Source organism: Bradyrhizobium iriomotense (assembly GCF_030160715.1).
Lineage (GTDB): Bacteria > Pseudomonadota > Alphaproteobacteria > Rhizobiales > Xanthobacteraceae > Bradyrhizobium > Bradyrhizobium iriomotense.
Genome location: NZ_BSOW01000003.1, coordinates 226,949 through 284,207, shown reverse-complemented (window position 1 = coordinate 284,207; position 57,259 = coordinate 226,949). Strand labels below are relative to the sequence as shown.

The following is a 57,259-nucleotide window of genomic DNA, read 5'->3' as shown; positions in this document are numbered from 1 at the left end:
CCTCGCCGGCGTCAGTCTCATGTCGCTCCAGATCTCGTTTCTGGGCCTCGCCATGGGCGTCGCGGTGCCGGCGATCTCCTGGTTGCAACAGTCCGTCATCTTCTTCCTTTTGGGCGCCGTGTTGCTGATCGGCCTCGGCCTTACCTTCTGGCTTCGCCAGGACCGACGGCCGAGAAGCGCGCCCGCTAACACCAAAACGCACATGGAGGCCTGACATGCGAATGACACGGATCGTTGCACTGATCGGCGCATCAGCATTGCTATGCACGCTCACCCTGCCCGCGCGCGCGGAAACCTTCAGGGTCGGCCGTCTCGTATGCTTCAGCAACCCGCGCGTCGGGCTGGTGCTCGGATCGGCGCAGACGCTGCGCTGCGTGTTCTACGCAAGAAACCCACCCCGTCAGTACATCTATGAGGGACGAATCCGGCGCGTCGGCCTCGATATCGGCGTGACCAGCGCAGGCACCCTCTCCTGGGCCGTGCTCGCCAAGAACTCGCGCATCGGCCCTGGCACTTTGCGCGGCAACTATGTGGGCGCGAGCGGAAATTTGGCACTGGGGCCCGGCCTCGGCGCCAATGTCCTGATCGGCGGCTCGCGGCGCAGCGTCATGCTACAGCCGCTCTCAATCGAGCGATCGATCGGGCTCAATCTCGCAGCTGGCGTCACCAATCTGTCGCTGGGGCCGCGTGGGCGGCGATAGCGATTCGGCGGCGCCTCTCGTGCGCGTGGTCGCAGCGCCGACGTTCATGCCAATGGGCATATTCCCGTTCCGTCGCTCAGGGTTTCGTCGGATGTCGGCGTTGCGGGTTGCAAGCTAGCATTCGCCCGTGTCGATCGAGCCATTGCCGATGAGGAGAATGGCATGACATCCTATGACGGCAGAACCGAGATCGAGGGTCTCGTTCCGCCCCCATTCTGGGTCTGCGCACTGCTTGGCATCGTGCTGATCGCCGCCGGTCTCTTTGCTCTCGGCGACGTCGTGTTCGCAACCCTCATTAGCGTCAAGCTGATCGGTGTGATCGCGATCGCTGCCGGCGCGTTCGAGATCTTGCACGCCTTCTGGACCAGGGGATGGGGCGGCTTCCTGTGGCAGGTTCTGCTTGGCGTGCTCTATCTGGCGCTCGGTTTCCTGCTGCTCAGCCAGCCCGTGTCAGGCGCTCTCATCCTGACCTACTTCCTCGGCGCGATACTGTTCGCCTCGGGCGCCATTCGCTGCGTGCTGAGTTTCGCGCATTGGCGGCAAAATGGTTGGATGATGCTCATCTCGGGCGCCTTTGCAACGCTCGCAGGTCTTCTGATCCTGCTCGGATTCCCCGACATCAGCGTCTGGGCCCTTGGATTCCTGCTGGGCGTCGACCTGATCTCGCACGGCCTGGCGTGGCTGCTCTATGCGCTGCAGGCCGTGCGGCGAACCGTGTGACAAGAAGAGGAGAAGGCAATGAACGCTCCCACCCGCCGCGCTTTCCTTGGGCTTGCCCAGAATGCCGTTGCCGCCGCAGCGATCGGCGCCATCGGCGTTCGCTTGATCGAGACCGCGGAAGCCATGCCGGTCGCTCCAGATCTTGGCCTCGCCGGCAAGCCGGACGACCTCGTCACCGCGCAATGGGGACCGCCCTCTCCCGGATGGGGTCCCGGCTGGGGACCGGGACCTGCGCCGGGTTGGGGCCGCCCGCCGCCACCACGACGCACGCGTCGCTGGGTATGCTGGTGGCATCGCGGCCGTCGTCATTGCGGATGGCGGTGGAGATAGCACCGCCTCTCGCACGCCCGTAACCCAGCGATGGAGGACACCGTGCGCACCAATAACCAATGGCGCCTTGCGGCCGTGCTGGCCGTCCTTCTCATTGTGGCCACCTGGTATTGCATAGCGGTGTGGCAGGCGACGCCCATGCCGCTCTACGGCAACATCATTCTGGGAGTCGCCGCCATCCTCGTGCTGGTGTCGGGCTGCGGCCTGATCGCGCTAATGTTCTACAGTCATCGCAAAGGCTACGACGAGCCTGCACGCAGCAATCGGACAACACGGGAGTGAGCGAAGCCTGAGCCAGTGATTCCGGGCTTGGGCAAGGAGCGGACGATGGACCTTGCGCAAGCCTTGGTCAGACTGCTGGTTGCAAGCCTCGTGACGATCATCACCGGCGGGACAGCCTGGACACAGGCTGCTCCCGCCGGCCCTCCCGCGGTCGGCGTCGTGGAGGCGACCCGGCGGCCGATCACCGAGACCAGCGAATTCATAGGGCGGATCGAGGCGATCAATCGCGTCAACGTCGTCGCACGTGTCACCGCGTTTCTGGAAAAGCGACTGTTCGTCGAAGGCACGGAAATCAAGACCGGAGACCAGCTCTATCATCTCGAACGCGGCCCCTTCGAAGCCGACCTCGAGTCCAAGCAGGCGCAGGTGGCGCAGCTCCAGGCGACGCTCGAAAACGCCAAATTGACCACCGAGCGCGCACGCACGCTGCTCGGCGGACCGGCCGGACAGCAATCGACCTATGATGCGGCGATCGCGACCCAGCGCAGCCTGGAAGCACAGGTGCAGGCTGCACAGGCACAGGTCGAAGCATCCCGGATCAATCTCGACTACACCGTCATCAGCGCACCGATCGACGGCAAGATCGGACGCACGTCGGTCACCGAAGGCAACGTCGTCAGTCCGAGTTCGGGCGTACTGACCACCATCGTCAGCCAGGACCCGATGTACGTCACGTTTCCCGTGCCGCTTCGCCAGGGCCTGGAATTGCGCGAACGCTATGGCCCGAAAGGCGGCCTGGAAGCCGTGGTGATCAAGCTCCGGCTGCCCGACGGCCGCATGTATGGCCGGGCCGGCAAGCTAAATTTCGTCGACAACACCATCGCGCAAAATACCGACACCATCACCGTGCGCGGCGAGATAGCCAATCCGATTCTGCGGGCGCCTTCGGCCGCGGGCGTGACCGTCCACGAACTGACCGACGGCGAATTCGTCACCGTCGTGCTCGAAGGCGTCGAGCCGATCGAGGTGCTGGCAATCCCCCGCTCCGCCGTTCTCTCGGACCAGCAGGGTGATTATGTTCTCACCGTCAGTGCCGACAACAAGGCCGAGCAGCACCGCATCAAGCTCGGACAATCGACGCCGACCATCGCAGCCGTGATCAGCGGTCTCACCGCCGGCGACAAGGTCATCGTCGAGGGTCTGCAGCGTGCCCGGCCCGGCCAGGTCGTCGCGCCCGGCCCGGCAAGCCCGCTGATCCTGTCGAGCATGAACGCCGCTGCTGGCGACGCCGGCACGTCCGGAAAAGCGGTGGGCACCAAGCCATGATGTCCGCGGTCTTCATCGATCGTCCGCGACTGGCGATGGTGATCGCATTCATCATCACCATCGCCGGTGCGCTCGCGCTGATGCAGATCCCGGTGGCCCAGTTTCCGGACATCGTGCCGCCGCAGGTCACGGTCTCCGCCACCTTCCCCGGCGCATCCGCCGAGGTGGTTGAAAGCAGCGTCGCCCAGCCACTGGAGGCGCAGGTCATCGGCGTGGACCGTGCCCTCTACATGAAATCGACCAGCGCCAATGACGGCACCTATACGCTCACTGTCTCCTTCGCCCTCGGCACCGACCCCGACATCAATACGGTCAACGTCAACAACCGCGTCCAGAGCGCACTGTCGCAACTGCCGACGGAGGTCCAGCAGCAAGGCGTCACGGTGCACAAGCGATCCTCCGCGATCCTGCAATTCCTGGTGCTCTACAGCGCCGACGGACAGCAGGATCCGCTCTTCATCACCAACTACGCCATCATCAACGTGCTCGATGCCCTCGCCAGCACGCCGGGGGTCGGCCAGACCAATCTGTTCGCAAAGATGAACTACTCGATGCGGATCTGGTTCGATACGCAGCGGCTGACCAGCCTCAATCTCACTCCGTCGGACGTCATTGCCGCGATCCGTGCGCAAAGCGTCCAGGCGCCGGTCGGCCGCATCGGCGCGCGGCCGATCAACGATGACCAGCAGTTCCAGTTCAATGTCCAGACCCTGGGCCGGCTCGCCACCACCGATCAATTCGCCAACATCGTGCTGCGCGCCAATCCGGACGGCTCCTCGCTGCTGGTGAAGGACGTGGCCCGGGTCGAGATGGGCGCGCAAAATCTCGACAGCGAAGCGCGGATCGATGGTCGCGCTGCCGTGCCGATCGCGATCTATCTCTCGCCGGGCGCCAATGCCGTGACGACCGCGAAGGCGGTCGCGGCCACGATGCAACGCCTGTCCAAGCGCTTCCCGACCGGACTCAGCTATCTCGTGCAATACGACTCCACGAGCTTCGTGTGGGATACGATCACCGAAGTCCTGCGGACGCTGGCCGAGGCCTTCGTCCTGGTCGTGATCGTGGTGTACCTCTTCCTCGGCAATCTCCGCGCCACAGTGATCCCGGCCGTGGCCGTTCCCGTGAGCCTGATCGGCACTTTCGCCGTGCTGCTGGTGGTCGGCTATTCGGCCAACACAGTGTCGTTGCTCGCAATGGTGCTCGCCATCGGCATCGTGGTGGACGACGCCATCGTGGTGGTCGAGAACGTGGAACGCGTGATGGAGGAGGAGCCGGCGCTCTCCCCGGCCGAGGCCAGCAAGAAGGCCATGACGCAGATCACGGCGCCGATCATCGCGATCACGCTGGTGCTGCTCTCCGTGTTCGTACCGATCGCGTTCATTCCGGGCATTTCCGGCACGCTGTTTCGCCAGTTCGCGGTCACGATCAGCGCGGCCATGATCATCTCGGCGTTGAACGCGCTGACTCTGTCGCCGGCGCTCTGCGCGCTGTTCCTGCGCCACACCGGGCCTCGGCGCGGCATCATCGGGCGCGTGCTTGATGGCATCGACTGGCTGCGCGACCGCTACAGCAGCGGCGTGCGCCACTTGTTGCGTATCGCCGCACTCTCCCTCCTGCTGGCTGCCGTCTTCGCCGCCGGAATCTTCGGCATGTCGCTGATCACGCCCACGGCGTTCCTTCCCGAGGAGGACCAGGGCGCCTTCTTCACCTCCGTGCAACTCCCGGACGGCGCGTCGGTCGCACGCACCAGCGAGGTCACCCAAAAGATCGAGGACATCCTGAAGAGGATGCCGGCGGTCGATCACGTCCTCGCCGTCATCGGCTTCTCATTGCTCGACGGCGCATCCGAGCCGAACAGCGCGCTGGTCGTGACGCGGCTCAAGCCCTTTGCCGATCGCAAGGCTGCGGCCGATTCCGCGCAGGCATTGATCGCGCAGACCTTCGCGGCCGGCGCGCAGATCCCGCAGGCGAACGTGCTGCCCTTCAACTTGCCACCGATCATCGGCCTCTCGACCTCCGGCGGGTTCGAATACCAGCTCGAGGCGCTGGAAGGACAGAGCCCCGCGGCGATCTCCAGTGTCACCAGCGCATTGATCAGCGCCGCCAATGCCGATCCAAGGCTGACGCGCGTCTTTTCGACTTTCACAGCGACCAATCCTTCGATCTTCCTCGACATCGACCGACGCAAGGCGCAGGCGCTCGGCGTCAACGTCAGCGACATTTTCACCGCCTTGCAGGCGACTCTCGGCGGCATCTACGTCAACAACTTCAACCTGTACGGCCGCACCTGGCAGGTCAACGTCCAGGGCGAAGCGTTCGATCGCGCCGATATCTCTGACATCTGGCGGATCTACTTGCGCAATGATACCGGCCAGATGGTGCCGATACGGTCGCTGGCCGGCATCAAGATCGTGACCGGACCGCAGGTGATCACCCGCTACAACAACTATCGCTCGGTGACGGTGAATGGCAGCCCGGCGCCAGGCATCTCGTCCGGCACCGCGATCGCAACCATGGCGGAGATCTCCAACACCGTGCTGCCGGCCGGTTACGGTTTCGAATGGACCGGCACCGCCTATCAGGAGCAGCAGGCCGCCGGCCAGACCGGCATGGTGATGATGCTCGCCGTATTGTTCGCCTATCTGTTCCTGGTCGCGCTCTACGAAAGCACTGTCATCCCGATCCCCGTGCTGCTGTCGGTCGTCGTCGGCGTGCTCGGCTCCTATGTCGGCATCAAGATCGCCGGCCTCAACCTCGATCTTTATGGCCAGATTGGCCTCGTGGTCCTGATCGCGCTCGCCGCCAAGAACGGCATCCTGATCGTGGAGTTCGCGAAGGAACAGCGCGAGGCAGGCGTGGCGCTCCACGATGCGGCGATCCAGGGGGCCCACATGCGCTTCCGCGCGGTCATGATGACCTCCGTTGCATTCATCCTCGGCCTCCTGCCGCTCGTCATCGCAACCGGTGCCGCAGAGCTCAGCCGCCGTGCAGTCGGCACAGCCGTGTTCGCCGGCATGCTGGCCGCCAGCTCGATCGGGATCTTCATGGTGCCGATGCTCTACGTGACGTTCCAGCGCCTGCGCGAGCGCGTGAAGTCGAAATCCCAATCAACCACCCACCTGACGCCACCTGTCGATGAAACGGCTGGACCATGACGCGCAATCGAAAACGCTGGCTGATCGCCCTCCTCGTCGTGGCCCTCGGTGTGGGCGGCTACTTTGCCTGGCAGAAGCTGGGAGGCGACAGCCTTCCACCAGGCTTTGCCAGCGGCAACGGCCGCATCGAGGCCGTCGAAATCGACATCGCCACCAAGACGGCCGGGCGCATCCGCGACATCCTGGTGCGCGAAGGCGACCTGGTCACCGCGGGACAGGCGCTGGCACAGATGGACACCGTGCAGCTCGAGGCCCAGTACCGCCAGGCCCAGGCGCAGTTGCGTCGTGCCACGATCGGAATCGAAACCGCCAAGAGTCTCGTGACCCAGCGCGAGGCCGAGAAGAAGACGGCGAGCGCCGTGATTAGCCAGCGCAGCGCGGAGCTCGACGCAGCGGATCGAAAGCTGCAACGTTCCGAAACACTGATCAGAACCAACGCCGTGTCCCAGCAGGTTCTCGACGACGATCGGGCTTCCGCCAACGGCGCGCGCGCAGCGGTGGCGGCTTCGGAAGCGCAACTCGCCGGCTCGGAAGCTGCGATCAGCGCTGCCGAAGCACAGGTCGTCGACGCGGAAGCTGCCGTCGATGCGGCGAAGGCGGCCATTGAGAGCATCAAGGCCGACCTCAACGATTCAACGCTGCGCGCGCCGCGCGACGGACGCGTCCAGTTCCGCGTGGCCCAGCCGGGCGAAGTCCTCTCCGCCGGCGGACGCGTGCTCAACCTCGTCGACCTCGGCGACGTCTACATGACCTTCTTCCTGCCGACGGCGCAGGCCGGCCGCGTCGCGATCGGCTCGGAGGTCCGCATCGTGCTCGACGCCGCGCCGCAATGGGTCATTCCGGCCAAGGCGACGTTCGTCGCCAGCGTTGCCCAGTTCACGCCGAAGACGGTCGAGACCGAGGAGGAGCGCCAGAAGCTGATGTTCCGCGTCCGGGCGCATATCTCGCCGGACCTGCTGCGGAGAAACATCGAGCAAGTGAAGACTGGGCTACCCGGTCGTGCCTTCGTCCGGCTCGACCCGAGCGCCGAGTGGCCGGCGCGCCTGACGGAACATCTGGTCAAATGAGCGACGCATCGAACGGCAGTCAGTCAGCTTCTTCGGCACCGGTCATACGCCTGGAGGCGGTCGCGCTGTCCTACGACAAGACTCGCGCGCTGGACGGCATCACGCTCGATATTCCCGCAGGCCGCATGGTGGGACTGATTGGACCTGACGGGGTCGGCAAATCCAGCCTGCTTTCGCTCATCGCCGGGGCTCGCGCGATCCAGGACGGCCGCGTCCACGTGCTCGGCGGCGACATGGCAGACTCTGCGCATCGCCGGCGGACCTGCCCGCAGATCGCCTACATGCCGCAGGGCCTCGGCAAGAACCTCTACCCGACCCTCTCCGTCTTCGAGAATGTCGATTTCTTCGGACGCCTGTTCGGGCACGACCGGCGCGAGCGAGAGGAACGCATACGGCAACTCCTTGGGGACACCGGCCTTGCTCGCTTTGCAGATCGGCCGGCCGGCAAGCTGTCCGGCGGCATGAAGCAGAAGCTCGGCCTCTGCTGCGCGCTGATTCACGATCCCGATCTCCTGATCCTCGACGAGCCGACCACGGGCGTCGATCCGCTCTCGCGGCGGCAGTTCTGGGAGCTGATCGAGACGATCCGAAAGGATCGTCCCGGCATGAGCGTCATCGTTGCCACCGCCTATATGGAGGAAGCCGCGCGCTTCGACTGGCTCGTTGCGATGAATGACGGGCGGGTGCTGGCAACCGGCACCCCTATGGGGCTGCTGCAACAGACCGGCGCCGACAATCTCGATGCCGCCTTCATCGCCCTGCTGCCCGAGGAGCAGCGACGGGGTTACAAGGAGGTGGTGATCCCGCCGCGCCCGGGCGGCCATGACGACGACATCGCGATCGAGGCCGAGCAGCTGACCGTCAGGTTTGGCGACTTCACGGCGGTCGACCATGTCAGCTTCCGCATTGCCCGCGGCGAGATCTTCGGTTTCCTCGGCTCGAACGGCTGCGGCAAGACCACGACGATGAAGGTGCTGACCGGGCTCTTGCCCGCCAGCGAAGGCGAAGCCAGGCTGTTCGGGCACGAGGTCGATCCCAACGACATGGATGTCCGGCGGCGCGTCGGCTACATGTCGCAGGCCTTTTCGCTCTATTCCGAGCTGACGATCCGCCAGAACCTGGAGCTGCACGCGCGCCTGTTCCGCCTCGCGCCCGATACGATCGAGGATCGTGTCAGCAAGATGGTCGAAGACTTCGACCTCACCGACGTCATCGACGCATTGCCCGACGCGTTGCCGCTCGGTGTGCGCCAGCGCCTGTCGCTCGCGGTCGCCATGATCCACGCGCCCGACATCCTGATCCTGGACGAGCCGACGTCCGGCGTCGATCCAGTCGCGCGCGACGGCTTCTGGCAGATCCTGTCCGACTTGTCGCGGCGCGACAATGTCACGATCTTCGTGTCCACCCATTTCATGAACGAGGCCGAGCGCTGCGACCGCATCTCACTGATGCATGCCGGCAAGGTGATGATCAGCGACACGCCGGCAGGGATCGCGGACCGTCGCGGCGGCGGCAATCTCGAGGAAGCCTTCGTCGCCTATCTGAAGGACGCGATCGCCGCGACAGACGCGCGCGAGGCGCCGCATGTCGCAACCGAACCTGCCGCCACCGAGGCGCACTGCGCCATGCACAGCGCCTTGAGCTTCTTCGATCCCCGACGCATGTTTGCCTACACGCAGCGGGAGGCGCTTGAGCTCAGGCGCGATCCGATCCGCGCGACGCTTGCCATTCTCGGCAGCCTCATCCTGATGTTCGTGATGGGCTACGGCATCAACATGGACGTCGAAAATCTCTCCTTCGCCGTCATGGACCGCGACGACACCACCATCAGCCGCGACTACGTCCTTCAGATCGCGGGGTCCCGCTATTTCACCGAGCTCGCGCCGATCGCCGACTATGATGATCTCGACCGTCGCATGCGCAACGGCGAGCTGAGTCTTGCGATCGAAATCCCGCCAGGGTTCGGACGCGACGTCGCGCGCGGCAGCAACGTCCAGATCGGCGCCTGGGTCGACGGCGCGATGCCATCGCGTGCGGAGACGGTGCGCGGCTACGTGCAGGCGATGCACACGACCTGGCTGGCGCAACGGGCCCGCCAGCTCTACGGCAATGCCGCCACGACCGGCGATTTCCAGATCGAGGTCCGCTTCCTCTACAATCCCGATATCAGGAGCATCGTCGCGATGGCGCCAGCCGTCATCCCGATCCTGCTCCTGATCATTCCGGCGATCCTGGCGACGCTGAGCGTCGTACGGGAGAAGGAGCTGGGATCGATCATCAACTTCTACGTCACGCCGGTGACCCGGATCGAGTTTCTGCTCGGCAAGCAGCTCCCCTATGTCGCGCTCGCCATGCTGAACTTCTTCCTGCTGACCGCCTTTGCGATCTTCATCTTCGGTGTTCCCTTCAGGGGCAGCTTCCTGGCCTTCACGGCAGCCGCCCTCCTCTACGTGGTCATCACGACGGCGATGGGTCTCGTGATCTCCTCCTTCATGACGAGCCAGATTGCGGCGATCTTCGCGACCGCGCTGCTCACCATGATTCCGGCCACGCAATATTCGGGGCTGGTCGATCCGGTCTCATCGCTCCAGGGCGCAGGCGCGATCATCGGGCGGATCTACCCGACGGCCCATTTCGTCACCATCACGCGCGGCACTTTCTCCAAAGGGCTCGACTTCGGCGATCTTTCCGGACCGTTCCTTGCGCTTCTCGTCACCATCCCGGTGCTGCTCGGGCTCGGCGTGCTGCTCCTGAAGAAACAGGCGAACTAGCCATGCGCGTAGGCAATATCGTCCAGCTCGGTGTCAAGGAACTGCGGGGCCTGCTCCGCGATCCGATGATGCTGGCGCTGATCGTCTATGCCTTCACGGTCTCGATTTATACGTCTTCCAGAGCCCAGCCGGAGACGCTGAACCAGGCGGCGCTGGCCATCGTCGACGAGGACAGGTCACCGGCCGCGACGCGCATCGTCACCGCGTTCAGCCCGCCCTATTTCACGGTCCCGCGGCTGATCCCGCAATCGGAGATGATGGCCCGCATGGACGCCGGGCTCGACACCTTTGCTCTGAACATTCCGCCCAACTTCCAGCGTGACCTGCTGGCGCAGAGATCGCCCGCCATCCAGCTCAACGTCGATGCGACGCGCATGTCCCAGGCTTTCACGGGAAGCGGCTACATTCAGTCCATCGTCAGCGACGAGGTCGGTGAGTTCCTGTCCCGCTACCGTTCGTCCGCGCCGTTGCCGATCGATCTGGCGCTCCGCGCGCGGTTCAATCCGGAACTCAACAAGGGCTGGTTCGGTGCCATCAACAACGTCATCTCCTCGGTCACGATGCTCTCGATCATCCTGACCGGTGCGGCGCTGATCCGCGAGCGCGAGCACGGCACGATCGAGCATCTCCTGGTCATGCCGGTGACGCCATTCGAGGTGATGGCGAGCAAGATCTGGTCGATGGGGCTCGTCGTGCTCATCGCCGCCAGCGTCGCGCTGATCTTCATCGTGCATGGATTGCTCGCAGTAAGGGTCGGCGGCTCCGTCCCGCTGTTCCTGTTCGGCACGGCACTCTACCTCTTCGCGACCACCAGCATGGGCATCTTCCTCGCCACATCAGCCGGTACCATGCCGCAATTCGGTCTGCTCTTGATGCTGGTGCTGATGCCGCTTCAGATGCTGTCAGGCGCGACAACGCCAAGAGAGAGCATGCCGCAAATTATCCAGGACATCATGCTCGCCGCGCCGAACACCCATTTCGTCATCCTCGCGCAGGCCGTCCTGTTCCGTGGCGCGGGGCTGACTGTCGTGTGGCCGCAATTCGCGGCCCTGCTGGCGATCGGCGGCATCCTGTTCTTGGTGTCGCTTCGCCGCTTCCGGCAATTCCTGCGCTGACCGCGCGCTTTCCTAAAGCGCGATGAGATTAGGATGAATCGTCATCGCGCCTTAGGTTGTTGTTTGCGCATGATCTCCGCGCAAACGCGTTCCGCGTTTGTCGCGAGGGAAAACCGCTTCACACTTTTCCGGATCATGCTTTAGCCGAGGCCACCGTCGACCTGGAAACACTGGCGCGTTATGTGCTTGCTGTCGTCGGATGCCAGAAATAGTGCCATCCGCGCGACATCCTCCGGCGTCACTGCGTCCGGAATGGCCTGCCGCGTGCGAATTTCGGCGATCTTGTGCTCGTCCGGATACCACAGCCGTCGCTGGCGCTCGGTGATCACCATGCCGGGTGCGATCGCGTTGACGCGGATGCGGTCGGGCCCGACCAGCTTCGCCAGCGAATTGGTAAAGCCGACAATCGCTGCTTTGGCCGCCGCGTAGGCCGGCAGCGCCGGCGCGCCGCGCATCCAAGCCACCGATGACATATTGATGATAGAACCGCCGCCCCGCGCCTGCATCTGCGGCACGACGGCTTGCGCCGCGAAGAACACGTGCTTGAGGTTGACGCCGATCATCCAGTCGAATTCGGCCGGCGTCACCTCGGACAGCACCTGGCGCTGGTCGTTGGCGGCATTGTTGACCAGCATCGCGGCATCGCCAAGCGCGCCGCGGACCTGGGCCATCGCCTCACGCAGGGCGTCGATATCGAGCAAATCGCACGGCACGAACAGCGGCGCCTCGCCGCCTGCGCCTGTCACCTCCCCCACCAAGGCTTCACCGGCCCGGGTGTCGATATCGAGGAATGCGACGCGGGCCTTTTGGGCTGCGAACGCGCGGACGAAGGCCGCGCCGATGCCGCTGGCGCCGCCGGTAATCAGCACCACCTGGCCCGCGAGGCCGGAATAACTCGTCTCAGTCATGCGATCAGCCGCTCCGTCTCGGGGTCGAACAGGCAGATGCGGCGCGTGTCGAGCGCGAAGGCGGCGCGCTCGCCAGGCACCGGCCGGATGTCCGGCGCGATCCGCGCCAGAGCGGACTCGCCGCCAAGCCGCAACAACACGATGGTCTCCGCACCAGTGGGTTCGACCATCTCGACCGGCGCATTGACGACGACGGGCGCTCCGCAAGCGCCGGAGAAACCTCGGTTTCCCTCGGCGATGCATTCCGGCCTGATCCCGACCACGATGTCGCGGCCGACGAAGGAGGCGGCCGCGTCATATCCTTGCAGCCGCAGGCGGGCCTCGTCCGGCCGCCCCGCCCCGATGACGACGACCGGCCCGCCATCCTCCGCTTCGAGCCTTGCCTTCATCGTGTTCATCGGCGGCGAGCCCATGAAGCGCGCGACGAACAGGTTTGCCGGATAGCGGTACACCGTGTCGGGGTCCGCGAATTGCTGCACCTCGCCGTGGTGCATGACGGCGATCCGTGTCGCCATCGTCATCGCCTCGATCTGGTCATGGGTGACGTAGACGATGGTGGCGCCGATGCGCTGATGCAGCCGCTTGATCTCCATCCGCATCTCGACGCGCAGCTTGGCATCGAGATTGGACAGCGGCTCGTCGAACAGGAACAGCAGGGGATCGCGCACCAACGCGCGGCCCATCGCGACGCGCTGCCGTTGGCCGCCTGACAGTTGCGACGGCTTGCGGCCGAGCAGCGGCTCGATCTGGAGCAGACGCGCCACGTTCGCCAGCGCCGCCTCCTGTTCCGCTTTCGGCACGTGGCGGCACTCCATTCCGAAGGTGATGTTCTGGCGCACAGTCATCGACGGATAGAGCGCATAGGACTGGAACACCATGGCAATGTCGCGGTCCTTCGGCTCGACGTCGTTGACGACGCGTCCGCCGATCTCGATGGTGCCGGCGCTCGGACGATCGAGCCCGGCGACGATGTTAAGCAGGGTGGACTTGCCGCAACCGGACGGCCCGACCAGCACGGTAAACTCGCCGCTCTCAATGTCGAGATTGATCCCCTTCAGCACCTCCAGATTGGCGTAACGCTTCGACAGAGTACGAATGCTCAACGCTGCCATGATGTCCCCTTCATTTCACGGCGCCGGCGGTAAGCCCGCGTACGAAGTATTTGCCACCGATCAGATAGATCAGCAGGGTAGGCAGAGCCGCGATCATCACCGCCGCGCTTTGCACGCCATTCTGCGGGATATCGGCGACCGCGGCGGAGAGCGCGATCAGCGCGGCCGTAACCGGCTGCTGTTGGCCGGTCGTGAATGTCACGCCATAGAGGAACTCGTTCCAGATGTGCGTGAACTGCCAGATCACGGTGACGACCAGGATGGGCGGCGAGAGCGGCAGAATGATGCGCCAGAAAATACGAAAGAATCCCGCGCCATCGATGCGCGCGGCCCTTATCAACTCCTGCGGAACGGAAACGTAGTAGTTTCGGCAGAACAAGACGGTAAAGGAGAGCCCCTGGATCGTGTGGATCATCACCAGGCCCGTGAGCGTGTTCATCAGGCCCATGTCGCGCAGCACGATGGTCCACGGCAGCAAACGCATCTGTTGCGGAAGGAAGATGCCAAGCGTGACGATGCCATAGATCCACTGATCGCCACGAAAACGCCAGAGCGAAACCGCGTAGCCGGCGACCGCACCAAGCAGGGTGGAGAAGATCGTCGCGGGAATGGTCACGAGCGCGGAGTTCAGCATGTAGGGACGGATGCCGGCGCAGGTCTGCGCAACGCAGAAGTCGGACCAGGCCGTGAGGTAGTTGCCGAAGGCCCAGCGCAGCGGCCAGCCGATCATCGAGGTCTGCGCGATTTCCTCATTGCTGCGCAGAGAGTTCAGCACGACGACGATCAGCGGCACAAGGTACGCTACCGCAACCAGTAAAACGACGAGATAGATGAGCATGCGGCTCGGCGCGAAGGTTCGGTCACGCATGAGAGGCCCGCCGTCGCTGGAGATATCGCCACGCCGCGTACGGCAAGAGCACCGCGAGAAGAATCAGCAACATGAGCACGGCCGCTGCCGCACCACGACCGAGCAAACCCCGCTGGAACATCAGGTCGTAGACCACGAGAGCCGGCAACTGGGTCGCAAGACCAGGGCCGCCATTGGTCAGCGCGCGAACGAGGTCGAAGGTCGAAATGGCGAACTGCAGCTGGATGACGATGACGGTTATCGTGATCGGCCAAAGCGTCGGCAGAATGACGCGCCGGTACATTCGGATCGGCCCGGCGCCGTCGATCTGCGCGGCTTTGACAAGGTCGGCATCGACGGACCGGAGGCCGGCGAGAAAGAGCGCCATGGCGAAGCCCGAGGATTGCCAGATCGCGGCGATAACGATCGTCCAGATTGCCATGTCGCGGTCGACCAGCCAGTCGAACCGGAAGGAGGTCCAGCCGAGATCTTGGACGAGCTTCTGGATTCCAAGGCCCGGATTGAGCAGCCAACTCCAGACCGTACCGGTGACGACGAACGACACCGCCAGGGGATAGAGGAAGATGGATCGCAGCGCGTTCTCGCCGCGAATGCGCTGGTCGAGCAGGATCGCAAGCACGAGGCCGGCGACCAGGCTCAGCAGCACGAAAGCGCTGCCGAACAGCAGCAGATTGTCGAAGGCGATCTTCCAGTTCCGCGTCGCCATCACCGCGGTGTAGTTGCGCAAACCCACCCAGCCCGAGACCGGTACAAGAGTGGATGGCGTGAACGAGATCCAGATCGTCCACAGCGAAAACGAAACGAGATGCGCCGCAGACAATAGCAGCGGCACCCAGATCGTCAGATGCTCGGGCAGCCGGCGCACGACGCCAGGCATGGTCGGCCGCCCTGTTCGCGGTGCCGCGGCGACGGTGTCGGTCACCGCGCCCCCTCGACGGCCTCGGCGAGGCGGGTGACCGCCTGCTCCGGCTTGATCGTCTTGTTCTTCACGTACTCGGTGAGCACGTCGATCATCGCTGCGGTCAGGCCGTTTTCCTGCGCCATGTTGTGCGCGAGGCTCAGGACGGCCTGGTTGTTGGCGACGGCGTCCTTGAGCGCGCCTGCGGTTCGCCGTTGACCGTCCGACCAGCCTTCACCGGAGAGATCGACATCGGTGCGCACGGGTATCGATCCCGTGATCTGCGAATACATGGTCTGGATCGCCGGATCCATCACGAGCTGGGCCATCAGCGTCTGACCGGCCTGCAGGTCGGGTTCACTGCGCTGCCAGAAGATGAAGGCATCGGCATTCAACAGGAAGACCGGCTTGCTGTTGTCGCTGGGGCCGGGGACGATGATGAAGTCGTCGAACTTGAAACCGGCGTTGCGCAACACGCCCTGCGCCCACCCGCCCTGGATCATTATGCCCATGTCGCCGTCGACGAAGCGTTTCAGGTTGGTGGCAAAGGGCTGGGCGCCGACATTGGGGTCCATCCAGTCGGCGATCTTGCGCGTCTGCGCGAAGGCAGCCCTTATCTCGGGACCCTCCAGGGCGTTCTTGTCGAGATTCATGATGGCTGCGCGGTATGCAGCGGGACTGATGCCGGCGAAAGAGGCCTCGAATTTCTGTCCGTCATCGGGGCGGGTGCCGCCGTTTGCAATTGGATATGTGACTCCGCCCGCTTTCATCTTTTCGGCGAGATCGTTGAAGTCAGCCCAGGTGACGGGGGTCTTGTCGGCCTTGGCCTTGTCCAATGCGCGTTTGGAGAGAAACAGCATGTTGGTGCTGTAGATCTGCAACGGCAGCGCTATCCACTTGCCCCCCGGCTTGTGCAATTTTGCAAGGTCCGGAGCGACGACCTTTTCGTAACCGGCGGCAGCGACAAGGGCATCGAGATTGACGGTCGGGGCAATCTTCGACCAGGCCGCAATCTCGGGACCCTTGAGTTGCGAACAGGCCGGCGGATCGCCCGCGATGATCTGAGCACGGAGCTTGTTCATCATCTCGGTGGTGAAGCCGGGGACGGGCGAGTGCTGCCAAATCCCGCCCTTCTCCTCGAATTTCTTGCCGAGCGCCGTGATGGCCGCTCCATCGCTGCCTGCGGACCATTGCGAGATGGCGGTCAGGCGCGGCTTGACAGCGCCTTGCGCGCGGGCGAACGCCGGCAGCGCGAGCGCGGCCGCAGATCCAGCGAGCAGACGACGTCTTGTTGTTGTGATTGGCATAGCAAGTTCCTCCCGGGTGTGAACTTTTTTTGGCGCGAGCGAGCCGCGGCTTAGCGCATTTCAGGCAGCCTCCGTCGATGCGGCCGGCATGCCGCCGCGGCACGCCAGGCAACAGGCGGCAAAGGCGAGCGCGGCATTCGGATCGTTACCGTTCGAAGGCGGCACGAAAGCGAGCGACACCTCGGCGAGCTTGCTCCCGCCGAGCAGGCTGGCGTCGATGCCTTCGACCACGGCCTTTCGATCGTCCTCTGCAAGGAGGGATGGCCAGCCGCTGATGACGACGCCAGGACTTGGTTTCACATTCAGCGTATTGCCGATCGCAAGGCCGAGCCGGAACAGTCGGCGCCGCAACTCCTGGCGCACGCGCGACGGAATCGGGATTGCGTTGACCCAATCGTCGCCGAGCTGGAGCAAATCGGTTTCGCCAACACCGAGAAGCTCGGCCAGCGCCGGAAGCGACGTATAGGCTTCGACGCAGCCATGATGGCCGCAGCGGCATCGCGGACCGCCCTCGCCGAACACCATGTGGCCGAGTTCCACCGGCAGCAAAGCATTGGCTTCGATCGCGTCGTCCGCCCAGGCGCCCGCGACACCGTGGCCGACGAACACGAACAGATGCGCGCCCGTGAACGGATAGTCCTCGGTGCGGCAGCGATGGAACATGGCGTGTGCCACGACCGAATTGGTGAGCTCGACCGGCGCGTCCGCGAACATCTCGCCAAACATGGCGCGAACCAGCGCCGCATCACAGGGAATGATTGGATTGTGCAGCTCGCTCGCCCGGCCAAGCCCCGGCACCGAAACACCAATCTGCGCGAGATCGACCCCGCGTCGCCGCGTCCAGTTCCGGAGCAGATGCAGCGCATCGCGAAATACCCCGCCGACGGATTCGACGGTCAGCGCTTTCGGCAACGGCAGGCGTTCGACATAACTTAGTTCGCCGGAAAGTGAGCCGACGCCGACGCTGAGCCGCTGCGCGGTCAGCTCGAAGGCGGCCAACGCCACGGACTTGTCGAGTGATACCAGGCCAGTCGGGCCACCGAAGTAAGGCGCAGGTCGCCTCACCGCCTCGATCAGGCCTTCCGTCTTCAGGTCAAACAGGATACGCGACAGGCTCGCCTCGGACAGGCGCACCGCCCTCGCCAGAGGAGGCCGAAACGTGCCGCCCGACTTGAGCAGATGCCCAAGAATGGCCGCACGCGTCTGCCGCCGACTTCTCGGCTGCTCCGACATTTCCGTCCCTGTCGTTATTCTTACTTAGTGTAAGAATGTGCGCGCGGAGCGTTTCGACTGTCAAGCCGCTTGCTGGCTGGACGCGAGACTTAGTGTTGTGCGCGGCAGCAAATTTGCCGTGCTGACTTCTCTCGCGAAGGAACAATCAGAACGCAGCCTGGTAAATCTTCAGGATCGCGTCGCTGCCGAGATCGCGCGGATTGTTGTCTAGAAGGCGGCGAATTGCGTGGGCTTCGTCAGCCATGGCGCCAAGGTCATCCGCGGGTACGCCGAGCGCGGACAATTTCATCTCGATGCCGAGATCCGCGCAGAACTTGTAGGCTGCCTCGAACGCAGCCGCAGGATTCTTGGTCGCCGGCGCGCCGAGCGCCTTCAGCACGGACGCCGTCTTCGCTTCCACCGCCGGCATGTTGAAAGCCAGCGTGTGCGGGAAGATCACCGCACAGGCGAGGCCATGGGCGATGTGATGGCGAGTGCCGAGCGGATAGGCTACCGCGTGGCCGGCGGTGGTATTCACCGGTCCGAGGCAGAAGCCGCCATAGAGCGATGCCAATGACAGCGCGGCGCGCGCCTCGCGATCCGAGCCGTCCTTCACTGCACGACCAAGATAGCGGCCGACGAGGCGGATGCCTTCGAGCGCATAGAGATCGATGGTCGGATGCGCCTTGCGGCTGGTGAAAGCCTCGGCGCAATGCGCGAGCGCATCGACGCCGGTCGCGGCCGTGACCTGCGGCGGAACGGTCATGGTAAGGTCGGGATCGACGACCGCGAGATCGGCGAGCATGAAGCGGCTCTGCACGGCGAGCTTGTTGCAGGTTGTGGGATCGGTGACCAGTGCGCGGATGCCGCCCTCACTGCCCGTGCCCGAGGTGGTCGGCACTTGCACCAAAGCGACGGCGCGACCTGCCACCTTGTCGGGACCGACGACCTCGGCAAGCTTCTGTTCGCCGGTACAGAGCACAGCGACCAGCTTGGCGAGATCCATCGCGCTGCCGCCGCCGAAGCCGACCACGAGATCCGGCCGCGCCGCGCGCGCCACGCTGAGCGCCTTCTCCAGATTGGGAACATCCGGCTCCGGCTTCACTTCGCCGAACACGGTCACCTCGCCTGGCAGCGCAAGCACGTCGACGCGCGCAGCGTTGAAGGCATCGGCGACGACGAGCGGCCGCCGCACGCCCTTCTCGCGTGCAAACCGCGCCACCGCGGCGATGGTGCCGGATCCGAACTCGATTACTTCCGGACGGATGATTTCGATCGGTGCAGACAGGTTGGTCATGTTTTCTTTCCCCGGCTCACGCGCGCGTCGCGCTGGCGGCAAGACGTTCGGCATATTCGATCGCCTCGATCAGGCTGCGCTCATTGGCGATGCCCTTGCCGGCGATATCGAAGGCGGTGCCGTGGTCGACCGAGGTGCGAATGATCGGCAGCCCCAGCGTGATGTTGACGCCGGATAGCTCCTGCCAGCGGCCGGTGGCAGGATCGACCTCGAAGCCGAGCAGCTTGACCGGGATGTGTCCCTGGTCGTGATACATCGCGATCACGGCATCGTACTGGCCGGCGCGCAGTTTCACGAACACTGTGTCGCCCGGCACCGGGCCGACGATGTTCAATCCATCGGCAACTGCCTTCGCGATGGTCGGTTCGGACACATCGATATCCTGCCGTCCGAACAGTCCGCCCTCGCCGGCGTGCGGATTGAGCGCGGCCACGGCGATCTTCGGCTTCTCCAGGCCAAGGCCACGCAGCGCCTTGTCGGTGAGATCGATGACATAGCGCAGGCGCTCCGGCGTCAGCCGCTTCGGCACGTCCTGAAGTGCGACATGGGTCGAGACATGACTGACTCGCATGTTGCCATGGGCGAGCATCATCACCGATCCCTTGACGCCGGTAAGCTCGGCCAGCATCTCGGTATGGCCGGGATAGTGGAAGCCGGCCTTGTTGAGCGCTTCCTTGTTCAAGGGGGCAGTCACGATACCGCCGATCCGCCCGGCCTGTGTCAGGCGCACGCCCTGCTCTACCGCCTTGAACGCGAAGCGGCCGCCGTCGGCCGTCAGCACACCGGGCTTGATCGGCTCACCTTCGTCATCGGCCTGGAGAAAGCACAGGTTCGGCCAATCCTTGTCCGACGCACGCACCTCGGGGATGTCGAGTTTCGCGGCCAGTTGCGCAGCCGAATTCTTCAATGCTGCGCCGCTGCCGATGATCAGCAGCCGGAGATCACCGGATTCGATCCGCGACCGCAGCTTCTCACAGGCCTTGATGATGATCTCCGGACCGATCCCGGCGGGATCGCCCATGGTGATGGCGAGATGCGGATGGGTCATGTGTCGTGTCTTTCGTTGATCAACTGACTGTCCTGCAACAGCGTGCGCCACAAGTTCGGCGCGCCGAAGGCGCCTGATTTCGAGATCACCGCGACGCCGTCCCAGCTGCCGCCGCGAATGATCGAGCATGGCAGGCCCGGCATGATGCGTCCGGTCACTTCGAGTGCGCTTGCGCCGAGCGCAAGGCACAACGCCCGCAAAGTCTCGCCGCCCGCGACGATCAGCGTGCCCGGCGGCTCCAGCGCCGTCGTCAGCGACGTCAGTCCGCGCGCGATGCGGCGCGCCGCCTCACCGCGGGACAGACCGGATGCGAGGTCGAACTTCACCAGCGCAGCGCCTTCCGTATCAAGCTTGCGGCGAACCAATCCGGCATTGTCTTCGCCGGTTTCCGCAAGCGCAACGACGGCCTCACCGCAGGCCGCAAGCTGCGCCGCGGTCGCAGGCTGGTCCGATCCGAACAGCCCGAGGACCGGCTTGCGCAACGCCGACGGCGCCGACGCATCGCTGCCGCGTGCGAGCGCGCCGGCAAGCCCGCCGCTGCCGCACCACAGGACCGGCGGCGACGCGCGGCGTCCGATCGCGACGATGCGATCGAGATCATCCTCGCTCTCCGCGTCGAAGACGCTGACGCCGGCAGGCAAATCGGTGTCGAGCCGCCCCGTCTGCGCGGCGAGCCCTTCGGCTGCAAGCTGTACCAGCAGGTTGTCGCCGACCCGCGACCAGCTGCCGTCATGCGCGCGCGCATATTGCTGGCCGCCAAAGGTGCGGCGCCCCTGATAGGCGAAAGCCGGAGCCACGATGCAGGACCTCCACGGCCCCGATCGCAGGCACGCGGAGAGCTCGGCCGCCCATGCGCCGCGCAACAGGCTATCGACCTTTTTGTAGGCGATCGCTCCGTCGCGCAGCAGCGGCGCGAGGCGCTCGACGATCCCAGCGCTCTCGGCCTTGTCGCGCTCCCGCGTGCCGGTATCGACCGCGAGGCAGGCAGGAGGTTGCAAAGGCAGCGCCTCCGCCCAGGTCACTTGAAGCGGTCCGCACACGCCGACGAACTCGGCGGCCGTATCCAGCGCACCGGTCAGATCATCGGCGAGAAGGCGGAGCGACGGCCTCACACCTGCTCCTTGACGAGCCCTGTGGCGAGCAGCTTGTCGGCATTCTCCTGCGACAACGGCAGCAGCGGCGGCCGCAGCCGGCGCCAGCCGGCGTGCCCGGTCTCTTGCGCCAGCAGCGTCTTCAGCGAAGCAATCTGCGGGAACATGGAGGCACGCTCGCGCGCCTTGATGATGCGGTTTTGCGCCGCCTCGAGCGCGGCATCGCCATCGTTATAATGACGAAACACGTAAGCGAGCTCACGCGCCACCAGGTTCGAGGTTGCGGTGATGCAGCCCGCCCCGCCCTTCTTCAGAAGCGGCAGCAGCAGCGGATCGGCGCCTGCGAGCACCGAAAAGCCCGGGAATTTCTCAATCATCGCCGTCATGTTGGCGAAGTCGCCCGAAGAATCCTTGATGCCGACGATGACATCCGGATAGGCCGCGCGCAGCCGCGCGATCACCGCGTGCGGGATCGGCTGATGCGACATCTGGGGAATATGATAGAGCACGACCTTGAGGTTGGGATCAGCGACACGCTGAATGACCTCGCTGTAGGAGGCATAGAGCCCCTCTTCCGTGATGTCCTTGTAGTAGAACGGCGGCAGCATCACCACGGTGGTGACACCGAGCGAGAGCGCATGCCGCGTCAGCTCGACCGTTTCGGTCAACGCCGGCACGCCGGTTCCAGGCAGGAGCTTTGACGGCGCGATCCCGGCGCGGACGACGCTCTCGATCAGCGCCTTGCGTTCGCTCGCCGAGAACGAGTTCGCCTCACCGGTCGTGCCCAACAAGGCGATGCCATCACAGCCTTCGCTCAGGAGATGGCGACAATGCTTGACGAAAACGGCATGATCCGGCGCAAGATCGGCATCAAGCGGCGTCAACGCCGCGCAAAATACGCCTTTGGGCTTGATGTCCACGACGAGAGCTCCTCCATTGGCATTCGGCCGATCATTGATCGGATTCCGAACAATTGTTGTCAAACCTTGGGGAGGTGATTAGACTTCGCGGTCGCGGCCGTCAAGCGAGCAGTCCATGCCTTTCCATCTGGGAGGACTTCCCTGCTTGCCGACTGGCCGAAGTAGAGCGCGGATTCGCGAGGAGTTCCAACTCTTTCCGCCAGACGTCAGATGAGGGGAAACGAACATTGGCCAAGACTGCATCACCAGCCGACAATCCCAAGAACTTCGTGAACTCGGTGGCCAAGGCCTTCGCCGTGCTGAAGAGTTTTTCGGCTGAAGAGTTCGAACTGACGATCACGGAGATCGCCGAACGCGCCGAGATGGACCGCGGCACGGCGTTCCGCCTGGTACAGACTCTGGTCAAGCTCGGCTACCTCCACGCCAATGAGGCGACGCGCCATTATCGTCTCAGCCTGAAGTGCCTCGATCTCGGCTACACCGCGCTCTCCGCCGGCAATCTGCGCGGCCAGGCGGAGCCGCTGCTGCGCGAGCTGGTCCCGGCGCTGGGGGATGCCGCCTCGCTCGGCGTTCTCGACGGCAGCGACGTCGTCTATCTCGCGCGCGTCAGCGCCGGCCTCGACCGCCACAAGATCGACCGCAGGCCCGGCAGCCGGATCAAGGCCTACGCCGCAGCGCTCGGCCACGTCATGCTTGCGGGCCTGCCGAAAAACGAGCAGATCGCGCGGCTCGAGGCCACCGAGCGGATCAAATTGTCGGAACGGACACTGACGGATTTGAAGGCGTTGCTCACGCGGCTCGATCAGGTGCGCAAGCAGGGTTATGCCGTCTCCGACGGCGAAAACGCCTATGGCCTGCGCACCCTCGCGGCACCCGTGTTCGGCCCCGACAAATCCATCGTGGCAGGCATCAGCCTCACCGTCGACGCCAACCGCATCGATATCAAGGCGTTCGAAAAATCGGCGCTGCCGGAAGTGCTGCGAGTCGCCAAGCTCTTGACCAACGCAGTCCAAATGAGCGGCTGATCTTTCGTCCAACCGGGAACCCATTGAACTCGCTGCGGCAATGAACGTGCGGCGGGGTGCGACCCACCACCGCGTCAACGCGTGCGCTTGACGGAGGGCGCTCAGGCAGGTCTAATAGCAGTTAACAACATTTGTTCGCATTCCGATCAACAAGCAATCGGACAAAACCGGACATAGCGGGCTTCACAACACCGCGTCCGCGTCACGAGAGGAAACACCACTGATGCAAGCCATCCTCAATGGAGAGACCACGCTCATCGTCACGATGATCGTCGCCTACATCGCGTTCACATCGTGGCTCACAATCAAGCTGCGCAGCAGGACGAGCGATCAGTTCATGACCGGCGCGCGCGCCATGCCCGCCGTCGTCGTCGGCGTGCTCATGATGTCCGAGTTCGTTGGCGCCAAGTCGACCGTCGGCACGGCGCAGGAAGCGTTTCAGTCCGGCATGGCCGCCGGATGGGCCGTGCTCGGCGCCTCGATCGGCTTCCTGCTGTTCGGATTCTTGATGGTGAAGAAACTCTACAATTCCGGCGAATACACCATCTCGGCCGCGATCGCGCAGAAATACGGCAAGTCGACCATGCTCACCGTGTCGGTGATCATGATCTACGCGCTGCTGCTCGTGAACGTCGGCAACTATGTCAGCGGCGCAGCGGCCATCGCCACCTCGCTGCATATCAGCCTGCCCATCGCGATGTGCATCATCGCCGTGGTCTCTACGTTCTACTACGTGTTCGGCGGCCTGAAGGGCGTGGCCTGGGTCACGATCCTGCACAGCGCCATCAAGGTCGTCGGCATCCTCATCATCTTCGCGGTCGCAATGTCGCTCACCGGCGGGATCGCGCCGATCCAGGCGAAACTCCCGGCCTACTACTTCAGCTGGGACGGCAAGATCGGCTTCACCACCATCTTCGCCTGGACCTTCGGCACTGTCGGCGCGATCTTCTCGACGCAGTTCATCGTGCAGGCGATCTCCTCGACACCGAGCGCCGACGACGCCCGCAAGGCGACCTTCTACGCGGCCGCGTTCTGTCTCCCGCTCGGCTTCCTGCTCGCCCTGATCGGTGTTGCGGCAAAATTCCTCTACCCCGACATGAACAGCCTCTACGCGCTGCCGGTGTTCCTGGAGAAGATGCCGCCACTGGCCTCCGCTTTCGTGACGACTTCGCTGGTCGCCTCGATCTTCGTCAGCGTCTGCACGGTCGCGCTCGCGATCGCCTCGCTGGTGGTGCGTGACTTCTATGTCCCCTACTGGAAGCCGACGCCGGAGCGCGAGCTGAAGATGACCCGCGTATTCTCGGTCGTGATCGGCATCCTGCCGCTGGTTTTCGTGTTCTTCGTTCCCGAGATCCTCAAGCTGTCGTTCTTCACGCGCGCGCTGCGGCTGTCGATCACGATCGTCGCCATGATGGGCTTCTATCTGCCGCTGTTTGCCAGCAACCGCGGCGCGACCGCGGGCCTGATCGGCGCAGCGATCTCGACGACGGTCTGGTACCTGCTCGGAAATCCCTTCGGCATCGACAACATGTACATCGCAGCGGCGACGCCGCTGGTCGTGATGGCGGTCGAGCGCCTCGTACTCGGCCGCGCGCCCACCGACCGCAGCGCACCGACGGCCGCGCAAGCCAATACTCTCGTGGAAAGGACTTCAGCATGATCGCGGATATCGAGATCGCGGTCGACGGTGTCGTGCGCCGGGCGGCCGGCGATCCTGACCGGTTCGACGCCTTCATTCCGTCGCCCTGCGTGCAGAATCACGCGGCCAATCTGATGCCGCTTGCCAACGGCGATCTCGGCTGCGTCTGGTTCGGCGGCACGCAGGAAGGCATGTCGGACATCTCGGTCTATTTCTCGCGCCTTGCCCGCGGGGCGACGGAATGGTCGCCCGCCGAAAAGCTGTCCGATGATTCCAGGCGTTCCGAGCAGAATCCGGTGCTGTTCCCCGCCCCGGACGGCACGCTGTGGCTGATGTGGACGGCGCAGCTTGCCGGAAACCAGGACACGGCCTTCGTCCGCAGGCGCCTGTCGCGCGACCACGGCCGGACCTGGAGCCCGATCGAGACGCTGTTTGCCGAGCAGCGCGGCCGCGGCACCTTCATCCGGCAGCCGATGGTGGTGCTCGACAATGGTGACTGGCTCCTGCCCGTCTTCTATTGCCACAGCACGCCGGGACGGAAATGGAACGGCGACGAGGACACCAGCGCGGTGAAGATTTCCTCCGACGCGGGCGCGACCTGGCGTGACGTGGACGTGCCGGGAAGCCGCGGCTGCGTGCATATGTGCATCGAGCGTCTGGACGACGGCTCGCTGCTCGCACTGTTTCGCAGCCGCTGGGCCGACAATATCTATCAGAGCCGGTCGACAGACCACGGCCGCACATGGTCGACGCCGGTCGCCACCATTCTTCCGAACAACAACTCCTCGATCCAGTTCACGCGGCTTGCCGACGGACATCTCGCGCTCGTCTTCAATGACAGCAGCGCCAATGCCGCGACCGCGCGCCGTCTTTCCCTCTACGACGAGATCGAAGACGAGCTGCCGCCGGTGATCGCCGGCGAAGGCAAGACGGACGGACGCACCGCGTTCTGGGGCGCGCCGAGAGCGCCGATGACGCTCGCGGTCTCGGCCGACGGCGGACGGAGCTGGACCAAGCGCGACGTCGAGACCGGCGACGGCTATTGCATGACCAACAACTCGCGCGACCAGACCAATCGAGAGCTGTCATATCCCTCGATCAAGCAGACCGCCGACGGCGCGCTTCACATGGCCTTCACCTTCCATCGCCGGGCGATCAAGCATGTTCGCGTGACCGAGCCATGGGCCACGCGCGCGGCCAGGGACTAGGATGATGCGAAGCCGGCCCCACGCGCTCGTCACAGGCGCCAGTTCAGGGATCGGCGCCGCGATCATTGAACGCCTGCTGCGTGACGGCTGGCGCGTCACCGGCATCAGCCGCCGCCCCGGGCCATTCGATCACCCGGCGTTTGATCACTTGTCGCTTGATCTCGGCAACGTCGATGCCATTGCGCCCGCCCTCGCAGGGATCGCACCGACGGCTCTCGTTCATGCCGCGGGCGTTCTCAGGGTTGGTCATCTCGGCGCGCTCAATCATGACGACGGCGCCGCGATGTGGCGGCTGCATGTCGATGTCGCAGAGCGCCTCGCCAACACGCTGGCCCCAAGCCTGCCCGACGGCGGACGTATCGTCTTCATCGGCAGCCGGACCGCCTCGGGCGCATCCGGCCGGGGCCAATATGCTGCGACGAAAGCGGCGCTGGTCGCTTTGGCGCGGTCCTGGGCCATGGAGCTTGCACCCCGCGGCATCACGGTCAACGTCGTTGCGCCCGCCGCGACAGAGACGCCAATGCTGAAGGACCCGACGCGCGCCACTGTGGCACCGAGGCTCCCGCCAATCGGCCGCTTCATCCGCCCCCAGGAAGTCGCGGCCAGTGTGGCGTTCCTGCTCTCGGCGGAAGCAGGCGCAATCACCGGGCAGCAACTGGTGATCTGCGGCGGCAGCTCGCTCTGAACGCGACGCTCGCGCCCGGCTTGCCAGATCACGCCCGCCGCGCTCTACTCATCATGTCCTGACTCTGGGAGGAGACACGACATGGTGCGCCACGCCGCTCTGTTGTTGAGCGGGCTGATCGCTCTCGCCTGCTCTGCGCCCGCCAGCGCAGAGGTCACACGCTTCAACGTTCTCGATCGCACCACCTCCGCCCTGCAAGGCCGCAGCTTCGGCCCCGCCGGTCAAGTCGAGAGGATCACTGCGAGCGCCACCATTGCGCTCGATCCGGCCAATCCCCGCAACGCCGTCATCGCCGATCTCGATCGCGCGCCGCGCAATGCCGACGGCAAGGTCGAGGCCACCAGCGACGTCGTCATCCTCCGTCCCGCCCATCCGAACGGCATTCTGCTGTTCGAAATACCGAACCGCGGGCGCAGGCTGATATCGGCCTGGTTCGACGACAGCTCGATCCAGGGAAGCGTGCGTCTCGAGCAAGCGGATGACATGGGGCGCGGCTTCCTGCTGTCGCAGGGCTACACGCTGGTCTGGGCCGGGTGGCAGGCGGACGCGCCCACAGGCGCCGACATGCTTGGGATCCAGGTGCCGGTGGTTGCCGGGATCACCGGACCCGTGCGCGAGGAGTGGAGCTTTGGCGACACGACCAGCCCGCATCGCGCGACGCTGAGCTATCCCGTCGCGGACCGCGGCAGCGCGCAATTGTCGGTGCACGCCCGCGCCGACGATCCGCGGCAAACTCCGCCGGAGCTCAAGCTCACCTTCGTTGACGATACGACGGTCGAGATCACGCGCCCGCCCAGCTTGATCGCGGATGCGCTGTACGAGCTGACCTACACGGCACGCGATCCCAAGGTAACAGGCATGGGGCTCGCCGCGATCCGCGACGTCACCGCCTTCCTGCGGCGTGAGCGCGGTCCGGCCAATCCGCTCGCGGCCGACGGCCAGAGCGGCATCTCGCGAGCGATCGGGCTCGGCATTTCGCAGTCCGGCCGCGTGCTTCGCGACGTGCTCTATTATGGGATGAACGAGGACGAAGCCGGACGACTGGTGTTCGAGGCGATGATGCCGATCATCCCCGGCGCGCGGCGCAGCTTCACCAATGACCGCTTTGCCGAGCCTAGTCGAAATCCGAGCCCGGAGTTCGACCGGCTCTATCCCGTGCTGCGTTTCCCCTTCACCTATGCCGTCACGGAGGATGCCTACACTGGCCGGCGCGACGGGCTGTTGCTCCGTTGCAGCCTGACCAACACCTGTCCGCGCATCATGCAGATCGACTCCGAGTTCGAGTTCTGGGGGTCCGAAGCGAGCCTGCTCGTCACCGACACGCGCGGGCGCAACCTGGAGCCGCCGCCCGAGGTGCGGCTCTACATGATCGCAGGCAGCCCGCATGGCAATATCGCGAGCGCCGGCGTCACCCATCGACCGACCTGCACGCTGCCGCTCAATCCCGTCTATGGCGGCCCCGCCTTTCGCGCGCTGCTGACCGATTTGCGCGCGTGGATCACCGAAGACGTGTCGCCACCCGCAAGCCGCTACCCGACACTCGCGCAGAATACGCTCGTCGCAGCCGACGACGTCTATTCCGTGCCGATCCCCGGCCTCGGCTATCGCGCACAATATGCACGCGCGGAGGCGATCGAACAGGCCGCTCCATTGCCGAAGGTGCGCGGAGAATACCCGCTCTATCTGCCGCGCGCCGGCGCTGATGGCAACGCACTGGCCGGCGTCCGGCTGCCATTGCTTGCTGCGGCTCGCGCGACCTACACGGGATGGAATGCGATCGCCGGGGCAGACGGCACGCAGACGCTGTGTACCCAGATGGGCGGCACGCTGGCCTTCGCGGGCACGCGCGCAGAGCGCCTTGCCGCCGGTGACCCGCGCCCCTCGATCGAGGAGCTCTATCCCACGCCAGATGCCTATGTGGCCGCGGTCAAGGCTGCAACCGCGCGCCTGGTCGACGACCGACTGCTCCTTCCCGAGGATGCAGCCGATGCCGTCGTGGCGGCGCAAGCCGGCACGCTGGCCCGGCTTGCACCTTAGCGATTCCTGCGCTTGCGTAGCGCTGGCAAGCTGGCGGCGGCCGAGTATACACTAGTATACTCGCCGCGGTTTACCGTTGGACCTAAGCTCTCGCCAACGGTCTTATGCGGGATCATCACTGTCGTTTCGCGATTGCCCGTTCTCGGGATTACGGATCGTGCAAATACAACATGCAGGACGACTCGTTGCGATCGTAGACGACGACAACTCGGTTCGTACCGCAGTTGGCGGGCTGCTGCGCTCCATTGGTGTTTCTGCGGAGGTCTTTGCATCGGCGGAGGAGTTTCTGCGCTCCGCGAAGATGGATCAGATTGGTTGCTTGGTCGTCGACGCCAATATGCCGAAAATGAGCGGACTTGATCTGCACCAGACGCTGCTCGGCCAGGGAAACTCGATCCCCACGATCGTCATAACCGCCTATCCGAGCGACCATGTCCGGGCTCGCGCACAGCAGACTGGCGTGCATTGCCTGCTCACCAAGCCGTTCAACGAAGATGAGCTGCTGAGCGCCATTCGTAACGCCCTGGCTTCGGCAGGCCGGTAACCGTCAGGCCACCTTGCCGCTGCCGTTCGATTTTCCCAGCGCGAGAAAAACCCGGTCGGCCATGCGCGACAACTCGGGCAGCGACCTCGCATGCATCTTTCGCATCACCTGGCCGCGATGAACCTTGACGGTGATCTCGCTGAGGCCAAGCTCCGCCGCGATCTGCTTGTTCAGCCGGCCGCTCACCACCAGCGCCATGACCTCGCGCTCCCGCGGCGTCAACGTTTCGAAGCGTGCCTTCAGCTCGGCAGCGATCTTCTCCTGCTCGAGCCATGCCCGGTCGCGGGCATGGCCAAGCTGAATCGCATCGAGCAGATCCTGCTCGCGAAATGGCTTTGTCAGGAATTCGATTGCGCCGCCCTTCATCGCTTGAACGGACATCGGGATATCGGCATGGCCGGTGATGAAGATGATCGGCAACTGCCGCTTGCCGGTGCCGAGCTCGCGCTGCAGTTCCAGTCCGCTCTGTCCCGGAAGACGGACATCGAGCACCAGGCAGGTCGGTCCTTCCGGCGGCCCCGCATCCAGAAACTCGCTGACCGAACCCATCAGGCTGACCCGGAACCCCGCTGACCGCAGCAGATTCCCGAGCGATTGCCTTATGCTCGGATCGTCGTCGATCACGACCACTGTCGCGGGTTGATCCTTGTCCTCAGGCTCCGCCACAAGCGCACCTTGACACGTGCTTGGACCGAGGAGTGTAGCGGGCGCCCCAAGACGAGGGAAGCGCCCGATCAGCCCGCATGGCTATCCATCCCCGACCTTCCGGTGAATAGACTGAAACCATTCGGTGCGCTCGACGATGCCATCGTATAGCTAGCGAAGCGAAATGAATTCAGTAAGTTAGTAGCATGAGCAACGAAACCATATCACTCGTCTTCCCGGCTCTCGGCATTACGATGCTCATGGCCGCGATCGTCCTGCTCGCCGGCGTGTAGCCGGCGTCAACGGGGCGCACTTTCTGACGGACTCCAAGCGCGGGCAAGGTCCGCACTCACTAAGCGAAGGTTAGCGCACCCCGCTGCTCTGCTACGCGCCATCGCCTGCTGCGTTGCACCGAAACCCGTCCGGCATAATCACCCCTCGAACCGTTCCACCAGAAAATCGATGAACAGACGCACCTTGAGTGCGAGATGGCGTGTCGGCGGATAGAGCGCGTAGAGCGTCAGCGGCGGCGCATGATAGTCATCGAGACAAGTCCGCAGGCGCCCCGTCTGCAATGCATCCTCGCCGATGAAGACCGGAAGCAAGGCGATCCCCCGCCCGGCCACGGCGGCATCGCGCAGCACTTCGGCATTGTTGACGCAGAGCGTCCAGGACGGCTGGATCCAGTGATCGCCGTCCTTGCCCGACAACTTCCACTGGTTGCCGGTGGAGAGGAATCCGTAAGTGAGGCAATTGTGATCGCGCAAATCGTTGGGGTGCGCTGGCACGCCATGCCTCTGGAGGTAATCGGGCGAGGCGCAGATCGCTCGGGCGATCGGCATGATCTTGCGCGCGATCAGGCTTGAGGATTCCAGATCGACAAATCCGCAAGGTGACGTCGAGACCGTCCTGGAGCGGATCGACATTCTCGTCGCTCAGCACGAGCTGGATGCGAAGCTCGGGATAGCGCTGCATGAACTCGGCGATCGCCGGCCCAAGCCGCAGCGCGCCGAACGACATCGGCGCATTGACTCGCAGCAATCCGCGCGGTGCGACCTGCGACTGGGTGACGGCCTGGTCCGCCGCCTCGAGCTCGCCGATGATGCCGAGCACGCGCTCGAAATAGGCCTGCCCATTTTCGGTCGGGCTGACGCGGCGCGTGGTGCGGTTCAAAAGCTGCACGCCGAGTTCGTCCTCGAGCTCACCGACATATTTGCTGACCGCGGACCGCGATAACCGCAGCGCCCGGCCCGCTTCGGAAAAGCTGCCGAGCTCGACCACCTTTGCGAAGGCCCGCAGGCTTGCCAGCTTGTCCATTCCGGCACCCTATTCGATTGTTTCCAATTCATAGACAGTGACGCCATGAAAGGCGAGATTGTCTTTGGAAAGGGGCAGAACAATATTTCGGCCATGACGACAAATGGCTCACACCTCATGGAGACAAGCTATGGCCGGCCTTCACCACGTCACCGCAATTTCCGGTAACCCGCTGAGGAACCTGAAGTTCTACAGGGAGCTCCTGGGCTTGCGGCTGGTCAAGAAGACCGTGAATTTCGACGATCCCGGCACCTATCACCTTTATTATGGCGACGAGAGCGGCACGCCCGGCACCATCCTCACCTTCTTCCCCTGGGAGCACGCGGCACCGGGCCGGGGCGGCGTCGGCCAGACCCAGCAGACCGCCGTCCGAGTGCCGGCGCGCTCGATCGGCTACTGGACTCATCGCTTCATCGAGAAGGGTGTCGCCCACGAGGCGCTGGAGAAGCGCTTTGGCGAGAGCGTGCTGTCCTTCACCGATCCCGACGGCATGAGCCTCGCGTTGGTCGGCGTGCCCGGTGCCGAGAGCGAGCGCGCCTGGAGCAACAGTGACATCCCGGCCGAGCACGCGATCCGCGGCTTTCACGGCGTGACGCTGCTGCTCGAAGATGCCGCCAGGACGGGCGCCATCCTGACCAATGTGCTCGGCTTCGAGGCCGCCGGCCGCGAAGGTTCGATCAGCCGCTACCGTTCGCCGAACGCCGTCGGTGGCGTCGTCGACATCTACGAGGCCAAGGGCTTTCTGCCCGGCCGCATGGGTCGCGGCTCCGTGCATCATATCGCGTTCCGCGCCGCCGACGATGCCACTGAAGCGGAGATGGCGCGCAAGCTCGTGAGCGACCACGGCATGCATCCGACCGAGCAGAAGGACCGCAACTACTTCCGTTCGATCTATTTCCGCGAGCCCGGCGGCATCCTGTTCGAGATCGCGACCGATATTCCCGGCTTTGCCGTGGACGAGCCGCTCGCAACGCTCGGCGAGGCCTTGAAGCTGCCGCCCTTCCTGGAGGCGCATCGCAAGGACATCGAAGGCGTGCTGGCTCCGCTGGACGATGAGCAGGTGGCGTGATGAGCAAGCTCTCTTTCATCCACCGCTTCGAGAAGGGCACGCGGCGCGATCTCGCGCCGCTGCTGCTCCTGCACGGCACCGGCGGCGACGAGAACGACCTGATCCCGCTCGGCCGCATGGTCGCCGCCGATCGTGCGCTATTGTCGGTGCGCGGCCAGGTGCTGGAAGGTGGCGCACCGCGCTTCTTCCGGCGTCTTGCCGAGGGCGTGTTCGACGAGGGCCGACGTGGTGCGTCGCGCGCATGATCTCGCCGACTTCATCGATGCCACGCGCAAGGAATACGGAATCTCTGCACCGATAGCGCTCGGCTATTCCAACGGCGCCAACATCGCGGCCGCGATGATGCTGCTTCGGCCGCAAGCCTTGGGCGGCGCCGTGCTGCTGCGCGCGATGGCGCCGCTGGCAAAGCCTCCGCGGGCCGACCTCGCGGGCAAGTCGATCCTGCTGCTCTCCGGCCAGCATGATCCGATCGTTCCGCCCGGCAATGTCGAGGGCCTTGCCAAGACGCTCGCCGCATCAGGCGCGCGGGTGGCGGGCCGCGTCCTGCCGGTCGGCCATCAACTCTCCCAGCTCGACGTCAATCTGGCGCGCGAGTGGCTGTCGGGCAGCATCGGGGCCGAGGGACAGAGTCGCCACGCGGCGGCGCAGGTGTAAGGGCGCCCACGCCTGCCATCAGCTCACCGCCGGCGCGGCCCATCAGGGCCGCGTCGTGGCGGGCAGGCCCTGGAGGAGCTGTTGCAGCGTGCGCCCATCCGGCATGGCAATGTTGCCTTGCAGAATGCCGTTGGTGATCTCCAATCCCAGCGAGCGATAGCTTTCGAACTGGGATTCCGTGAACCACTGGTCGGTGGTCGTCTCATGCGGGAAAGTGGGATGGCCGTTGGCATAGCTGACGATGCCGGCCCCTTCCGTCCCGTGATAGGCTGGCTTGATGTACAGGATGATCCCGTTCCCGCAACCGTCTTCCCAGCCGTCGGCCGATTCATAGTCGATGACACCAATCCTGTAATACGGGATAGCCAGCCGCTGCTCTTCGGTAAGCTGGCCTTTCGGGCGATTTCTGATCGATTCCAGGAAATCGAAATCGATGCGGATGCCAAGATCGATGTAGATCTTGCGCACGGCATTGCCGAGATCCTCGAATGTGAAGCCCGGATCGCAACCGGCATCCACCACGACGATGAATCGGCACCGGCGTCGGACCATTTCATACAGACCGAGATTTTCGAAATGGCCGCCGTCCGAAAGATAGACATAGGGCCGGTCATCCGTCGTGAGACCGAAGGCTTCGCCGACCAGCGGCTTGATCGCGACGGCAGGACCTTCCGTCTTGTAAGATTGCTCCCCCTCAGGACCCGGATTACCGAGCCACCAGCCGAGCCGCACGTTGAACAAGGCGAGCAGGAGCGTGATCGTTGGCGAGGAGTGGTACCCCATGTTCGGGCTCACCGCCGCACCGGAAATCGCCATTGCCGTTCCAAGCGTCAATCCGTCCGAACCGCCATACTCACTGGAAAGACGAAAGCCCTTATAAGCGCTGCCGCAGTGCAAAGGACTGACCGTAAAGGACTCGGCCTTGCGCTCCTGCCAGGCGAGGCGCTTGGTATCGACGACGTTGAGCGCGATGTTGACCACGTGGAACAGGCCGAACGTATTTCGGTCGTCGGCAGCCTGCGGCGGCCATAGCGTGTGAGCGGCCGGATTGTCGCTCTCGTCAAATCCGGTGAAGCGGTCAGGAATCCTGCTCCGCCTTGAAGCGCCGAGATAGCAGCGCACCAGACGATTGCGATAAACGGCGTGCAACGAAAACCGATTGATGTTCACGAAGTTCGACGCAAGGGTGCCGATGCCGCCGGTAATTGCAGCTCCCAGCGCGAGCCAGCCGATGATCGGCCAGACCGACGTGGATAGCTCAAGCGCTTCCACGAAGGACCTGCGCAAGAGCGCCTTGTCGAGCAGGATCGACAAGAGAATGATCAGGATCGCCACAAAGGCCGGAGCGGCCAGCGCCAGCGCCCAGTCCATGATCTGGTCGGTCAGACTCTTGTCGCCATCATCCGATACGGCTGATGTCTTGCTGCTTCTGCCGATCAGCGCGGTCGCGATGCCCGTCGCGCCACCGATGGACGTGAGATACTTGCCGAGCGCGGGGAAGTATTTCAGCATGTAGTAGCCGCATGCGATGGAGAGCGCCGCGGTCACGCCCCAACCGACCGCGGCCGCGGTCATCCAGCCAGCGCTGCGTCCCAGCCATTCGCGATCGCTATCGGACTCTTTTTCGTAACTCACCAGTCCGACAAACGTCATCTCTGCCGAGAGTTGTGCTGTCAGGACCCAAGGCACGCAGAAGATCATTGGGAGCAGCAACCTGAATTTGTTCGGGTCCTTGTCATCGCCCGAATAGGGATCGAGCAATGTGAACAGAATGGCGCCGAACCCGACCAGCAGGCCATACACAGCACCGGATAGCGTCCAGAACAGAAAATCGCGCCGCGATCCGCGGATTGGACGACCTGCCAGCCAGCCCAGCGCAAAGACCGCCGCGCTGCCCAAAGCCAGAAGGATGATGATCTTTGCATTGCCGGTGGTTTCGAGGCCGGTGGTTTCGAGCCATTTGACTCCCGGGTGTGACACGAGTGCAATGGCGACCAGCATCGAAGACAGCAGGCTCCAGATCAGATCGTTCCTGAGGTAAACGCCTTGCGTGACGTTGTGCGGCGAAGGCACCGTTCCCGGCGCCTCTCTGCGGGTGGGCCGATGCGAGGTGGTGAAGGCCTGCGCCCTGATCAGACAGGCCGCGCCGACGAGACCCATCACGATCGGCACCCATGCGTTCTCGGAGCGGCCAATGCCGACGAAGGTCGCGGCGATCAGTTTCAGGCCGAGGAGCACGAGACAGACCAGCGGAATGATCACCAGCCAGTTGAGAACCAGATTGCGGATGTAGATGGCGACACCGGTCCAGGTGTCCGCCGATCCGAGACCGACCTTGGGGGTCAGGTAGTTGCTGTAGGCGCGCAACCAGGACAGTTGCGGCGGTTCGACATCCGGGCCATCCGGGCGGCCGGTCAGATTTCGCCAGACTGTCGGATAATCATCGCGGTGCCGCCAGGCTGAAAGCCACGAGCCGATATAGCCGCCGCCAGAGACTGTCGAGAGGAAATGGAAACGGCCAAGCAGCGAGTTCTCCGGCGTCGGTGTAGGCGGCTCTTCGCCCTGCTGCGGCGCGACGCCGGTACGGACGTCGTAAGCGGCCAGGGCCTGAATCACGCCAAGGCAGAAGGTCGCGCTGCGGATACCGCCTCCCGAAAGCGACAAGGCTGTGCGATCGAGCTTGTTGAGGCCTCGATAGAAGGCCTTTCGGCTCTCGACATCTTGAGCCGTCTCCTCGCCCTCGTGACGCGTGTCGGCGTCCTTTTTGTGCAGTCGCCGTTGCGTAGCCTGCTCGGTCGCCCCGGCATTCAAATCCCGGGTTTGCTGCGCCGGCGTCGCCGGGTTGATCGCGGCAGCCTCAGCCGCCAGCACCTGCTCAATTGACAGCGGCCCCATCGACGTCCTCCCCAGCCAGCCGATCCACGGACCGACCAATCATTGCGAACGACAGTGCGCGAAGGAACTTATCATCTTCAAGTTGCAAACGCTAGGGCCGGCTGCCAATGGCCGCGGGAAGCAGACCTCGCGTCAACCGTTGAACGAATGACGCAAGCGGCGCCAGCCGATGACGATGCCGGTGAGCGAGAACAATAATCCGAGGCCGCAGAGGCTAACGGTCAACGCGCTGCGGATGCCCGGATTTGCCAGCAGGATCGGAAAATCGAGCGTGTGGAGCGCACTGTAGAGCCAGCGATAGGCTCTTCGTGACCGATCCAGTCTTTGCAGCACAGCGCCATTCGAACCGTCGATGTCGAACCAGAGGTCGCCGCATCTGGCCCGATAGACGGGAGCACCCGGCAGCACGGGCGATACCGGATAGTCATCATTCGCCCCGACCGGCAATGGAGAGTCACAGCCGCGTCCCATGTGCTCTGTCACTCCCTCGATTTCACGCGCGGTCAGAAATGCCCGCTGCTCGTTCGATTCCGCATCCCCGGCCCTGGCCAGGATCTGCCGGTCGAGACCGACACGATCGCGTCGATAGAAGGTCCCGTTGAAGGCGAGCCATTCCACCTCCCGCGCGGTCGGCGATATCGGCAGCCAATTCACCGCTGCAAGCGTTCCCCAGTCCGGTGCGGCGGCGGCCACATTGGCCTCGTCCTGTGTCAACTGCCCGCGCGAGAACAAGCGCCCGTTGTCCATGGAGAGCCAGCCGCTGAAGATCCATGTGATCACAAAAGTTGTCGCCAGCAATCCGACGACGTGATGCAGGGCATGCCAGCCGCGATAGGGTGAGCGCATTCGCCCGTCCCGAATCCTGATCCGCGCAATGCCCAGCACCGCGCCAAGCACGGCTGCGATCAATGCGAGCAGCGAGAGGCTCCAGACCACCCCGTCCCACAGCGACCAGTTGCGCCTCAGCACAGTCGGATAGATCCAGTGCACGACGCTGCCGACGAGATTCCACCCACGCTCGCGCCGCGTCGTATCCAGTACGATCTCGCCCGTGACCGACGATACGTAAAGCTCCGTCCCATCAGTGTCGGCGAGTGCCACGCGGAACAGCGGCCGATGCCGGTCGAAGCCGTTGGGCACGCTCCATTGATCGTACTCGGCAAGCGTAACGACTGACGCGCGGGCAATATCAAGCCCGCGCCGTCGCGCATGATCGGTCGCGATCGCAAGTGCAACGTCGGGTGACGTCACGGCGGCGTCGGTGCCGTCCGTCGCGCGGATCGCACGCGACCGCGAAGGCCCCACGACGACATAGACGGGGCCGTCGCTCCGCCGGATCAGCCGCACGCGCGCGGCATCGGACAGTCCGCTCGCCGCGACGGCGGCCGAGGGCCCGATCGTCTCGCCTGATGGTGCCAATGGCGCGAGCCCCTCGAAACGTTCAGCCTCGTTCAGCGAGGGAAACGGAACGAAGTGCATCACGATCCCGCTTGCGAACCACATCGCAAACAGGAGGCAGAACGCAACCCCGAGCCAGCGGTGCAACAGGATCATCGCGCCCAGCATGCTATCGGTGCCTCACCACTTGAACGCGGCGGAGATCTCGTAGGTTCGCGGTGCGCCCAACAGGACCTGATCGGGGTAGAACGGATCGCCCCAGATCGCATAACGCTTGTCGGTGATGTTGCGCACGCGGAACGTCAGGCGCGTCTGCTCGACGGCGGAGAAGACCGACTTCGGGATGTCGACGAAGGCGTAGACGTCCGCGATCGTGTAGGCATTCAGCGTCACGGTATTGGCGTCGGTGTTGTAGCGATCGCCGACGTGACGCTCGACGACGCCGAGCTCCACCGGCCAAGGTGTGAAGAACCGATAGGATGCGCCGGCATTGGCGACGATGCGCGGCACGTTTGGCGGCGTATTGCCGGAGAACGAGCCGCCGGCGAAGTCGTAGTCAGCATAGCGCGCATCGACATAGGCGATATTGCCCCACAGCCGCATGGCGTCCGTCACGCGCACGGCGGCTGCCAGTTCGACGCCCTTCGATTCCTGACGTCCGGCGATATTGAGCTGCATGCCGCCGGCGGCCGCGTAGACGTTCTTGCGCAGGATGTCGTAGGCCGAGAACGACCACTCCGCCCTGTTGTCCCAGAACAAGTGCTTGACGCCGGTCTCGTAGGTGCGCGAGGTCGTCAGGTCGAGCGGCTGGGTTGGCGCGAGCAGGAAGATGTTGTTGGCCGAGACATCGGCGCCGGTCGCGTACTGGCTGAAGAAGGTCAGGCCGGGCACCGCTTCCCAGGTGTAACCGATGCGGCCGGTGGTCGGAGTCCAGGATTTTGAGAACGGGAAGCCCGCCTTCTCCAGACCGCTGACATTGGTTGAATTGCGGTCGAGCCCGATATGCTCGACACGCAGCCCGCCGACCAATGCAAAGCTGCGCGTCAGCTTCAGCCGGTCCTCAAACGACAGCGCCTCGTTGTCGATGCGGGCGGTCTGCTGCTGGATGGTGAGCAGGCCGTAGTAGCCGCGGACGGGATCGACCAGCGAGACGAGATCGTGCGGGAAATTCGCCGCGCCCGGTCGGACGAAATCGAGATCGCTCGCGGCAAAGGTCGTCACCAGGCGATTGTCAAACCCTGCGATATTTGTATCCCAGGTCAGGTCGGTGATATTGCCGACCAGCCGTTGGCTGTGCGCCACATAGAAGTGCTCGCGATCGACCAGGTTCGAATTGGCGTTGAACGCCTCGACCTCGTTGTTGAACCACGTACGTTCTGCGCCATAGCCATAGGCCTGGCTCTTCAGGATCAGGCCGGGCGCGAGCTTGAGCTCGAAGCCGCCGCGCAGCCACACCTCCTGCGCCACGTTGCGGTTGTCGAGCACATTGTAATTGGTATTGAAGGTGCGGTCGTCGATCGTGACGGGCCCTAGATTCGATCCGTTGTAGTTCGAGACGTAGCTGCCGGAGACGATACCGGTCGTGGCATGCGAGCCGCTATAGGCGACCGGCACCAGCGGCACGCCCCAATAGGCCTTGGAGCGATCCTCGCGGTATTCGATCGCACCCCAGAGCTTGAGATTGTCGGAGACGCGGTAGTTGAGCTGGCTCGACACGTCGAGCGTCTTGGTACCGGTATCATCGGCGAAGCCGTTGAGCGAGGACCGGCTGACGTCGAACCGGTACTCGAGGCCTTGCACATTGGTGCTGCCGCCGGAGCCGTAATAGCTGCGGAACGAGTTCAGCGAATCGTACGAAAAGAATGTCTCGTTCTGGACCGGCCCGGTGTGCGGCTGCTTGGTCACGAAATTGACGGTGCCGCCGCTGGCGCCCTCGCCCGACATCAGCGAGGCCGGCCCTTTCAGAAATTCGACGGCCTCAAGATTGGCCGTGTCCATGATGCGCGACGTCATGTTCTGCGGGCCGATCTTGATGCCGTTGTAGAGGATGTTGATCTGGCTGTTGGTGAAACCGCGCATCGAGAAGGCCGAGGGCTCCGCGGGATTGTCGCCGGCGGTCACGCCGACCGCGCCTTGGGCGACGTCCGAAACGGTCCGATAGCCTTGCTCGCGGATCGTCTCGGCCGAGATCACCTCGACGGTCGCAGGCACCTCACGCACCGTCAGGCCCAGGCGCGAGGCGCTTGTTGCCACCGCATTGCTGTTCAGCGGCGTCTGCGCCGCACTTTGTGGGATTGGCTTCGGCGCTGGCGCTGCGGTTGCAGATCTCTTCGGTGCCGCACGGCGAGTCCCCGCTCCATCACGGCTGCTGGTCGGCTTGCGGCTCTGGTTGACCTGCGGCGCCACCTCGATCGGCGGCAATTGCTCGCGAGTCGCTTGCGCCAAGGCTACGGGGATATCGACGAAGACAAATGACGTGAGAATGCTGGACGCGAGCAAAAAATCACGCGGGCTGCCGGCACGGGCGGAAGACATGGTTCGGACCTCGGTATGACGTCAGTGGCACGTCACAGCGAACCAAGTCTCAACCCTCAGCGCGTTTGCGCCTCGGGCAAAGCCAAATGTCTGTACTCCCCGACCGACATCTTCGCGTGTGACCACGGCTGACGGCAGGTCTCCTGGCTCGCGGGTCGTGACCTCTTCGCCGCCTTCCCGGGACCGAGAGCCCAGTGGCTTGTGGCGAAGGATTCTCCGCTTACAGTTGCGGGGGCAGCCGCGGCATTGGGGAAAATCCCCGCACCGCATTCCCTTTTCATCCCCGGATGGGGAAACCGTCACGAGCATCTAGGATTAAGTCCGGGACAGAGTCAATGTGAAGGGGTGCGGCGCTCTTGTCGCAGCGATGCAAACGTCGTTGGAGAGGTTGAATGGAAGGGGACGCCTTCCTCTGGTTGGTCAGGCATGCGGTCGTCGACGGCGTCGCGGGAACGATCCACGCCTTGGACGCGCCGGCCGATCTCGGCGACCGGACGCGGTTGGACGCGCTGCGACGGCGTCTGCCGCAGGGGGCCGCGAGCTACGCGAGCCCGGCCCGACGGACCGTCGACACGGCGCGCGCGCTCGGTCTTGATCCGACCTTCGTGCCCGAATTCAGCGAGCAGGATTTTGGCGAATGGACCGGACGGCGTCACGACGATCTCGTCGCCGCGGGCGGTGAGGCCTATGCCGAATTCTGGGCCGATCCGGCCGGCTCAAAGCCCCCGGGCGGCGAAAGCTTCGAGGATCAAATCGCCAGAACCCGCGAAGGCCTTCGCCGCATCGAAAGAGGATCGGCGATCCTCATCGTCCATTCCGGTACCATCCGCGCAGCGCTCAGCATCGCGCTCGACCTCGCACCACAAGCGGCCCTGCGCTTTGCGATCGATCCGCTCTCGCTCACCCGCATCGACCGGCTGGCGAACGGCTGGCGCGTCGTCTCGGTCAATCAGACGATCGCTTGAGCCCTAACGCATGATCCGGAAAAGTGTGCAGCGGTTTTCCCTCGCGACAAACGCGGAACGCGTTTGCGCGGAGATCATGCGCAAACAACAACCTAAAGCGCGATAACGATTCATCCCAATGTCATCGCGCGTTAGGCCGGGCGATCCGGAACATTGGCCTGCGCGAACGTCGCCATGCCATTGTGCAGGGCGCAGGCGAGCCGCACCAGCGGCAGCGCAATCGCCGCGCCCGATCCCTCCCCGAGCCTGAGATCAAGGCTGACCAGCGGCTGAATGTTGAGGGCGCGAAGCACCAGCCGATGGCCCTGCTCCGCCGACTGATGCGACGGCAGCAGGAACGGCTGACATGACGGATTGAGGCGCGCGGCCGCCAGCGCGGCGACCGACACGATGAAGCCGTCGATCAAGGTCGGAATGCGCCGCTGCGCAGCCGCGATGATCGCGCCGCAGATCGCCGCGATTTCGAGGCCGCCGACCGTGCGGAGCGTTTGCTCGGGCGATGCACCCGCCTTCGTCAGGCCATGCCGGCTGAGCGCGTCGTCGATCACGCGCGCCTTGCGTGCGCGCCCTGCGGCATCGACACCGGTGCCGCTGCCCGCGATTTCATCGGCACTCACGCCGAGCAGGCTCGCTGCGATCGCTGCCGAAGTCGTGGTGTTGCCGATGCCCATCTCGCCGAGGATGAGCAGATCGGGCTGCTTCGCCGCCGCACGCGCCACCGCGCGCTGGCCGCATTCGAAGGCAAAGGCCAGTTCGGCCGGCCCCAGCGCAGCCTCCACACTGAAATCGCGCGTGCCGCAGCGCGGCTTGTCCGTGACGATGCCCGATATCGGCGATTGTGCCAGCGAGCCGGCATCGACGACTTCCAGGCTCGAACCCAGTTCGCGCGCCAGCACCGAGATCGCGGCGCCGCCAGCGGCAAAGTTCGACATCATCGCAATCGTGACTTCCTGCGGATAGGCCGAGACGCCCTGGGCGACGATGCCGTGATCGCCGGCAAAGACGATGATCGGCACGCGCGCGGCGCGCGGCTGCACCGTCTCCTGCAGGCCCGCAAGATCGATCGCGACCTGCTCGAGCCGGCCGAGCGCACCGGTCGGCTTGGTCAGTTGCGCCTGCCGCGCGATCGCCGCCTCGCGATGCGCGGTAGAGATGCCCGGGCATTTCTCGTAGACCCAATGGGGGAGCATGTCGTCCTGCCTCCGTTCACGCGACCGCAGTCGCGTCACGCTCTGCGTTTGAGAATGTAGCTGTCCATGATCCAGCCGTGCCGTTCGCGCGCCTGTTGCCGTGCCGCGACGATGCGCGGGCCGATCTCGGCCAATGCACCCGACATGACGATCTGGTCGGACATGCCAAGATAAGCGCCCCACCAGATCTGTAACCCTTCCGGGTCGAGCGACTGAAACGCCGTGCCGCCATCGAGCATCACCACCACGGTGTCGGCGCCATCAGGCCAGCCGCCCTCGCGCAGTCGCCGCCCTGTCGTCACCAGGAAGGGCTCGCCGATATCGTTCAGCGGCAGCGCATGCGCCGCGCACAGCGCCTGGATCGAGGTGATGCCGGGGATGACTTCGATCGTGGGCAAAGGAACAAGCCGGCGCGCGATCCTTAAGGAGGAGTCATAGAGCGACGGATCGCCCCAGATCAGCAGCGCAACGCGGCCAGCATGCCCGAGATGTTTCGCGATCGCCTGCGACCACGTCGCGGCGACCGTATCATGCCAACCATCGACGCCTTTGCGGTAGTCAGCCTCGCCGGCGTCACGCTCCGGCAAGTCAAACTCCGCAATGCGCGTCTGCTTGTTGGTGAGCACATCGGAGCAAATCGTCCGCCGCAATTCGGCGAGATCGGACTTCTGCGTCCCCTTGCGCGGGATCAGGACGAGATCGGCCGCGTTGATGGCACGGATCGCGGCGAGCGTGAGCTGCTCGGGATCTCCGCAACCGATGCCTATCAGGGAAAGCGTGAGCATAAGAGTTACGAAGGGCGACCATGACGGCCGCCCTTCAAATCATCCCTACGCCGCGTTGTGCAGGCGCGTGGTGACGAGGCCGGGCGCGGTGACGCCGCGCAACGACTTTGCCAGCGCCAGCACCGCGAGATCGGCCAGCGGCTCGATCACGATGACCAGCGCATAGGACGCGGCAAAGGTGGCGATGTTGGCGAGGTTCGCGGCGCCAAAGCCCGCGCCATAGATCGCCCAGAACGCGACCCAGGCGATGATGCCGGACTGATACGCCGTCGAGAGCGCCAGCGCCTGACGATACTGCAAATCGACATAGGCCGTGTTGCGGGGAATGATGCGGGTCGCGAGCGCCTGGATCGCGAACAGCGGCACCAGCAGCGTGGTGACGTTCATGCCATATTGCGGCAGGTCGGTCGGCACGAAGAACAGGCCTTGCAGCAAGAGACCGAGCGCGAGGCCAAAGGCCGCCGGCGCCGCGCCGAACAGCAGGAACAGGGTCGAGCCGAGGATGAAGTGCACCTCTGACACCCCGACCGGGAAGTGCGGCAGGATCTCGAAGAAGGTGAAGACCAGCGCGGTCGTCGCAGCCGTCCGTACCGCGAACGAGCTGATGCCCTGCTCGCGCACGGTCTCGGCCGCGAGCTTCAGCGCAACGCCGCCGGCGGCGATGCCGGTTGCGTAACTCAACACGAGCTTGGCGCCCGTCACGATTCCCGGTTCGATATGCATGGTTCAAGTCCTTCCTGCCGTCACACCCGACGGCCTTGGCGTCCAAACGTGCAGGGCCGGTCTCCTGGCTCGCGGATCGAAGGGGATCTCCGGCCTTCCCGAGCCTTGCGGCCCAGTGGCGGATCGGAGCCCCTCACCGCTTACAGTCGCGGGGGCGGCTGGGGTTTGGGGCGCCGCAACTGGGTCCGCCCACCCCCATTCCCGATTATGCTCCGGCGCTTTGCGCCGCATCGAGCACCATGCCCCCCTTGTGTGCCCCTTTCGGGTCACGGGCGTCAAGGGTCGAGCGGCGGCGGCGGGCATCATCACGAAGATTCTCCCGCCAGCGCACCGAACAGGATCACGGCGGCCGTTGTCGCCGCCCCGCCCCGCGCGAGCTCTTCGGCGAGCTCGGCGATCGTGGTGCGGACGAGCCGCTCATCGGCACGGCCTAAGGATTCCGCAAACAGCGCAGGCGTTTCCGGAGCAAGCCCCTGCGCGATCAGCTTCGCGGCCAGATCCGGGAACGTGCGCCGGCCCATATAGACGACCGTCGTCGCATCCGGGTCGGCCAGCGCCGCCCAGTTCAGATTTTGCGGCAACTGCCCGGTCACGTCGGCCCCGGTCACGAATTGCACCCGGCGAGAGGTGTGGCGCCGGGTCAGCGGAATGCCGGCTTGGGCCGCCGCGACGCAGGCCGAGGTGACGCCGGGCACGATCTCGTAGCCGATCCCGGCTGCTCGGAGTGTCTCGATCTCCTCCTCGAGCCGGCCGAAGATGCCGGCATCGCCGGATTTCAGCCGCACCACGCGCGCGCCGCTCGCCGCATAGTCGACCAGCAGGCGGTTGACGTGCTGCTGTTTGGTCGAGGGCCGGCCGGCGCGTTTTCCGACCGCCACCAGATTGGCGCCGGGCCGGGCAAGCTCGAGGATCGCGCCGGAGGCGAGATCGTCATAGAGCACGACGTCGGCCTCGCGCAGCCGCGCGGCGCCCTTGAGCGTCAAAAGCTCGGGGTCACCGGGACCGGCGGAGATGAAGGAGACGAAGCCGCTCACCGGTCCTCCGCAATCAGGTGAAAGAACGTACCCGTCGCACGCCCGCGCCGCGATCCGGTCTCGGCAACAACTGCGCCGGTTGCATCGTGCACGACCGCGAGCGGTATATCGGGCTGCGCGATAATCGTCGAATAATGGAACTCATGACCGCGCAGGCGTACGCCGGCCCGATGTCCCGGCATCGGTGCCGCGAGCTCGGCCAGCCGATAGCCGAGATGCATGCGACGTTTGGCAAAGCTCGTCTCAAGGCCCAACAGGCCAAGCATCTCGTGCCGCACACCGTCGGCGTCGGTCAAGGCTACGCCCATCACCATGTAGCCGCCGCATTCGCCATGGACCGGCCGCGTCTCGGCAAAGGCGCCTAAGCGCTCGCGAAAGCGCGTATTCGCGGCAATGCGGCCGGCATGCAGTTCCGGATAGCCGCCAGGCAGCCAGCAAACATCGGCGCTTGCATCGGGGCCCTCGTCGGCTAACGGCGAGAACGACAGGATCTCCGCGCCGGCGGCGCGCCAGGCCTCCAGCATGTGCGGATAGACGAAGGAGAACGCGGCGTCGCGCGCCAGCGCGATGCGCTGGCCCGGCGGCCTGACGTTGAGCCCGTTCGTGGCTGGTTGCGCCGACCATGCAGACGCTGCGCCTAGCACGGCGTCGAGATCGACGTGCTCGCCGACGAAGCGCGCGGCCTCCGCGATCAGGCCACCGATCTCTGCTTGCTCTTCCGCCTGGACCAGGCCGAGATGCCGCTTCGGCAGGCTGATCTCCGCATGGCGCGGCAGCGCGCCAAACACGGCAATGCCTGCATCGTTCAAGGCGCGCCGTACGAGATCCTCATGCCGCGGGCTCGCGACGCGGTTGAGCACGACGCCGGCAAGGCGCACGCCGCTGCGGAAATCGCGCAAGCCGGAGGCAATCGCAGCCGCCGTCTGGGCCTGGCCGGACGGGTCGATCACCAGCAGCACCGGCCAGCCCATCATCTCCGCGATGTCGGCGGTCGCACCGGTGCCCGAGACGCCGCGCGCGGCGACGCCGTCGAACAGTCCCATCGAGCCCTCGGCCAGCACCAGATCGGCGTTCGCACCACGGCGGACGAGATGTTCGATGCTCGCGCGATCCATCGCCCAGCTATCGATGTTGACGGAGGCGCGCCCCGTAGCCGCTGCATGAAAGGCGGGATCGATGTAGTCGGGGCCGCTCTTGAAGCACTGCACCTTTAATCCGCGATCGCGATAGGCGCGCGCGAGCGCCAGCGTCAGCGTCGTCTTGCCGACGCCGGAGGCCGGCGCCGAGATGACGAGACCTGCCGCCATCACGACACCTCCGGAAAGCGCGGCTCAGGCCCGACCGGACGGTAGCGGCGATCGTAGTCGGCGGCGTAAAGGCGACTCTCGGAAAACTCCTCCGAGCCGAGTGTCCTGCCGACCAGGATGAGCGCGGTGCGTTCGAGCTCGCCGCCAACAGCTGCATCGAGCGTTGCGAGCGTGGCGCGGACGATGCGCTGGTCGGGCCAGCTCGCGCGCCAGACGATCGCAACCGGACAGTCGCTGCCATAGTGCGGCGTCAGCTCGGCGACGACGTTGTCGAGCAGATGAATGGACAGGTGAATGGCGAGCACGGCGCCGGTCGCAGCGAACGCAGCAAGCGTCTCGCCCTCCGGCATCGCGCTCGCCCGTCCCGGCGTGCGCGTCAGCACCACCGATTGCGCAAGCCCCGGCAGCGTCAATTCGGCCTCGAGCGCTGCGGCAGCAGCGGAGAACGACGGCACGCCCGGCGTGACGGTGAAGGGAATGTCGAGCGCGCGCAGCCGGCGAAGCTGCTCGCCCATCGCCGACCAGATCGAAAGGTCGCCCGAATGCAGGCGCGCGACATCCTGGCCTTCCGCATGCGCGTTGGCGATCTCGGCGATGATCTCGTCGAGCGACAGCGGCGCCGTGTTGACGATCCGCGCGCCCTTCGGGCAGTGCGCCAGAACCCCTTCGGGCACAAGCGAACCCGCATAGAGGCACACCGGCGAGGCCGCGATCAGATCGCGCCCGCGCAGAGTGAGGAGATCGGCGGCGCCCGGCCCTGCCCCAATGAAATGCACGGTCATTCGCCGTCTCCTTCCGCGATCGCCGCCGTCGCGGTCCGGTCCTGTGAGACCACGCGCGTCGCAATCAGTCGCGCGTCACGGCCCGCTGCTGCGAGCGCGACGGCTTCCGCCACCGATCCCGTGCCGAATTTTTCCTTGATGAGTTCTGACTGGGTCGGAGTCGCGATGCCGGCGAGCATGTCGGCCGAAATGGCTTTGATCGGCACGTTGAATTCGCCCGCCAGCAACTTCAGCGCCGCGCTGTCCGCCTTGTCACTGACGGTTGCAACGGCCGCGAGACCTTCCACACCGCCCGCGGCGAGAAGCGCCTCGCGCAGTGCGGCGAGCGTGGCGTCATGCTTGAAGCCGAGCCCTGCGACCTTCATCGCACCACGCTCCACTGCACGACCGGCCGCGCCGCCTCCCAGGAGCGATAGCGGCCGAGCGCGCCCGCATGCGCAATCTCGACCCGCATCAAGTCACCGCCATGGCGCAGGTTTAGCTCCACCAGCAAAGTTTCAGTCTCCAGCGTCACGGCATGAGCCACCAGCCGCGTGCCCGGCGCAATCTGCGACCAGACGGCATCGAACATCGCGGCATCGAGGCCGCCGCCGATGAATACGGCATCAGGCGTCTCCAGGCCTGCCAATGCGCCGGGTGCAGTTCCCACGATCACTGCGATCCGATGCGCCAGTCCAAAAGCCACGGCATTATTGCGGATGTTCGCGGCACGATCCTCGCGCGCCTCGATCGCGTCGGCCGCGCCGCCGCACAAGGCCCATTCGACCGAGATCGAGCCCGAGCCTGCACCGATATCCCAGAGACGTTCGCCCGGACGTGGCGCCAGCGCGGACAACGCGAGCGCACGCACCGGTCGTTTGGTGATCTGGCCGTTATGCGCGAAGAGATCGTCCGCAAGGCCAGAGCTGCGCGGGATGCCTCCCGATCCGCTCGCCTCCAATGCGACCGCGACCAGGTCGTCGCCGCGCTCCGCCGCAAAACTGTCCGCGCGATGCGCTCCGACACTTTCGCGCGCGCCGCCGAGCGCGGTGAGAGTCCACAGCGCTGAAGCACCCCAGCCCCGTTCCGCGAGCCATTTGGCGAGATCGCCGGCCGCCTTGCCGTCACGCACGAGGCAGACGATCCGCGCACCATTTGCGAGATGCGGCACCAGCCGCTCGAACGGCGCGGCGTGCAACCCGAGACAGATAACACTCTCCAGGCGCCAGCCCAGCCTCGCCGCGGCGAGCGAGAACGTCGACGGCGCCGAATGCGCGATCCACTCACTTGGCTCCAGCCTCTCGGCAAGGCTTGCGCCGGCGCCGTGCCAGAACGGATCACCCGAGGCGAGCACTGCGGTGGGCCGGCCGCGGCATCCCAGCACGACCTCTGCATCGAACGGCACTGGCCATGGACGCCCGCGATCGGTTATGCCTGCGAGCGCAAGATGGCGCTTGCCGCCGAACACGGTCTCGGCCCTGGCGAGCGCCTTTCGGCTTGCCTCGGAGAGGCCCGCAAGGCCATCTTCGCCGATACCAATGATCGTCAGCCAGGGATCAGCCATGACGCGCGCCCTCATTCTGGGCGGAACGAGTGATGCGAACGCCCTCGCGGCGGAGATCGCGCGCGCCGGCATTGATGCGATCTATTCCTATGGCGGCCGCACCCGCGCGCCCGCCGGTCAGCCGCTGCCGACCCGCACCGGTGGCTTCGGCGGTGCGCTCGGACTTGCGGAGTATATCCGGCAGGAAGGCATCACGCATGTCGTCGACGCCACCCATCCCTTTGCGGCGGAGATGAGCCGCAACGCGGTCGCGGCCTGCGCAGACACACAAACGCCGCTGATCGCGCTCGAACGCGCTCCGTGGGTCAAAGCGCCCGGTGATCACTGGATCGAGGTCGCGGATCTCGCAGCCGCCGTTGCGGACCTGCCCGAGACGCCGGCGCGCGTCTTCCTCGCGATCGGCCGGCAGCACATCGCCCCATTCGGCGAGAAGCCGCAGCACACCTACACGCTCAGGTTCGTCGACCCACCCGAGGGCGCGCTGCCGTTTAAGGCTGATTTCATCGTGTCGCGCGGGCCATTCACGCTTCAAAGCGAGTTGGAGATGATGCGATCGCGCGGCATTGCGTGGATCGTCGCTCGTAATTCCGGCGGCGATGGCGCGCGCGCCAAGATCGACGCAGCTCGCGCCCTCGGCCTGCCCGTCATCATGATCGCGCGGCCAGAGCTGCCCGAGCGGCTCCGCGCGGAAAGTGTGGCCGAGGTCTTGGCGTGGCTCGGTCATCGGACCTGCCTCGGCGCATAGACCCAGCGGCCGACACGGCGCGTCTGCGAATTGCCGACGATGACGAGGGTGCGCATGTCGGCCATCTCCGGCGTCGCCTCGTTCAGCGTCACCGTCTCGATCCGCTCGTCCGGCGCGCTGATCGCGCGGGCGAAGATCACCAGACGCTCGCCGCAGCCGGCTTCCTTCAACACGGCGAGCGCACGGCCAAAGCCTTCCGGCCGGCTCGCCGAGCGCGGATTGTAGAGCGCGATCGCGAAATCGGCCTCCGCCGCGAGGCGCAGGCGTTTCTCGATCGCCGCCCACGGCTTGAGATTATCGGAGAGATTGATCGCGCAGAAATCATGGCCGAGCGGTGCGCCCGCACGTGCAGCCGCAGCCAGCATCGCGGTCACGCCGGGCAGGACGCGGATCGGAAGCTTCTGCCATTGTGGAGCCCCTTCGAGGGCCTCGAACACAGCGGAGGCCATCGCAAACACGCCGGGATCACCAGACGACACCACGACAACCTGCCGTCCTTCCGCGGCAAGCCGCAGCGCCTCGTTCGCACGCTGCAACTCGACGCGATTGTCCGATGGATGCGGCGTAAGTCCCTCGCGGCGGGCAACCCGGGCGACATAGGGTGCATAGCCCACCACATCCGTCGCAGCAGCAAGCGCGGCGGAAACCTCCGGCGTCACCAGCGCCTCGTCGCCGGGCCCAAGTCCCGCGATGGTCAGCGATCCCGTCATTCGCCCGCGTCCATGCGCCGCCCGCGGCCGTGCACAAGCACGATCGCAAAATAAGGACAGTCGGAATCGTCCGTCTCGGCGAGCCGCGCAACCCGCTCGCTCGGCATCGTACCGCGCTCGACCAGCCAGGCATCGTCGAGCCTGCCGGCGGAGGCGAGCGCACGTCGCACCTTCTGCAAATTGCGTCCGGTCTTCATGATCACGAGCGCATCGGAGCTGCGCATCCGCCGTGCGAGTTCGTCTTCGGCAAGCGTGCCCATCAGGACGGTCGTCACGTCGTCGCCGAGCGCGATCGGCTGGCCAACCGCGTTCCAGCAGCCGGCCATGCCGGGAATGCCGGCGATCACCTCGATCTCGACGCGCCCTTGCAAGCGCGCGTGCAAATGCATGAAGGAGCCGTAGAAGTAAGGATCGCCTTCGCAGAGCACGACGATGTCGACCGCGCGCGCAAGCCGCGCCAGCCGCTCCGCCCACTCGTCGTAGAAGCCGGCGAGCAGACGAATATATTCCGGGCTGTCGAAGGCAATCTCGGTCGTGACCGGATATTCCATTGGGTATTCGGTGACATCTGCCGCCAGCATGCCCTCGACGATGCGCCGCGCCTGGCCTGGACGACCTTGCTTGCGGAAATAGGCAACATGCCTGGCCCCACGCACCTCGCGATCGGCGCGCACGCTCATCAAGTCGGGATCACCAGGCCCAAGGCCGCAGCAGATGATACGCCCCATCGCTATTCGCTCCGGCTCGCCAGTGCGTTCACCGCGGCAACGGTGATCGCAGAGCCGCCGAGGCGCCCCTCGACAGTCAATGCCGGTGCCGGCGGATTCGCCATCAAAGCCGCCTTGGATTCGGCCGCGCCGACGAACCCGACCGGACAGCCGATGATCGCCGCCGGCCGTGGACAGTTCTCGTCCTCCAGCATGTTGAGCAGGTGAAACAGCGCGGTAGGCGCGTTGCCGATCGCGACGATCGCGCCATCAAGATGCGGACGCCAGAGTTCCAGCGCCGCCGCCGAGCGCGTGTTGCGCATGGATTGCGCCAGTGCGGGCACGGCGGGATCGCCGAGCGTGCAGATAACGGCATTGCTGGCCGGCAACCGTGCGCGCGTGATTCCTTCCGACACCATGCGCGCATCGCACAGGATCGGCGCGCCGTTCTCGAGCGCCGCTCGCGCGGTGCGCGCCATGCCTGGCGTGAAGCGGATATAGGCCTCGAGCCCCACCATCCCCGCGGCATGGATCATGCGCACGGCGACCTGCTCCTCGTCGGCTGTGAAGTGCGCGAGGTCCGCCTCCGCCCGGATGGTGGCAAAGGACTGACGATAAATCGCCGCGCCGTCGGTCTCGTACATGTGCGGCATCAGCGCCCTCCCATCAGCACGGAAGGGTTCTTGACGATCTCGGCGCCGCTCAGCCCACGCAGCACCGGCATATCGCGCGTCGAGCCGGATCGGACGAGGTCGAATCCATCGCGGGTCGCCACAAGCGTGAGCGCTGTCGGTCCCGAATGCGCACACCCTTTGGCACAACCAGAAACGTGAAGCCGTGCATCGGGTGCGATGTGCGGCGCGAGCGCAGCCGCAAGCGCGCGCGTATCGGCATGCGCCTCGCGGCAGCGCGGCGCGCCGCTACAGGCGATCACGCGCAGCGCGGGATCATCGGCCTCGGTGATGAAGTCGGCGCCAGGCGGCATCTCGCGCATGCCCTCCGCCAAAATCATCCGCCACGGCGTCAAGCGCAACGCCGGCGCACATGACGCGAGACCAGCCAGCGCCGAATGCGGCAATTGCCCGAAGGCGACACCGACTAACGCGCCACGCGGATGAAGACCGGGGCGGGGCGCAAGCGCCACAGCCGCCAGTTCGGACTCGCCGCGCAAGACGTCAGGCAATTTCGCGCCGCCGGCAATGTGCGTCGCCATCCGCCCTCGCCCGTCCTTGGCGCCACCGGATGCCACGAACCAGTTTGCCAGCGCGAGCGCCGCGGTCACGGCTTCTTCGCGCGTAACCGAGCGGCCGAGTTGCGCGCCGTCGGCACGCACCATGAGCCCTCCCGCGTGGTCGCGCTCGATCCGGATATCCGCGGATGCGCCGGCCAGCACGCGCTCGCGCCCATCATCGATGGCGAAACCGAACTTGGTCGGAAGATCGAGCGCGCTGTCGGCAAGGGCCTGCTCGAGCTCGTCGGCCAGCAAGCAGGTATCATCGCCAGCGGTCCAGAACGGCGTCACCAAAATATTGCGCCGCGATTCTGTCTCGGGATCGGAATCGAGTAACCCCAACTGCGTGAGGCCATCGAGAAGACGCAGATGTGCTGCCTCGGTCACGCCCCTCACTTGAAGATTGGCCCGGCTGGTGACGTCGATCAAACCGTTGCCGTAGCGCGCGGCAAGCTCCGCAATGCCTGCTGCCTGCTTCGCCGCCAGCCGTCCGCCATGCGGGCGCACGCGCACCACGAGGCCATCGCCCGACAGCATCGGCCGCAGCGCACCAGGACACCAGCCCTTGATCGCGACCGCGCTCATGAGGCCTCCTTCAGGGCTGCCGCAATCGAGTTGCGGCGCGTCTTCCAGAGCGAAGCTTCATGCAAGCGGGTGAAGCAGGTTTCCATCGCCACCAACGCGGCCGGGTTCTCCCGCGCCATGAATGCCCGGACATCGTCGTTGCCGAGGGTCGCGTCAAAATAGAGATCGAACAGATGCGGCGGCACGGCGCCCGCCAGATGCGCGAACGCAGCCATATGCTCAAGCGTCGCGGTGATCTCCGCCGCGCCCCGAAAACCGTGGCGCATCATCCCGGCGATCCAGTCTGGATTGGCGGCGCGGGCGCGGACGACGCGCGAGATCTCCTCCGTCAACGCGCGCGCCTGCGGCTGGTCGGGGCGCGTCGCGTCGAGATGGTAGAGCGACGGCGTGGCCGCGCCTAGCTTCGCTGCTGCGGCTGCGACGCCTGCCTCATGAGCGGTATAGTCGGCGGCGAGCAGCAGGTCCGTTTCGGGAAGGTCTTGCACATGGACGAAGGCATCGGCTGCGGCGAGCCTCGTCTCGATGCCGGCGCGATCGGGCCGCATCTCGCCATCTGATGACAACGCCCAGGATGACGCCGACAGCCAGGCCTCCCCGGCAGCCTCACGTGAGTCCTCGGTAAAGACATCCGGCATCGAGGACAGACCGACGCCATATTGTCCGGGACGCGGTCCGAACACGCGCGCGACGCGCGTGCGATAGGGATTTTCGTCGCCTTCGGTCTCGCGCGTCGACAGCGCTTCGCTGGCCGCCTCGAACAATTGCGCGAGGCCCGCGAAGACGTCGCGGAACAAGCCGGACACGCGCAGCGTGACGTCGATGCGGGGACGGCCGAGCTCGGCCGGTGCGACGATGTCGTAGCCGGTCACGCGTCCCGACCCGTGATCCCAGCGCGGTGCAAGACCGGCGAGATGCAGCGCCATCGCGAACTCCTCGCCGGCGGTGCGCATGGTCGCGGAGCCCCAGAGGTCGACCACCAGCCCCTTCGGCCAGTCACCATGATCCTGCAAGTGACGGCGCAACAGTTCTTCCGCAAGCTTGATGCCTTGCGCATGCGCCGACGGCGTCGGCACGGCGCGGGGATCGACGGCAAACAGATTTCGCCCCGTCGGTAGCACGTCTTGCCGTCCGCGATAGGGCGAGCCAGCAGGCCCGGGCGCGATGCGGCGGCCGGACAACGCCCTGATGAGCGCGTCCCTCTCCGCTTCGCCGCAAGTGCCCCGGCCGAACACATGCAGGCCGTCGCCGAACTGGCTTTCCTTGAGATCGCAGACGAAGCGATCGATCCGTGGAATCGCTTCGGCTGGCGCAGCCGACTCGGCAAGGCCGAGATCGGCGTCGAGGCCGGCCGCTCTCGCCTCGTCGCGGATGGCGGCGATCAGGCGCTGCCGGCGCGCTGGATCAAGGCCGTCGGCGGTCGAATATTCGTCAAGCAGTTGCTCGAGCCGGCGCCAGCCCTCCGGCACCGCAGACTTCGCCAGCGGCGGCGGCAGATGGCCGATCGTGACCGCACCGGTGCGCCGCTTGGCCTGCGCAGCCTCGCCGGGATCGTTGACGATGAAGGGATAGATGAGCGGCAGATCGCCGATCAGCGCCTCCGGCCAGCAGGACGGCGACAGCGCGATCGACTTCCCCGGCAGCCATTCCAGCGTGCCGTGCGCGCCCATGTGCACGACAGCGTCAATGCCCTGTTGCCGGAGCCAGAGGTAGAACGCGACATAGGCATGACGCGGCGTGCGCGAAAGATCGTGATAGTCGACGTCGCGGTGACTGACCTCACCGCGCTCCGGCTGCACTACGATGACAGCCTTGCCGCTTCGGATCGCCGCGAAATGAAATTCGCCGCCACTGCAGCTCGGATCGTCCTCCGGCGCACCCCAGGCGCGCGCTGGATCGTCCCGCAATGCCCGTGGCAGGCGAGAGAGCGCCGCAAGATAGTCGGCGACACTCCACGTCATTTTTTGCTTGAGCAAGACATCGCCGAGCGCACTCTGCGGCTCGACATCGAAGCCGGCATTGCCGAGATCGGAGAGCAACGCCTCGACGGAGGCGAGCGCATCGAGCCCGACCGCGTGGGCGATCTGGTGCGGCCGACCGGGATAGTTGGAGAGCGCGATCGCCAGCCACTTCTCCCCCGCCGGCTTCTTCGCAAGCCGCTGCCAGGCGGCCACGCGCGCAACGACGGCGGCGATGCGCTCATCGTCCGGCCGATGGGCGAGGTGCGCAAACTGCAAATCAGAATCGCGCTCGCCAGCCGACTTGAAGCTCACCACGCCCGCGAACACGCGACCGTCGACCTCCGGCAGCACGACATGCATCGCCAGATCGCCCGGCGAAAGTCCGCGCAGCGACTCGGCCCAATCATCGCGGCGTGCCGTGGAGAGCGCGACCTGGAAGACCGGACACGATGCGGCGTCGAACGGCGTCGTGCCGTCGTCGCCAAGGGCGGAGAACGCCGTCGCATTGACGATGACCGCCGGTGGATGCTGCGCAAACTGCGCCCGCAGCCAATAGGCGACTCCCGGCGCCTTCAGCGAAGTCACGAACACGCCCCAGGCATCGAAGCCTCTCTCGCGGAGCGCTGCGATCAGCGCATCGACCGGCGCCGTGTCCGCGGCCGTGAGATACGAGCGGTAGAAGGTCACGAGCGCGCGAGGTTTTCCACCGGGATCGGCCAGCGATGCAACAACGCCGCGCCCCGGCTCATAGAAACCAATCTCGGGGACCTCGATCTCACCAACCACTGGCCCCGCATAGAGGCCCGAGGCCAGCGCAAGCTGCGCAATCGCGGCTTGTGCGGCGACCGGTCCGCCCTTGTCGCAGAGCACTTTCAGCCGTCTGAGCGTCGAGACCGGCAAGGTCGAGAACCCATCCAGCCGTTCATCGTCGCGGCCATCCGCCGGCAACACGGCGAGCGCAACGCCGCGGTCCTTCGCCAGTTGATGCAGGGCCGTAAGCCCATAGGCCCAATAGGACTCGCCGCCGATCAGGCGCACCAAAATGCCACGCGCTTGGGACAGCGTCCGCTCGATATAAGTGTCGACCGACAGCGGATGACGCAGCTCGGCGAGATTGACGAGCCGCAGCGACGGCAGCGCGGCGCGCCCCCGCCGCCATCCGGCCGCGAACGCGGCGAGATCGGAATCCGAGAACGAGAGCACCACGAGATCGGCCGGGTCCTGGCCGATGTCCCTTGGCGTCGCGGTCTCTTCGAGACCGCGGCTCTCGCGGAAGACGACGTGCATCAGATACCAAGCCCTGACATTCCAAGCCCTGCCTTGATCGCGGCCTCGTCGATATCGCCATGCTCGCCGATCACGACCAGCTTCGATTGCCGGGGACGCGCGCCCCAGGGCTGATCGAACTGGTGCCGCACGCGCTCGCCGACCGATTGCAGCAACAGCCGCATCGGCTTGCCCTTGACCGCGATATAACCTTTTGCGCGCAGCACGTTCTGCTCGCGCGCCAGCCGCTGCACCGAGGCGATCAGCGCCTCGACGTCGACGACCTCAGGCAGATCGATCACGACGGAGTTGAAATCATTGTGCTCGTGCCCGTCCTCGCCGTCATGATGCGAGGGGCGCGCGGCGAGGTCATCTTCGGCGGCAGCTTCCAGGCCGAGGATCACGCGCAGATCCACCGCGCCGTCGACGACCGGCAGCATCGGCACCGGGCGCGGCATCTCCGCGGCGATCGCCGCCTTGGCTGCTTCGAGCCCCGCCGCGCCGGCAAGGTCGGCCTTGGTCAGGAGCACGATATCGGCGCAGGCGATCTGGTCCTCGAACACCTCCGACAGCGGCGTCTCGTGATCGAGATTCTCATCCGCCGCGCGCTGTGCTTCCACCGCATCCGGATCCGGCGCAAAGCGGCCCGCCGCCACGGCCTCGGCGTCGGCCAGCGCAATCACGCCATCGACCGTGATCCGCGAGCGGATCTCCGGCCAGTCGAAGGCTTTCAGCAGCGGCTTCGGGAGCGCCAGCCCCGACGTTTCGATCAGGATATGGTCCGGCCGCACCCGGCGCGCGAGCAATTGCTCCATGGCCGGAATGAAATCGTCGGCCACAGTGCAGCAGATGCAGCCATTGGCGAGCTCGACGATGTTTTCCTCAGGACAATTGGCATCCGCGCAGGATTTCAGGATCTCGCCGTCAACGCCTTCGCTGCCGAACTCGTTGACGAGCACCGCGAGCTTCTTGCCGTTGGCATTGGTGATCAGATGCTGGATCAGCGTCGTCTTGCCTGATCCCAGAAAGCCGGTGACGACCGTGACCGGGACTTTTGCGAGCGTGTTCATTCGGCGGCCTCCGGCACGACGGGAATCGGGGGAATGCGGGCAAGCGACTGCTTGCGGAAGATTTCGGGACGGCTGCGCCATGGCACGATGCCGTCGGGCGCAGCAGCGTAAGCCGAGGCGCCTGCGATCACGTCGCTCGCATTGGCATCGGACAGGCGGCCATAGACATAGGACCATCGACCGGGCGCGCTGAGCGCCACCGAGCAGCCCTGGTTACACGCGGACAGGCATTCGACGGGTACCAGGTTGACGCCCTCAGGCACGCCGGCGTCGAGGATCGCGGCATGCAGCCGGGCGCCGGGCGTGATCTCGCCCTCGCCGGGCGTCTGGTCAGCGCGGCAGGTGATGCAAACGTGAAGTGTGACGGCCATCGCCCCTTCCAGTATATCTGCGGGAGGCGATGAGGCGCACGAACCGCTCGAGGAGAGGATCCGTTTCCCCGTCGCGGAACACCCCGTCCGCCGGTCCAAAACATTCGCGCTGGCAGGTCTCCCGGCTTGCGGAGCAGGGTTTTTCCCTTCGATCCCCGCCTTCCCGATCCCATGGGATCAGTGGCTTCGGGCATCTCTCCGGTCACGGTCGCGGGGGCGGCTGCTTTTCGAACACGAATCTTGCCGATTCGAGCCCTATCGCATTCCCTCTTCGCCTGTCGTAGGACAGGAACCAACGTTGGCCCACCATTTGCCCATGGCCGCCACTTGTCAAGCCGAAGGACCACGTCAGATGACGCCTGAACCGGATACCCCAGCGGTGGAGGAAACCGACGCCCGGCACGCCGCGAAAATGGCGAAGAAGAAGGTTGCCCGCGACAAGATCATGGCGACCAAGAGCGGCGAAAAGGGACTGATCATCGTCCATACCGGCGCGGGCAAGGGCAAATCCTCCTCCGCCTTCGGCATGATCGTCCGCTGTGTCGCGCATGGCCTGCCCTGCGCGGTG

General features: G+C 65.2%; 49 protein-coding genes, 2 pseudogenes and 3 riboswitches (2 of these 54 cut by a window edge). Of the genes and pseudogenes, 21 read left to right on the top strand and 30 right to left on the bottom strand.

All coding sequences use genetic code 11. The annotated features are described in order from the left end of the window. The 10 genes from QQL28_RS05800 to QQL28_RS05755 form a co-directional block, all read left to right on the top strand. Positions 1-214, top strand: partial view of a hypothetical protein gene (locus QQL28_RS05800; RefSeq protein ID WP_284262500.1) — the 3' portion only. 326 nt of this gene lie to the left of the window's left edge; the window shows 214 of its 540 coding nt (coding positions 327-540); the start codon falls outside the window, past its left edge; its stop codon occupies positions 212-214. 1 nt (position 215) lies between these two features. After that, the gene (locus QQL28_RS05795; protein ID WP_284262127.1) at positions 216-701 is read left to right on the top strand and encodes a DUF992 domain-containing protein; all 486 of its coding nucleotides are present in this window, start codon (positions 216-218) and stop codon (positions 699-701) included. 162 nt (positions 702-863) lie between these two features. Further along, positions 864-1,421, top strand: a complete 558-nt coding sequence (locus tag QQL28_RS05790; protein ID WP_284262125.1) for an HdeD family acid-resistance protein — start codon at positions 864-866, stop codon at positions 1,419-1,421. 18 nt (positions 1,422-1,439) lie between these two features. Continuing rightward, on the top strand, positions 1,440-1,751 hold the full coding sequence (locus QQL28_RS05785; RefSeq protein ID WP_284262123.1) for a twin-arginine translocation signal domain-containing protein: 312 nt from the start codon (positions 1,440-1,442) through the stop codon (positions 1,749-1,751). Between the two features lie 42 nt (positions 1,752-1,793). Then, the gene (locus tag QQL28_RS05780) at positions 1,794-2,033 is read left to right on the top strand and encodes a hypothetical protein (RefSeq protein ID WP_284262121.1); all 240 of its coding nucleotides are present in this window, start codon (positions 1,794-1,796) and stop codon (positions 2,031-2,033) included. A 45-nt stretch (positions 2,034-2,078) separates the two neighbouring features. Next, entirely contained in the window at positions 2,079-3,299 is a 1,221-nt protein-coding gene (locus QQL28_RS05775; RefSeq protein ID WP_284262119.1) for an efflux RND transporter periplasmic adaptor subunit, read from the top strand. Then, positions 3,296-6,454: an efflux RND transporter permease subunit gene (locus tag QQL28_RS05770; protein ID WP_284262117.1), complete on the top strand. Its 3,159-nt coding sequence runs from the start codon at positions 3,296-3,298 to the stop codon at positions 6,452-6,454. Before QQL28_RS05775 ends, QQL28_RS05770 begins: the two co-directional genes overlap by 4 nt. After that, positions 6,451-7,521, top strand: a complete 1,071-nt coding sequence (locus tag QQL28_RS05765) for an HlyD family secretion protein (protein ID WP_284262115.1) — start codon at positions 6,451-6,453, stop codon at positions 7,519-7,521. The genes QQL28_RS05770 and QQL28_RS05765 overlap by 4 nt, the downstream gene beginning before the upstream one ends. Then, positions 7,518-10,292, top strand: coding sequence for a ribosome-associated ATPase/putative transporter RbbA (rbbA, locus tag QQL28_RS05760; RefSeq protein ID WP_284262113.1), 2,775 nt, complete (start codon positions 7,518-7,520; stop codon positions 10,290-10,292). Before QQL28_RS05765 ends, rbbA begins: the two co-directional genes overlap by 4 nt. A 2-nt stretch (positions 10,293-10,294) precedes the next feature. Beyond that, entirely contained in the window at positions 10,295-11,407 is a 1,113-nt protein-coding gene (locus QQL28_RS05755) for an ABC transporter permease (RefSeq protein ID WP_284262111.1), read from the top strand. 140 nt (positions 11,408-11,547) lie between these two features. On the opposite strand, the gene QQL28_RS05750 is transcribed toward QQL28_RS05755, so the two are convergent. The 10 genes from QQL28_RS05750 to QQL28_RS05705 all read right to left on the bottom strand — a co-directional run bounded on the left by QQL28_RS05750 (position 11,548) and on the right by QQL28_RS05705 (position 22,068). Next, positions 11,548-12,315: an SDR family NAD(P)-dependent oxidoreductase gene (locus QQL28_RS05750; protein ID WP_284262109.1), complete on the bottom strand. Its 768-nt coding sequence runs from the start codon at positions 12,313-12,315 to the stop codon at positions 11,548-11,550. Further along, complete coding sequence (locus QQL28_RS05745) at positions 12,312-13,427, bottom strand: ABC transporter ATP-binding protein (protein WP_284262107.1); 1,116 nt, start codon at positions 13,425-13,427, stop codon at positions 12,312-12,314. The genes QQL28_RS05750 and QQL28_RS05745 overlap by 4 nt, the downstream gene beginning before the upstream one ends. A gap of 10 nt (positions 13,428-13,437) precedes the next feature. Continuing rightward, positions 13,438-14,295 (bottom strand): carbohydrate ABC transporter permease, encoded by an 858-nt coding sequence (locus QQL28_RS05740; protein WP_284262105.1) that lies wholly within the window; start codon positions 14,293-14,295, stop codon positions 13,438-13,440. Next, positions 14,288-15,172, bottom strand: a complete 885-nt coding sequence (locus QQL28_RS05735; RefSeq protein ID WP_284262498.1) for a carbohydrate ABC transporter permease — start codon at positions 15,170-15,172, stop codon at positions 14,288-14,290. Before QQL28_RS05735 ends, QQL28_RS05740 begins: the two co-directional genes overlap by 8 nt. 41 nt (positions 15,173-15,213) lie before the next feature. Then, entirely contained in the window at positions 15,214-16,500 is a 1,287-nt protein-coding gene (locus QQL28_RS05730; RefSeq protein ID WP_284262103.1) for an ABC transporter substrate-binding protein, read from the bottom strand. 60 nt (positions 16,501-16,560) lie between these two features. Beyond that, positions 16,561-17,733, bottom strand: coding sequence for an ROK family transcriptional regulator (locus QQL28_RS05725; RefSeq protein WP_284262100.1), 1,173 nt, complete (start codon positions 17,731-17,733; stop codon positions 16,561-16,563). Between the two features lie 145 nt (positions 17,734-17,878). After that, complete coding sequence (locus tag QQL28_RS05720; RefSeq protein ID WP_284262098.1) at positions 17,879-19,009, bottom strand: iron-containing alcohol dehydrogenase; 1,131 nt, start codon at positions 19,007-19,009, stop codon at positions 17,879-17,881. A gap of 16 nt (positions 19,010-19,025) precedes the next feature. Beyond that, the gene (gene pdxA, locus QQL28_RS05715) at positions 19,026-20,057 is read right to left on the bottom strand and encodes a 4-hydroxythreonine-4-phosphate dehydrogenase PdxA (protein ID WP_284262096.1); all 1,032 of its coding nucleotides are present in this window, start codon (positions 20,055-20,057) and stop codon (positions 19,026-19,028) included. Continuing rightward, entirely contained in the window at positions 20,054-21,169 is a 1,116-nt protein-coding gene (locus QQL28_RS05710) for a four-carbon acid sugar kinase family protein (RefSeq protein ID WP_284262094.1), read from the bottom strand. The genes pdxA and QQL28_RS05710 overlap by 4 nt, the downstream gene beginning before the upstream one ends. Continuing rightward, entirely contained in the window at positions 21,166-22,068 is a 903-nt protein-coding gene (locus tag QQL28_RS05705) for a dihydrodipicolinate synthase family protein (protein ID WP_284262092.1), read from the bottom strand. The genes QQL28_RS05710 and QQL28_RS05705 overlap by 4 nt, the downstream gene beginning before the upstream one ends. A gap of 227 nt (positions 22,069-22,295) precedes the next feature. On the opposite strand from QQL28_RS05705, the gene QQL28_RS05700 reads away from it, so the two are divergent. The 6 genes from QQL28_RS05700 (at position 22,296) to QQL28_RS05675 (ending at position 29,206) form a co-directional block, all read left to right on the top strand. Next, positions 22,296-23,093 carry an IclR family transcriptional regulator gene (locus tag QQL28_RS05700; protein ID WP_284262086.1) on the top strand — a complete coding sequence of 266 codons (798 nt, stop codon included), beginning with the start codon at positions 22,296-22,298 and terminating at the stop codon, positions 23,091-23,093. A gap of 223 nt (positions 23,094-23,316) precedes the next feature. Continuing rightward, entirely contained in the window at positions 23,317-24,753 is a 1,437-nt protein-coding gene (locus tag QQL28_RS05695; protein ID WP_284262084.1) for a sodium:solute symporter family protein, read from the top strand. Next, a complete protein-coding gene (locus QQL28_RS05690) occupies positions 24,750-25,940 on the top strand; it encodes a sialidase family protein (protein WP_284262082.1) in 1,191 nt (396 codons plus the stop codon). Before QQL28_RS05695 ends, QQL28_RS05690 begins: the two co-directional genes overlap by 4 nt. A 4-nt stretch (positions 25,941-25,944) precedes the next feature. After that, entirely contained in the window at positions 25,945-26,625 is a 681-nt protein-coding gene (locus QQL28_RS05685) for an SDR family NAD(P)-dependent oxidoreductase (protein WP_284262080.1), read from the top strand. 81 nt (positions 26,626-26,706) lie between these two features. Then, positions 26,707-28,662 (top strand): alpha/beta hydrolase domain-containing protein, encoded by a 1,956-nt coding sequence (locus tag QQL28_RS05680; RefSeq protein WP_284262078.1) that lies wholly within the window; start codon positions 26,707-26,709, stop codon positions 28,660-28,662. Between the two features lie 157 nt (positions 28,663-28,819). Then, entirely contained in the window at positions 28,820-29,206 is a 387-nt protein-coding gene (locus tag QQL28_RS05675; RefSeq protein ID WP_284262077.1) for a response regulator transcription factor, read from the top strand. Between the two features lie 3 nt (positions 29,207-29,209). Here QQL28_RS05675 and QQL28_RS05670 read toward each other — a convergent pair whose 3' ends face one another. Then, positions 29,210-29,872, bottom strand: a complete 663-nt coding sequence (locus QQL28_RS05670; RefSeq protein WP_284262074.1) for a response regulator transcription factor — start codon at positions 29,870-29,872, stop codon at positions 29,210-29,212. A gap of 410 nt (positions 29,873-30,282) precedes the next feature. After that, positions 30,283-31,168: pseudogene (locus tag QQL28_RS05665) on the bottom strand (LysR family transcriptional regulator). 130 nt (positions 31,169-31,298) lie between these two features. Between QQL28_RS05665 and QQL28_RS05660 the strand changes: the two are divergent. Both QQL28_RS05660 and QQL28_RS05655 read left to right on the top strand, forming a co-directional pair. Further along, positions 31,299-32,237: a ring-cleaving dioxygenase gene (locus tag QQL28_RS05660; RefSeq protein ID WP_284262072.1), complete on the top strand. Its 939-nt coding sequence runs from the start codon at positions 31,299-31,301 to the stop codon at positions 32,235-32,237. Then, positions 32,237-32,891: pseudogene (locus tag QQL28_RS05655) on the top strand (alpha/beta hydrolase). Before QQL28_RS05660 ends, QQL28_RS05655 begins: the two are co-directional and overlap by 1 nt. A 42-nt stretch (positions 32,892-32,933) precedes the next feature. Here QQL28_RS05655 and QQL28_RS05650 read toward each other — a convergent pair. From QQL28_RS05650 to QQL28_RS05640, 3 genes are all read right to left on the bottom strand, one after another. Further along, entirely contained in the window at positions 32,934-35,786 is a 2,853-nt protein-coding gene (locus tag QQL28_RS05650) for a hypothetical protein (RefSeq protein ID WP_284262071.1), read from the bottom strand. A gap of 132 nt (positions 35,787-35,918) precedes the next feature. Continuing rightward, complete coding sequence (locus QQL28_RS05645; protein ID WP_284262069.1) at positions 35,919-37,352, bottom strand: PepSY domain-containing protein; 1,434 nt, start codon at positions 37,350-37,352, stop codon at positions 35,919-35,921. Positions 37,353-37,364: 12 nt separating this feature from the next. After that, positions 37,365-39,719, bottom strand: coding sequence for a TonB-dependent receptor (locus QQL28_RS05640; protein ID WP_284262067.1), 2,355 nt, complete (start codon positions 39,717-39,719; stop codon positions 37,365-37,367). Positions 39,720-39,835: 116 nt separating this feature from the next. Further along, positions 39,836-40,035: riboswitch (cobalamin riboswitch) on the bottom strand. Between the two features lie 76 nt (positions 40,036-40,111). Here QQL28_RS05640 and QQL28_RS05635 point away from each other — a divergent pair. Then, positions 40,112-40,684, top strand: coding sequence for a histidine phosphatase family protein (locus QQL28_RS05635; RefSeq protein WP_284262065.1), 573 nt, complete (start codon positions 40,112-40,114; stop codon positions 40,682-40,684). Between the two features lie 131 nt (positions 40,685-40,815). On the opposite strand, the gene cobT is transcribed toward QQL28_RS05635, so the two are convergent. The 8 genes from cobT to cbiE all read right to left on the bottom strand — a co-directional run bounded on the left by cobT (position 40,816) and on the right by cbiE (position 48,048). Continuing rightward, a complete protein-coding gene (gene cobT / locus QQL28_RS05630) occupies positions 40,816-41,874 on the bottom strand; it encodes a nicotinate-nucleotide--dimethylbenzimidazole phosphoribosyltransferase (protein WP_284262063.1) in 1,059 nt (352 codons plus the stop codon). Positions 41,875-41,909: 35 nt separating this feature from the next. After that, on the bottom strand, positions 41,910-42,659 hold the full coding sequence (cobF, locus tag QQL28_RS05625) for a precorrin-6A synthase (deacetylating) (RefSeq protein WP_284262060.1): 750 nt from the start codon (positions 42,657-42,659) through the stop codon (positions 41,910-41,912). Positions 42,660-42,704: 45 nt separating this feature from the next. Then, positions 42,705-43,382 carry an energy-coupling factor ABC transporter permease gene (locus QQL28_RS05620; RefSeq protein ID WP_284262058.1) on the bottom strand — a complete coding sequence of 226 codons (678 nt, stop codon included), beginning with the start codon at positions 43,380-43,382 and terminating at the stop codon, positions 42,705-42,707. A gap of 37 nt (positions 43,383-43,419) precedes the next feature. Then, positions 43,420-43,639, bottom strand: a riboswitch (cobalamin riboswitch). 48 nt (positions 43,640-43,687) lie between these two features. Then, a complete protein-coding gene (gene cobA, locus QQL28_RS05615) occupies positions 43,688-44,416 on the bottom strand; it encodes a uroporphyrinogen-III C-methyltransferase (RefSeq protein ID WP_284262056.1) in 729 nt (242 codons plus the stop codon). After that, entirely contained in the window at positions 44,413-45,723 is a 1,311-nt protein-coding gene (locus QQL28_RS05610; protein WP_284262053.1) for a cobyrinic acid a,c-diamide synthase CobB, read from the bottom strand. Before QQL28_RS05610 ends, cobA begins: the two co-directional genes overlap by 4 nt. Beyond that, positions 45,723-46,505, bottom strand: coding sequence for a precorrin-4 C(11)-methyltransferase (cobM, locus tag QQL28_RS05605; RefSeq protein WP_284262051.1), 783 nt, complete (start codon positions 46,503-46,505; stop codon positions 45,723-45,725). Before cobM ends, QQL28_RS05610 begins: the two co-directional genes overlap by 1 nt. Next, positions 46,502-46,870, bottom strand: coding sequence for a cobalamin biosynthesis protein (locus tag QQL28_RS05600; RefSeq protein ID WP_284262049.1), 369 nt, complete (start codon positions 46,868-46,870; stop codon positions 46,502-46,504). Before QQL28_RS05600 ends, cobM begins: the two co-directional genes overlap by 4 nt. Beyond that, positions 46,867-48,048, bottom strand: a complete 1,182-nt coding sequence (gene cbiE, locus QQL28_RS05595; RefSeq protein WP_284262047.1) for a precorrin-6y C5,15-methyltransferase (decarboxylating) subunit CbiE — start codon at positions 48,046-48,048, stop codon at positions 46,867-46,869. Before cbiE ends, QQL28_RS05600 begins: the two co-directional genes overlap by 4 nt. Between cbiE and QQL28_RS05590 the strand changes: the two genes are divergently transcribed. Then, complete coding sequence (locus tag QQL28_RS05590) at positions 48,047-48,793, top strand: cobalt-precorrin-6A reductase (RefSeq protein WP_284262045.1); 747 nt, start codon at positions 48,047-48,049, stop codon at positions 48,791-48,793. The genes cbiE and QQL28_RS05590 overlap by 2 nt on opposite strands. Here QQL28_RS05590 and cobJ read toward each other — a convergent pair. From cobJ to QQL28_RS05555, 7 genes are read right to left on the bottom strand one after another with little or no spacing between them, the layout of a single operon-like run. Then, on the bottom strand, positions 48,769-49,503 hold the full coding sequence (cobJ, locus tag QQL28_RS05585; protein WP_284262043.1) for a precorrin-3B C(17)-methyltransferase: 735 nt from the start codon (positions 49,501-49,503) through the stop codon (positions 48,769-48,771). The two genes, QQL28_RS05590 and cobJ, sit on opposite strands and share 25 nt — an antisense overlap. Continuing rightward, positions 49,500-50,231 carry a precorrin-2 C(20)-methyltransferase gene (locus QQL28_RS05580; protein WP_284262041.1) on the bottom strand — a complete coding sequence of 244 codons (732 nt, stop codon included), beginning with the start codon at positions 50,229-50,231 and terminating at the stop codon, positions 49,500-49,502. The genes cobJ and QQL28_RS05580 overlap by 4 nt, the downstream gene beginning before the upstream one ends. Before the next feature lie 2 nt (positions 50,232-50,233). Beyond that, positions 50,234-50,863 carry a precorrin-8X methylmutase gene (locus tag QQL28_RS05575; RefSeq protein ID WP_284262039.1) on the bottom strand — a complete coding sequence of 210 codons (630 nt, stop codon included), beginning with the start codon at positions 50,861-50,863 and terminating at the stop codon, positions 50,234-50,236. Next, the gene (cobG, locus tag QQL28_RS05570; protein ID WP_284262037.1) at positions 50,863-52,026 is read right to left on the bottom strand and encodes a precorrin-3B synthase; all 1,164 of its coding nucleotides are present in this window, start codon (positions 52,024-52,026) and stop codon (positions 50,863-50,865) included. Before cobG ends, QQL28_RS05575 begins: the two co-directional genes overlap by 1 nt. Then, positions 52,023-55,271 (bottom strand): cobaltochelatase subunit CobN, encoded by a 3,249-nt coding sequence (gene cobN / locus QQL28_RS05565; protein ID WP_284262035.1) that lies wholly within the window; start codon positions 55,269-55,271, stop codon positions 52,023-52,025. Before cobN ends, cobG begins: the two co-directional genes overlap by 4 nt. Further along, positions 55,271-56,320 carry a cobalamin biosynthesis protein CobW gene (gene cobW, locus QQL28_RS05560; protein WP_284262033.1) on the bottom strand — a complete coding sequence of 350 codons (1,050 nt, stop codon included), beginning with the start codon at positions 56,318-56,320 and terminating at the stop codon, positions 55,271-55,273. Before cobW ends, cobN begins: the two co-directional genes overlap by 1 nt. Continuing rightward, a complete protein-coding gene (locus QQL28_RS05555) occupies positions 56,317-56,691 on the bottom strand; it encodes a DUF1636 family protein (RefSeq protein ID WP_284262031.1) in 375 nt (124 codons plus the stop codon). Before QQL28_RS05555 ends, cobW begins: the two co-directional genes overlap by 4 nt. A gap of 94 nt (positions 56,692-56,785) precedes the next feature. Continuing rightward, a riboswitch (cobalamin riboswitch) is annotated at positions 56,786-57,003 on the bottom strand. A 40-nt stretch (positions 57,004-57,043) separates the two neighbouring features. On the opposite strand from QQL28_RS05555, the gene cobO reads away from it, so the two are divergent. Beyond that, positions 57,044-57,259: the start of a cob(I)yrinic acid a,c-diamide adenosyltransferase gene (gene cobO, locus QQL28_RS05550; protein ID WP_284262029.1), read on the top strand. The gene runs 420 nt beyond the window's last position; the window shows 216 of its 636 coding nt (coding positions 1-216); the start codon lies at positions 57,044-57,046; its stop codon lies beyond the right edge, outside the window.

Excerpts from the sequence above, each read along its gene's own strand:
- QQL28_RS05730 (WP_284262103.1), bottom strand. The coding sequence starts at position 16,500 with ATGCCAATCACAACAACAAGACGTCGTCTGCTCGCTGGATCTGCGGCC.
- QQL28_RS05590 (WP_284262045.1), top strand. The coding sequence starts at position 48,047 with ATGACGCGCGCCCTCATTCTGGGCGGAACGAGTGATGCGAACGCCCTC.
- QQL28_RS05685 (WP_284262080.1), top strand. The coding sequence starts at position 25,945 with ATGCGAAGCCGGCCCCACGCGCTCGTCACAGGCGCCAGTTCAGGGATC.
- cobN (WP_284262035.1), bottom strand. The coding sequence starts at position 55,271 with ATGCACGTCGTCTTCCGCGAGAGCCGCGGTCTCGAAGAGACCGCGACG.
- QQL28_RS05770 (WP_284262117.1), top strand. The coding sequence starts at position 3,296 with ATGATGTCCGCGGTCTTCATCGATCGTCCGCGACTGGCGATGGTGATC.
- QQL28_RS05790 (WP_284262125.1), top strand. The coding sequence starts at position 864 with ATGACATCCTATGACGGCAGAACCGAGATCGAGGGTCTCGTTCCGCCC.
- QQL28_RS05740 (WP_284262105.1), bottom strand. The coding sequence starts at position 14,295 with ATGCGTGACCGAACCTTCGCGCCGAGCCGCATGCTCATCTATCTCGTC.
- QQL28_RS05660 (WP_284262072.1), top strand. The coding sequence starts at position 31,299 with ATGGCCGGCCTTCACCACGTCACCGCAATTTCCGGTAACCCGCTGAGG.
- QQL28_RS05580 (WP_284262041.1), bottom strand. The coding sequence starts at position 50,231 with ATGGGGCGTATCATCTGCTGCGGCCTTGGGCCTGGTGATCCCGACTTG.
- cobT (WP_284262063.1), bottom strand. The coding sequence starts at position 41,874 with ATGCTCCCCCATTGGGTCTACGAGAAATGCCCGGGCATCTCTACCGCG.
- rbbA (WP_284262113.1), top strand. The coding sequence starts at position 7,518 with ATGAGCGACGCATCGAACGGCAGTCAGTCAGCTTCTTCGGCACCGGTC.
- QQL28_RS05755 (WP_284262111.1), top strand. The coding sequence starts at position 10,295 with ATGCGCGTAGGCAATATCGTCCAGCTCGGTGTCAAGGAACTGCGGGGC.
- QQL28_RS05725 (WP_284262100.1), bottom strand. The coding sequence starts at position 17,733 with ATGTCGGAGCAGCCGAGAAGTCGGCGGCAGACGCGTGCGGCCATTCTT.
- QQL28_RS05785 (WP_284262123.1), top strand. The coding sequence starts at position 1,440 with ATGAACGCTCCCACCCGCCGCGCTTTCCTTGGGCTTGCCCAGAATGCC.
- cobM (WP_284262051.1), bottom strand. The coding sequence starts at position 46,505 with ATGACCGTGCATTTCATTGGGGCAGGGCCGGGCGCCGCCGATCTCCTC.
- QQL28_RS05650 (WP_284262071.1), bottom strand. The coding sequence starts at position 35,786 with ATGGGGCCGCTGTCAATTGAGCAGGTGCTGGCGGCTGAGGCTGCCGCG.
- QQL28_RS05610 (WP_284262053.1), bottom strand. The coding sequence starts at position 45,723 with ATGGCGGCAGGTCTCGTCATCTCGGCGCCGGCCTCCGGCGTCGGCAAG.
- QQL28_RS05720 (WP_284262098.1), bottom strand. The coding sequence starts at position 19,009 with ATGACCAACCTGTCTGCACCGATCGAAATCATCCGTCCGGAAGTAATC.
- pdxA (WP_284262096.1), bottom strand. The coding sequence starts at position 20,057 with ATGACCCATCCGCATCTCGCCATCACCATGGGCGATCCCGCCGGGATC.
- cobG (WP_284262037.1), bottom strand. The coding sequence starts at position 52,026 with ATGAGCGCGGTCGCGATCAAGGGCTGGTGTCCTGGTGCGCTGCGGCCG.
- QQL28_RS05750 (WP_284262109.1), bottom strand. The coding sequence starts at position 12,315 with ATGACTGAGACGAGTTATTCCGGCCTCGCGGGCCAGGTGGTGCTGATT.
- cobF (WP_284262060.1), bottom strand. The coding sequence starts at position 42,659 with ATGCTCACGCTTTCCCTGATAGGCATCGGTTGCGGAGATCCCGAGCAG.
- QQL28_RS05735 (WP_284262498.1), bottom strand. The coding sequence starts at position 15,172 with ATGCCTGGCGTCGTGCGCCGGCTGCCCGAGCATCTGACGATCTGGGTG.
- QQL28_RS05555 (WP_284262031.1), bottom strand. The coding sequence starts at position 56,691 with ATGGCCGTCACACTTCACGTTTGCATCACCTGCCGCGCTGACCAGACG.
- QQL28_RS05600 (WP_284262049.1), bottom strand. The coding sequence starts at position 46,870 with ATGAAGGTCGCAGGGCTCGGCTTCAAGCATGACGCCACGCTCGCCGCA.
- QQL28_RS05695 (WP_284262084.1), top strand. The coding sequence starts at position 23,317 with ATGCAAGCCATCCTCAATGGAGAGACCACGCTCATCGTCACGATGATC.
- cobW (WP_284262033.1), bottom strand. The coding sequence starts at position 56,320 with ATGAACACGCTCGCAAAAGTCCCGGTCACGGTCGTCACCGGCTTTCTG.
- QQL28_RS05635 (WP_284262065.1), top strand. The coding sequence starts at position 40,112 with ATGGAAGGGGACGCCTTCCTCTGGTTGGTCAGGCATGCGGTCGTCGAC.
- QQL28_RS05745 (WP_284262107.1), bottom strand. The coding sequence starts at position 13,427 with ATGGCAGCGTTGAGCATTCGTACTCTGTCGAAGCGTTACGCCAATCTG.
- cbiE (WP_284262047.1), bottom strand. The coding sequence starts at position 48,048 with ATGGCTGATCCCTGGCTGACGATCATTGGTATCGGCGAAGATGGCCTT.
- cobJ (WP_284262043.1), bottom strand. The coding sequence starts at position 49,503 with ATGACGGGATCGCTGACCATCGCGGGACTTGGGCCCGGCGACGAGGCG.
- QQL28_RS05775 (WP_284262119.1), top strand. The coding sequence starts at position 2,079 with ATGGACCTTGCGCAAGCCTTGGTCAGACTGCTGGTTGCAAGCCTCGTG.
- QQL28_RS05795 (WP_284262127.1), top strand. The coding sequence starts at position 216 with ATGCGAATGACACGGATCGTTGCACTGATCGGCGCATCAGCATTGCTA.
- QQL28_RS05575 (WP_284262039.1), bottom strand. The coding sequence starts at position 50,863 with ATGCCGCACATGTACGAGACCGACGGCGCGGCGATTTATCGTCAGTCC.
- QQL28_RS05690 (WP_284262082.1), top strand. The coding sequence starts at position 24,750 with ATGATCGCGGATATCGAGATCGCGGTCGACGGTGTCGTGCGCCGGGCG.
- QQL28_RS05680 (WP_284262078.1), top strand. The coding sequence starts at position 26,707 with ATGGTGCGCCACGCCGCTCTGTTGTTGAGCGGGCTGATCGCTCTCGCC.
- QQL28_RS05765 (WP_284262115.1), top strand. The coding sequence starts at position 6,451 with ATGACGCGCAATCGAAAACGCTGGCTGATCGCCCTCCTCGTCGTGGCC.
- QQL28_RS05620 (WP_284262058.1), bottom strand. The coding sequence starts at position 43,382 with ATGCATATCGAACCGGGAATCGTGACGGGCGCCAAGCTCGTGTTGAGT.
- QQL28_RS05640 (WP_284262067.1), bottom strand. The coding sequence starts at position 39,719 with ATGTCTTCCGCCCGTGCCGGCAGCCCGCGTGATTTTTTGCTCGCGTCC.
- QQL28_RS05645 (WP_284262069.1), bottom strand. The coding sequence starts at position 37,352 with ATGCTGGGCGCGATGATCCTGTTGCACCGCTGGCTCGGGGTTGCGTTC.